This is a genomic window from Ruegeria sp. CDSC052 (genome assembly GCF_059610685.1).
Map to the genome: position 1 here is coordinate 56,750 of NZ_JBXWOB010000002.1, position 54,243 is coordinate 110,992.

Sequence of the window (54,243 nt, forward strand, 5' to 3'; positions counted from 1 at the left end):
AATGGGTTCAGGCCGGATCAGGCGAAATTCAATGCGACGGTTTTCTTCTCGGCCTGCCTCGGTATCGTTGTCTGCGATCGGTTGCGTTTCACCATATCCCACGGCCGAGTAGCTTGACGTTGGGATGCGGCGTCCGCGCAACTCATTCAGGATCGACTGAGCCCGCGCCTGGCTGAGTTGCTGGTTCATCTCTTCGCGGCCCTGACTATCTGTATGGCCCTGAATTTCAATCCGGATGGGGCCGCATTCGCGCAGAATCTCGGCGATCTGATTGACGGTATCGCGTGAATCCGCGGCAACCGTGGCCGATCCCGGTTCGAATGCGATTTTGCTGCTGGCCTGAACCTCAGCAAGCTGGTCTTCGCACAGCTCTGGGTCGGGCAGGCTGTCTGCGGGTTTCGGCGGCTCTTGATAGGTGATCGAAAGGGTGAAACCTTTTGCATCCCCAAGCTTTTCCGACAGCAATCCGGCGATACGGGCTTTGGCGTCCGGGTCGTAGCTGACCCCGCTGAGAGAAACGTCGTCAGGGGTAACAGTCAGAGCGCCGTTATGCAGCAGAGACAACGCTTCCAGCCCCGCCAGAACACGAACCGGCCAGTCTGCGGGTAAGTCGGAGGCGATGCGGGTGGCGGTATAAACCTGTTCCGATCCAAATGCCGCGCGGGCAAAACTGTCGGCCATGTCGCGCGATGTCTCATTGCTCAGACGACCGCGCATTTGGACCAGCCCTTCGGGGCTGCGCGTGGTCGAGAACTCGGGGGGGCCGGTGGATTCGGCGGTTTCGGGTTCGGGCAGGACGGCGTGCAGGGCGAAAACCTCGGGCAGCGCATTTTCCAGCTCGCCCACCACACGGTCAAAGACCCCAGCCTCTGTTCCTTGCGCCGCCACCAGCGTGATATCCGCATCCGAAATCGTGACCGAACCCTGACCAATCTTGGACAGGGCGCGAATGCTGAGCGTTGCCGCTTCGGGCCAACGGGGTGAGGGCACGCCCAAACCGATTGTACAGTTAAACGGACCAGCAAGGCCTGCTTCTTTGGCAGCAGCGACGATGGCATCCCGCGCTTTTTCATTCTGGGCCGAGCAGGCATCGAACTGGCCGCCGTTGGCATCAATCAGGTAGCGCAGTGTAAAGGGGGTGATTACGGGGCGCGGAGCCGAGATCGACAACCCGATTCGCAAACTGGGAGGTGCTGCGCGGGTCAGGCTCTGTTCCAGTCGTTCTTTTTCCCGCAGGCTGTCTGCAATGGCGGTGATTTTCACCAAACCGGGGCTGGCCGATATTTTGGCACGCGGCAGGCGGGTCAACGCTTCGAGCGCATAGTTCAACGCGTCGTCCCAGCCTTCGGGTATAGGGTAATCCGCCGTTTCCATCAGGTCCGAAACGGTGTCGCCGTCCATCCGGCGCAACCTTTCGATCAGCTCGCTGCGGTCTTGGCTTGCGGGTATCAGACCAATAATCGAAATACCGCTGTCGTTTCGCAAAATTTCAGCGGAAAAGCGCGGTGCTGCCAGTTGCCGGGTGGGGGCGACCTGCATGTCGTCAATAACGCGTGAGGTATCAACCTCGGTCCCGGCTGCGGTCAGCGCATTGAACCGCGTTGCTTCGTCAATGGCTATGCCGGTCAGGACAACGCGCAGGCCATCGGATTCGACTTCGGCCCAGTCATGCCCTTTTAGGTCAAGCGCACGCCGCACGGCGAGTTCCGACGCTTCTTCAACTTTGGTTACCGCATATCCTGCGGCCACAAGCGATAGGCTGGCCGAAACGAGGAATATCAGGGAGGCAGCTAGGAAATAGGGCAGGCGCATGTGCGGGCAGACGACTCCTGAAGTTATTGAGCAGGACTCTTACAGAGGCCCGCGCCGAGGTGCAATCAGAGCAACCCAGCAATGCAAAGGAAGATCAGCGGAATAAGGCCGGTATCCCGGTTGGCCCGGAAAAGCTGCAGCAATTTGGCGTTGTCTTCGGTGTCCAGCCCGCGCAGTTGCCACGTCATATGCCACCCCATTGCCCAAGGTCCCGCCAGTGCAACGAACATGGCTGTAATCGGCTCCTGCCCTGTCATGGCGTCGATAATGGCCAGCGCCATCAGGGATACGGTTGCGGCCAGAAAATACTTCAACCACCGCGCGGTATCTGCGCCGAACAGGCGGGCGGTGGATTTGATACCGATCAGCTCGTCATCTTCGGCGTCCTGATGCGCATAGATCGTATCATAGAACAGCGTCCAGGCGATGCCACCCAGGTACAGAGTGATCGCCGGCCCGCCGACCGTTCCGGTATGCGCGGCCCAGGTCAGCAGGATGCCCCAGTTGAAGGCCAGTCCCAGAAATACCTGTGGCCACCAGGTGAACCTTTTGGCGAAGGGGTAGACAGCGACGGGCAACAGGGACAGCACGCCCATGGCGATGGCGGCCTGGTTGAAGCTCAGCAGAACCAACAGTGCCAGCAGGCATTGCAGCACCATCCAGATCGCGGCCTGCCGAACACTGACCTGCCCAGAAGGGATCGGGCGCGACCGGGTCCGTTCCACTTTTGCATCAAAGTCGCGGTCCGAAATGTCATTCCATGTGCAGCCCGCGCCGCGCATCAAAAAGGCACCGATGGCACAACCGATGGCGATCCAGAGGTCCTCCCACCGCGGGGTGCCGTCGCTGAGGATGGCCAGCGTCAGTCCCCACCAGCAGGGGATCAGCAGCAGCCATGTGCCGATAGGCCGATCAGCCCGGCTCAACCGCAGGTAAGGGCGCGAGAATTCCGGCGCATAGGTGTCGACCCAGTTGCCGCTGACCGCATCAGCGACCTGACCGTCTGGTGTTGGCGCATTGCCTTGCATATGTAAGGTCTCATGAGTGCAAAGATCAGACTGTATGTAGAGCACCCTTTGGGTCCGGGGCAATCGGTAGAATTGACGCGCGAGCAGGCACATTACCTGTTCGGTGTCATGCGCCTGGCTGTAGGGGGGCAGGTTGCCTTGTTTAACGGACAGGACGGAGAATGGCAGGCCGAAGTAGCCGAAGCAGGAAAGCGTGGCGGTGTACTGACTTGTGTCGAACAGACCAAACCGCTGCAACGGCCACCCGACCTGTGGTTCCTGTTCGCCCCGATCAAAAAGGCACGCACCGATTTCATCGTTGAAAAGGCGGCGGAAATGGGTGCGGCGCGGATCATGCCGGTGCAGACAGAATTCACCAATTCCGAACGTATCCGCCAGGACCGCTTGCAAGCCCACGCGGTCGAGGCCGCCGAGCAATGCGGCGGTACCTTCGTGCCCGAGGTCGCCGATCTGCAGCGGCTGGACCGAGTTCTGGATGGCTGGCCCGAGGGGCGTCAACTGATGTTTTGTAACGAGGCCGAGGTCGGCTCGGCCCTGCGCCTGGCGGCGCATGAAAAGGGGTTGCCATGGGCGATCCTTATCGGACCCGAGGGCGGCTTTTCCCAACGTGAACGTGCCCGGCTGACCGCCTTACCCTATGCCCATGTCGTCAGTCTTGGCCCGCGTATCCTGCGCGCGGATACTGCAGCCGTTGCGGCTCTGACCATGTGGCAGCAGGCGCTGGGGGACTGGTCATGATTTGGCGTCTCGCGCAGGAGGCGGATGTACCGAAGATCGACCAGTTTCTAATGCGCCACATTCAGACGTCGATGTTCCCCTTGGCCAATCTGCGTGATTTTGGATTGCGGGGCACGGACCGACGTGCCGTTAATATCTGGGTGTTGGGCGACGATCCCCGTGCGGCGTTCTCCATCACGAATGAGGGCATGGTTTTACCGCAATGTCCCGATTGCACAGATGAAGAACTGGCCGCTGCGATTGATCTGATCCGGGGGCGTGCCTTGTTTGGATTGGCGGCTGAGGCAACACAGGCCCGCCGGATCATGCGTCTTGCGGGGTGGGAGGATCGGCCGGCAACGCTGAACAGCGATGAACCGGGTTTCACGCTGGATTTGGAACAGCTTACTATTCCGGATGCTACAAGCGCAGAATTGGTGCCTTTGGGTGCGTTTGATCGTGAAGTCGTCGAAAGGTGGCGGTCTGACTACCTGATCGAAGCAATGGAATTCAATTCGTCACGAGCGCAAAAACAGGCTGGCTTGGATTGCGACGCCTATACCGCACGTGATTCTCATCGTGTGTTGCTGGTCGACGATCAGCCTGTCGCCATGACTGGTTTTAACGCGCGCTTGCAAGAAGTCGTGCAGATTGGTGGGGTCTTTACACCTCGTGAAATGCGCGGCCGTGGATATGCGCGTCTGGCCGTCGCGCTGCATCTGGAGGAGGCGCGCCGTACGGGTGCGAAACGCGCGGTTTTGTTTGCGGCTTCCGATTCCGCTGCGCGTGCTTATATCGGTATCGGTTTTCAATCCGCGGGGCAGTACTCGCTCATCCTGTTCATAAACCCAGAGGATACCGCATGAGTTTCATCCGACCCGAAGCGAAACTGGCCCTGTGGCGCTGGCGCGAAGTGCTGGTTGCCGGTGTCATCCTGTTGGTTGGCCTCAGCTGGATCAGCGGCCCGGGTGGGTTGCTGGGCTGGTTGGGCTGGGTTTTGGTGGCGGTGTCGGTTGCACTGGCCGTGATCGGGGTTCAGCGCGCCAGGTTTCGCACCGGCGTCGGTGGCCCCGGAGTTGTGACCATCGACGAAGGCCAGATATCCTATTTTGGCCCGCTGGACGGTGGCATGGTCGCGACACGGGAAATCGAGCGGTTGGCGTTGGACCCATCCTCGAACCCGGCGCATTGGGTGTTGGAACAGCCTGGCCAGCCGACACTTCACATTCCTGTGAATGCCGAAGGGGCCGAAGCGCTGTTTGACGTGTTCTCGGCGCTACCGGGGTTGAAAACAGAACATATGTTGTCGGAATTGAACGGTGGGGCCGTCCATCCCGTAGTAATTTGGGAGCGTCAGCCGATGCGCCCTGCGCATATGCGGTTGCATTGACACCGCCTTCGTTTGCGACCACGACTGACCAACAAGACAGACACATCAGGATCGGAGCACGGGTCATATGTCCATCCCCCAGTCCGGCGGCGGACCGATCGAACGCCACGAGCAACTTGCCGAATATCTGGAAGCGGGCTGCAAGCCCAAAGCCGATTGGCGCATCGGAACCGAACATGAAAAGTTCGGCTATTGTAAAGACTCACTGAAACCGCTGCCATTCGAGGGCACGCGGTCGATTGTGGCGGTGCTTGAAGGGCTGCGCGACCGACACGGCTGGGCCGAGGTGCGCGAAGCGGGCCACCTGATCGGTCTGGAAAAAGACGGCGCCAATGTCAGCCTTGAACCGGGCGGTGCACTAGAGCTGTCTGGTGCGCCGTTGGAGACGATCCACGAGACCTGCGACGAGGTGAACACCCACCTGCGCGAGGTTAAGGATATCGCTGATGAAATCGGCGTGGGCTTTATCGGTCTGGGCGCGGCCCCGATCTGGACCCATGAGCAGATGCCTCTGATGCCCAAAGGCCGTTATCGGCTGATGAACGATTACATGGAAAAAGTAGGCTCTATGGGCCGCGCCATGATGCGGCGCACTTGCACGGTTCAGGTCAATATCGACTTTGGGTCCGAGGCCGACATGGTGCAGAAACTGCGCGTCGCGCTGGCTTTGCAGCCGGTGGCCACCGCGCTGTTCGCCAATTCGCCCTTCTTCGAAGGACAGGTCAACGGCCAGAAAAGCTGGCGCAGCCATATCTGGCGGCATCTGGACGATGCACGCACCGGTATGTTGCCCTTTGTGTTCGAAGAAGGCTTTGGGTTCGAGCGCTACGTGCAATACGCGTTGGATGTGCCGATGTACTTTGTCTATCGCGATGGCCAGTATATCAACGCGCTGGGCATGTCCTTCCGCGATTTCCTGCAGGGCAAACTGCCCGCGCTGCCGGGTGAAACACCTACCCTGTCCGATTGGGCCGATCACCTGACCACCGCCTTCCCCGAGGCGCGGATCAAGAAATTCATGGAGATGCGCGGCGCAGATGGTGGCCCGTGGCGGCGTCTGTGTGCGCTGCCTGCCTTCTGGGTTGGCCTGACCTATGATCAGGGCGCGCTGGATGCGGCCTGGGATCTGGTCAAGGGCTGGGATGCTGAAACGCGCGAGGAACTGCGCGTTCAGGCAGCCGTCAATGGCCTGCAGGCGCGGGTTGGCGACATCAACATGCATGATCTTGCCCGCGAAGTGGTTGCGATCTCGGAAAGTGGTCTCAAGGCCCGGGCCTATCCCGGCGCAGGTGGCCTGGTTCCCGATGAGACGCATTTCCTGAACGCGCTGAAGGAAAGTCTCGATACCGGCAAGGTTCCGGCGGATGAGTTGCTGGAACACTACAATGGCGACTGGAACGGCGATCTGACCCGAATTTATCCCGAATACAGCTATTGACCCACCGCGTCCCGCTTGCATTCGCGGGGCGGGGCCGATAGCAGGTTGGCGACCAAATTCAGAGGGCGTCATGGACGATCTTAAGGCAAAATATCTGGGGCAGATCGCCGAGGCGGGCGATGAGAACACGCTTGAGGCGATCCGCGTCGCCGCCGTGGGCAAAAAGGGCGAGGTCGCGCTGAAGATGCGCGAGCTGGGCAAGATGACCCCCGAGGAACGTCAGGTCGCAGGCCCCGCGCTGAACGCCCTGAAGGATGAGATCAACTCGGCCCTGGCCGCCAAGAAAGCCGGTCTTGCCGATGCCGCGCTGGACGAACGTCTGCGCACCGAATGGCTGGACGTTACCCTGCCGACGCGCGCGCGCCGCCAAGGCTCGATCCACCCGGTCAGCCAGGCGACCGAGGAGCTGACCGCGATCTTTGCCGAACTGGGTTTCTCGGTGGCCGAAGGGCCGCGGATTGAGACCGATTGGCACAATTTCGACGCGCTAAACATCCCCGGCCACCACCCCGCGCGGGCCGAGATGGACACGTTCTATATGCACCGTGCCGAGGGCGACGAGCGCCCGCCGCACGTGCTGCGCACCCATACTTCGCCGGTCCAGATCCGCTCAATGGAGCTGCAGGGTGCGCCGATCCGCATCATTTGTCCGGGCGGCGTTTATCGCGCTGATTATGATCAGACCCACACGCCGATGTTCCATCAGGTCGAAGGTCTTGCCATCGACAAGGACATCTCGATGGCGAACCTGAAATGGGTTCTGGAAGAGTTCGTGAAGGCCTTCTTCGAGGTTGATGACGTCGAACTGCGCTTCCGCGCCTCGCACTTCCCGTTCACCGAGCCGTCGGCCGAAGTCGATATCCGTTGTTCCTGGGATAACGGCCAGCTGAAGATCGGCGAGGGCGACGACTGGATGGAGATTCTGGGCTCGGGCATGGTCCACCCCAAGGTGATCGCCGCCGGTGGCATTGATCCCGAGGTCTATCAGGGCTTTGCCTTTGGTATCGGCATCGACCGTCTGGCGATGTTGAAATACGGCATTCCGGATCTGAGGGCGTTCTTTGACAGCGATCTGCGGTGGTTGCGGCACTACGGGTTTGCAGCGCTGGATATGCCGAACCTGCATGGTGGTTTGAGCCGGTAGTTGTATCCGCTGGGCGTATATCTGGCTCGGTACATCGATTGGTGGCACCGCCGCGTAGCCAAAGCTCCTTTGGTGTGGTTGGTTGGAATTACGGTCTCAGTAATTGTTTTTCAGATTGCAACGGTGCACATGTTTGAAAACGCTGTTCGCTGGATTTTACCCTTTGTTGGGATCGCTTTGCTTCCCGGTGCATGGGCGGCAATGACTGTTCATTCCAATCGAATGAACCAAAGGAAAGAAGCGACAGATCAGCAGGAAATCGCTAAGAAGTTCATTGATAAATATGCGAAAGAGAAGTCGAAGTAGCTTATTTTTAGGCACGAGAGATTATAGCCACGTATACTGAAGTGAGGCATCTTTATGCCGCGCTATCGCCAGACCGCCCGCACGGGCTGGCGATTTGTCTCCGTCAGTGCAGCGCTCGAACAGCGCACGGATTTGGCCAGCATAAACTGCCCTCCACAGCCCAAGGATCGCCACCCCACGGTCTGGCGATAGCGCGGCTTGTTTCAGCCTCCCACGGGGTTGTGACGTGACTTCGTGCGCGGGCGGGGTAGGCTCCGAGTTATGTTTCGGATTCTGACCTGCCTGTTTTTCCTTCTCCCGCTCCAAGCTGTAGCAAATGGCTGCCACGGCGACACAGCCTGCCCGCTGGGCGACCGTTCCTATCATGTGCTTGAACCCGACGGCTGGGATGGCGAAAGCCCTCTGCCGGTATTGCTGCATTTCCACGGCTGGGCGCGGCAGGGGGATGTGGTGGTCAACCACGAAAGGATCGCAGGGGCCACCAAACTGCGCGGCGTGCTGCTGGTGGCCCCGAACGGGCGCGGCAAAAGCTGGGATTTCTGGACGTCCGACACTGATGACGTCCCCTTTGCCGATCGGGTGCTAGAGGATGTGGCGACGCGCTATCCGATCGACCCGGATCGCATCTATGTCTCGGGCTATTCCTATGGCGGTGCGATGGCGTGGCGCTTTGTCTGTCAATCCGGCGATGATATTGCGGCCCTGCTGGCGGTGGCTGGTAGCATTCGCCAGACCGAGGATTGCTCGCAAGCCCCGCGCCAGGTGCGCCATGTGCATGGGTTGGACGACACGGTGATGGATTTTCCCTTGGGTCCGGGCGGGGACACGACCTATCCGGTGGCGTTGTGGAAGGCGAAGTTCGATTGCAACGGTGCAACCCCGCGTGGCGATTGGAGCGTGAAGCCTTTCCTGACCCTCAGCCGTCTGGAATGGACCGATTGCGCGCAGGGGCAGGTTACGTTGGACACGCATCCGGGCGGGCATTTCATCCCTCATGGCTGGATCGGCTGGCAGTTGGATGAGCTGGCCGGACGAGCGCCGGTCTATCCCTGACCCGTTTGACAGCCCCCTACATCCGGGGTCATCTGCGCAGGCCATCTGACCAAGGAGCCTTGCCCGATGAAACCCCTGCTGGTGACCGCCGCGATCCTGACCGCAACCTCTGCCCTGGCGCGTGATGCCTATCCGCCTGTTGATGTGTTGCTGCAAACGGACAAATCCGTGATCGGAGAGGCGCTGGAATACCCGGACGGCACGCCGCAGATCACCATGGCCATCATTACCATGCAGCCGGGTCAGGTGACCGGTAGTCACCGACATAATGCTCCGCTGGTGGCCTATGTGCTGGAAGGGGAAATCACTGTCGATTACGGCGCGGCGGGGACAAAGACCTACAAAACCGGTGATGCCTTTGTCGAAGCGTTCCGATCCCCGCATGTGGGGGAGAATACGGGCGAAAGCATCGCGCGGATTTTGGCAGTGTTTGCCGGATCGGATAGCGTCGCCAACACAGTTGCCGAACAGTAGGTGATCATGTGGCACACGGCCTCTTTCCCCTTGTCTGAATATCCGTTACACGCGGGCTGACCCAAGATTATGCGGAATACGACCGATGAAATTCACCCTTTCCTGGCTCAAGGATCACCTGGACACTGACGCGTCGGTCGATGAGATCGCCGAAACGCTGACCGATCTGGGGCTCGAAGTCGAAGAGATCGTCAATCCGGCGGACCGACTGGCGGGCTTTACGCTGGGAAAAGTGACCCATGCCGAACAGCACCCTGATGCCGACAAGCTGCGGGTCTGTACGGTTGCGACGGATGAGGGTGATCTGCAGATCATCTGCGGCGCGCCCAATGCGCGCGAAGGTATCACTGTCGTGGTCTGCAAACCGGGCATGTATATTCCGGGCCTGGACATCACCATCAGCGTCGGCAAGATCCGCGGTGTCGAAAGCTTTGGCATGATGGCCTCGGAGCGCGAGCTGGAGCTGTCGGAAGAGCATGACGGCATCATCGAGCTGCCCTCGGGTGAGGTCGGCGATCAGTTCGTTGACTGGCTGGCCGAGAATGATCCCGCAAAGGTCGATCCGATGATCGAGATTGCGATCACCCCGAACCGTCCCGATGCGCTGGGCGTCGCCGGGATCGCGCGCGATCTGGCGGCACGCGGGGTCGGCACGCTGAAAGAGCGCGACTATGTGCCGGTGCCGGGCGATTTCGTCAGCCCGATCAAGGTGACGATTGATGATGACACGCTGGACGGAGCACCGCATTTCACCGGACGTCTGATCAAAGATGTCAAGAACGGCCCCAGCCCGCAGTGGCTGCAGGATCAGTTGAAGGCGATCGGCCTGCGTCCGATCTCGGCCTTGGTGGATATCACCAACTATATGACCTTCGACCAAAACCGTCCGCTGCATGTCTTTGATGCGGACAAGGTTCAGGGCAACCTGCGCGTACATAGGGCCAAGGGCGGCGAAAAGCTGGTGGCGTTGGACGAAAAGGAATACACGCTGCAACCGGGCATGATGGTGATTTCGGACGACAACGGCCCGGAATCCATTGCAGGGATCATGGGCGGCGAAGAAACCGGCTGTACCGAGGATACCGTGAACGTCTTCCTCGAAAGCGCGTTCTGGGATCATGTGCAAATTGCACTGACAGGCCGGGCGTTGAAAATCAACTCGGATGCGCGGTACCGATTCGAGCGCGGCGTCGACCCGGAATACACGCTGGAAGGATTGGAACATGCAACGCAGATGATCCTGGATATCTGCGGTGGCGAGGTCTCTAAAGTAGTTGAGGCAGGCAAAGCACCAAACCATGCGCGATCCTACAAGTTGGACTCGGCCCGGGTGCAATCGCTGGTCGGGATGGTCATTCCCGAAAGCGAGCAGCGCCAGACCCTGACCCGTCTGGGTTTCCGCCTTGAAGGCGAGATGGCCCATGTCCCCAGCTGGCGCCCCGATGTCATGGGCGAGGCTGATCTGGTGGAAGAGGTCGCACGAATTGCCTCCCTGACCAAGCTTCAGGGCAAGCCGCTGCCGAGGGTCACTGATGGCATTCCGAAACCGGTTATGACAGCCACTCAGCGCCGCCAGTCGATGGCGCGCCGCACCTGTGCCGCATTGGGTTATAACGAATGCGTCAGCTATACATTCATTGATCAGGCATCTGCAGCACTGTTTGGCGGTGGCGATGAAGCGACGCAGTTGGAAAACCCGATTTCGTCCGAGATGAGCCATATGCGCCCCGATCTGCTGCCGGGGCTGTTGCAAGCGGCGGCCCGCAATCAGGCGCGCGGCTATGCGGATGTGGCGCTGTTTGAAGTTGGCCCAGTTTTTCACGACGGCGAGCCAGGCGATCAGAAAATCCAGATTACCGGCCTGCTAGTCGGTCGCGACGGCCCCAAGGATGTGCATAGCGCCACACGCCCGGCGGATGTGTTCGACGCCAAGGCAGATGCCGAGGCCGTTTTGGCCGCCATCGGCGCACCCGCCAAGGTTCAGATCCTACGCGAGGGCGACGCCTGGTGGCATCCGGGCCGACACGGCAAAATTTGTCTGGGTCCGAAAAAGGTACTGGGCGTTTTCGGCGAGTTGCATCCGCGTGTGTTGCAGGCGATGGACATCAAGGGCCCGGCGGTGGCTTTCACTATCTGGCCGGATGAGGTGCCTCTGCCGCGTAAATCCGGGGCGACCCGCGCGGCGCTGGAGCTGCGCGATCTGCAGGCGGTCGAGCGTGACTTTGCTTTTGTCGTCGATGAAGGCGTCGAGGCACTGGCGCTGGTGAATGCCGCTGCCGGGGCCGACAAGGCGCTGATCGAGGATGTGCGCGTCTTTGATGAATTCATTGGCGGCAGCCTGGGTGAGGGCAAGAAATCTCTGGCCATCACTGTTCGGCTGCAGCCAACAGATGTGACCCTGAAAGAAAAAGACATCGAAGCGGTGGCCGAGAAGATCATCGCCAAGGTTTCCAAGGCAACAGGCGGCGTTCTGCGCGGCTAACGCGACCGTAATCCAAATGCAAAGCGCGCCAATTGGCGCGCTTTTCTCGTTTCTCAGACGCCAGTGTTGCCGTGCTGCAACGTCCCTGCGTCCTGAAAATCCAGGGGTTGAGTGGAATCACCCCCTGGCCGTAAGTCCAGCCCCCTGATGCAATCACAATCCGGAGTCTGCCAAATGCCAGATCCCAGCCTCGCAAAAGCAATGCCCAAACCCTGATTGCCCGCCAACTGACCGGCGGGCCTGTTTCCCGTTGGAGAGTTGTCATGAAACGCCAAGACATCTCGATGATCCGGCAGATTCTGCCGGAAGAGATGCCATTCTACTATTATACCGACCGGCAAAGCCCCTGGTTGCTGTGCCAGTCGATGGAGGCCGAAATGTCGGTTTCGGATCTAAAGCAATCGGGGCTGCCCCCTTTGCTGGCGCGTCCTTTGCTGAAACCCATGATCGCGCGGTGCGGTGGGGTTTTGCGGAGGCACGATGTGCTGGCCGTGGCCCATGCGGATCGCGCCGTGCGTCTGAAGGGACTAAGCCCTGCGGCGTTCCATGGTTTAGAAGCGGTCTATCAGTCCGAATGGCTGGATTTCTGCCTGAGCTTTGAGCGCTGGTCTGGTGAACAAACCACGCGCAAGGCGCATAACATTGTGGTGCAGTTGGGCTTCCCGACCGAGCACGCCGAGCTGTTGTGGAAATTCGAACAGCGCGCGGCGGTGGGTGCGTTCCAAAGCTGTTGGCACCCGGTACGCACGCATGGCCGTCCGACTCTGGCCTGGTGTCGCTTGGATATAGATTTAACAAGTGGCTATTGTCTGATTGAAGAAATTCAGTCCGACTGGTTGCGCTTTGTCGGCCATGCCCGGCGTCGACTGCAATGCCGGGCGCCCCGGTCGCGTGAGTTACGTTTGACGCGTGAATACGAGCAGGCGCTGCAGCAGAAATACGCGAAAATATGGGCCGAGGTCATGATGTTGGCAGTGTTGGTGCTGCTGCGCGACGAATTCGCCGTTCGCGAAGTCTGGATGCACCAGCCAGAACCGGGCGCGCAGCTGAAAGGGATCACCTGAGGACGGTTGCCGCCTCGGTCGATCTATACCCGTTTGCCCCGCAGTTTCGGGTTCGAGCCAACATCCGAGATGCCGGGGTTTCTGGGAAGCAAGCAGCGCAGCGCGGCCCGTAAGGCAGTTCCCAACGGGCAGCCGGTGTTTTGGCGGCTGGCTTTCTGAGCCCCCCCTTGGGTCAGGTCCATTTTGTCTTTAGGGTCGCCAATAAAATCAAAGGAGAAATCAATGGGCCTGAACGTCTACCTGTCCGGAGAGATACACACCGATTGGCGCGAGCAGATCATTGACGGGGCGAAAGGGTTGGACATTTCGTTCAACAGCCCTGTCACGGTTCACGAAGCCAGCGACGATTGCGGCGTTGCAATTTTGGGGTCCGAGCCAAACAAGTATTGGCATGACCACAAGGGTGCGATGGTCAATGCGATCCGAACCCGCAAGGGCATTTCAGACGCGGATGTCGTGGTCGTCCGCTTTGGCGATCAATACAAGCAATGGAACGCAGCCTTTGACGCGGGATATGCGGCGGCTTTGGGCAAGTCGATCATCGTAGTGCACGGGCCAGATCATCAGCACGCGTTGAAAGAGGTTGATGCAGCTGCCCTGGCTGTTGCTGAACATCCCTCGCAGGTGGTGGATGTGCTGCGGTATGTTTTGACGGGTAAGCTTCCAAGCTAAATGGATGGGGTGAGGTATTGCCTCACCCCACACGTGTTAACCTGGGGAAGGAATCTGCAGCCCGCGCTGAACGGCGGGACGCGCAAGAAACCGATCAAGATAAGATTGGAGATTTGCGTACTCATCCCAGCCAACAATGTCTCGGGCACCATAAAAATCCAACCCGCGCAGCCAGGGGACGATTGCAATGTCGGCGATCGAGTAATCCCCGGCGATCCATTCCTGGCCATCAAGTTGATTGTTCACGACATTCAACAGCCGCTTTGCCTCGTTGAGATAGCGCTCACGGGGGCGCGGATCTTCGATCTCTTTCCCGGCGAATTTGTGGAAAAAGCCAAGTTGCCCAAGCATGGGACCAATTCCACCCATCTGGAACATGAGCCATTGGGTAATGCGATGTCCGTCGCTTTGTGTCTGGCCCATGAATTTCCCTGACTTCTCGGCCAGATACAACAGGATCGCACCGCTTTCAAACAGGCCCAGGGGATGTCCATCAGGACCGTTCGGGTCAATGATTGCAGGGATTTTGTTGTTTGGGTTCAGCGACAGGAACTCGGAGCTTTTGACATCCGCATCCGCAAGCGTGACCAGATGTGCCTCGTAGGGCAGGCCGGTTTCCTCAAGCATGATCGAGGCTTTGACGCCATTAGGCGTCGGATAAGAATAGAGCTGAATGACCGAAGGGTCTTTGGCGGGCCATTTGTCTGTAATGGAATAAGACGCAAAATGTGTCATGGGGTCTCCTGAATAAGCCGATTGGGGAAAAATAGTTACGATTTCCCATAAAAACATACATTTTATAGTGCAATTAGCGCACAGTTGCCGTGCGTTTAGGCGCATAAAAATGACAACAGGGAAAGAGGGAAGGTATGTTCCAGGAGTTCAAGACATTCATTGCCAAAGGCAATGTCATGGATATGGCGGTGGGTATCATCATTGGAGCCGCATTTACCGCAATTGTTACGTCGCTTGTTGGTGATCTGATCAATCCATTGATTGGCCTGTTTACGGGTGGGGTTGATTTCACCAACAACTACTCCGTTCTGGCCGGTGATGTCGCCGAAGGGGCGAGCCTGGAAGCGGCGCGGGAAACCGGTGCTTCTGTTTTTGCATATGGTGCGTTCATCATGGCGATCATCAACTTTCTGATCATCGCCTGGGTGGTTTTCATGCTGGTCAAAATGGTGAACCGGGTCAAAGAGGCGGCAGAAGAGGAAGCACCGGCGGAAGAAGAAGCGCCAGCCGGGCCAAGCGAGCTGGACATCCTGATGGAAATCCGCGACGCACTGAAAAAGTGACTCCTGCAGTTACGGCAGAAGAGGAGCCCACCAGATAGGTGGGATTCAATTAACGATCTGAAAGCAGAAGGAAACCCGAATTGGAGCAGACGATGGAAATGGCAAATCAAGCCATGGATATGGCAAACGGCTATGTGCCAATCTTGATGAGTGCGGGCAAGGCTCTGATTGTTCTGATATTGGGCTGGATTGCGGCAGGAATGATCGCTGGGGTTGTTCGCCGCCGTATCAACAAAACGCCCCATATTGATCCGACGCTGGGCAATTTTGCCGCCAGCATGATCAAATGGGCCATTCTGGCCATGGTAATTGTGGCTGTTCTGGGCATCTTCGGGATCGAAGCAACCAGTATCGTTGCCATTTTGGGCGCTGCTTCGCTGGCCATAGGCCTGGCGCTGCAGGGTACACTTAGTGATCTGGCGGCAGGCGTGATGTTGGTTGTCTTCCGGCCGTATAAGCTTGGCCAATATGTCGACATCGGCGGAACAGCCGGAACTGTCAAAGATCTGAATCTGTTCACGACCGAACTCGTGACCCCCGACAATGTGCAGATCATTGTACCCAATGGCCAGGCTTGGGGGTCAGTTATCACCAACTACTCGGCACACGAGACGCGTCGTGTAGATTTGGTGTTTGGTATCGACTATGGCGATAGCGCGGATGAGGCGATGAAAATCATTCTGGACCTCGCAATGGCTGATGGGCGCATCCACGGCGATCCCGAGCCCTGGGTGCGGGTCACAAATCTGGGGGACAGCTCGGTCGATCTGACGGCGCGCTTGTGGTGTGCCGCTGTCGATTATTGGGATGTCAAATTTGAAATGACCAAAGCAGTCAAAGAAGCGTTTGATGCAAAAGGCGTTTCGATTCCATACCCGCATTCGGTCGAGATCCAGAAACAGGGATGATGCTCCCGCCCGTCGCTCGGGCATTGAAATACCCTCCTCCGGTTGGGCCCGGCGCCGCGCTAATCGCGCGGCGTCGTTGTTTTTGGTGCCCCGTTCAACGCTGTGAACAGGTCACGCCGCTTCGAAAAGGCGGCGCTATGCCCAACGCTGCAAACGCCCTCGGGAGAGGGCGCTTCAGGGGATGGAGGCTTTCGTCAGGATTTGATGACGACGTTGGGGGATACCACGTCAATCCCAAGCGCTTTGCCAACCGCATAATAGGTGAGTTGGCCGGCGTGAACGTTCAAGCCAGCCAGCAGGTGCGGATCATCCTGACAGGCCTGTTTCCATCCTTTATCTGCCAGTGCTAGCATGAACGGCATTGTGGCGTTGCCCAGTGCTATTGTTGATGTTCTTGCAACCGCGCCGGGCATGTTGGCCACGCAGTAATGCATGACGCCGTCAACTTCATAGATCGGGTCCGCATGGGTTGTGGCCTTTGAGGTTTCAAAACAGCCGCCCTGATCGATGGCAACATCTACCAGAACCGCGCCGGGTTTCATCGTGGACAGCTGCGCGCGCGTCACCAGTTTCGGCGCTGCCGCACCCGGGATCAGCACAGCGCCAATCACCATGTCGGCTGTCTGGATCAGCTCCGCGGTCGCACCTGCAGTTGAATACTGGTTCTTGAACTGACCGCCGAACACGTCGTCCAGATAACGCAGCCGGGGCAGAGACCGGTCCAGTACCGTCACATCCGCGCCCATACCTGCAGCGATCTTGGCGGCATGGGTACCGACGACGCCCCCACCGATAACCACAACTTTTGCTGGACCAACGCCGGGGACGCCACCCATCAGCACTCCGCGGCCGCCATTCGCCTTTTGCAGCGTCCAGGATCCGACCTGTGGTGCCAGACGGCCCGCAACCTCGGACATGGGTGCAAGCAGGGGCAGACCTCCATTTGCATCGGTCACTGTCTCATAGGCGATAGCCGTACAGCCCGATTCCAGCAGGTCATGGGTCTGATCCGGATCCGGGGCCAGATGCAGGTAGGTGAACAAAAGCTGCCCTTCACGCAGCATCTTGCGTTCGCCCGCCTGGGGTTCTTTGACTTTGACAATCATCTCTGCGGTGGCAAAAACTTCTTCTGCACTGTCCACGATGCGGGCACCTGCGGCGACGTAATCATCGTTGTCAAACCCGGCGCCAATGCCAGCTCCGTTTTCGATTATCACGTCATGGCCACGAGACACCGCCTCTTGTGCGGCGTTGGGCGTCATGCCGACACGGAATTCTTGCGGCTTGATTTCTTTGGGGCAACCGATTTTCATTAGGTCTCTCCGTTCCTAAACTGCCTAAATAATGGGCGGTTTCGGGTGCAATTTCTGTGAAACTCTGCCCGCATTCCGGCTTTTCTTCGGGAAAATCTTCGCTACAATGGGTAAAACCCGCAAAGGAATTGCGTGTATGAGCCTTGATACGACAGATAGAAAGATTCTAGCCGCCTTGCAGCGGAATGGTCGTATGTCGAATGCCGAATTGTCCGAGCAGGTGAATTTGTCGCCTTCGGCCTGCCACAGGCGGGTACAGAGGCTTGAGGCCGATGGCTATATCCGCAACTACGTTGCCTTGTTGGACGCGCGCAAGATGAATGTGCCAACAACGGTGTTTGTCGAGATCACCTTGCAGGGCCAGGCCGAGGAAGTACTGGAGGCCTTCGAAAAAGCTGTTGCGCGGATCCCGGATGTTTTGGAATGCCACCTGATGGCAGGAACTGCGGACTACATCCTGAAGGTCGTTGCCGAAAACACCGAGGATTTTGCCCGCATCCATCGCCAATATCTGTCTCGACTTCCAGGCGTGGCACAGATGCAAAGTTCATTCGCGCTTCGGACTGTGTTCAAGACGACGGCGTTGCCGGTTTAACCTAGGCTGGGCCGGGATAGGTGAAAATCACCAGATGCGCCGCGTTAAAGGCGAAATGCATCAGAACCGGAACCCAAAGACGTCCTGTCGCGTAATATCCCAGGCCACATGCCGCGCCAAGAAGGGCTGCAAAGAAAACCAATGCAGGTCCACCTGCAAAATGTGCAAGCCCGAAAAGCAGGCTGGCCGCAGCAATCCCCGCAGCAGCCCCCAGGCGTTTGGAAAGTGCTGATTGCAGATAGCCACGGAAAAAGGCCTCTTCCGTGAGGCAGGTCAGAAACAGGTTGGAAAGTGCAAAGATCATCCACCAATGGGGAAGGGTGAACTCTGGCCGGATGGCACCAACTGAGAGGCCAAGTAGAAACAGGGCCGGCAATGCGACCAGCCCGACCGCCAGCGGCGATTTGCGTATATACGCTACCCCATCATTCATGCGTGGCCAGGCCAGAAGGACGGCGAACAGGATCAGAGGCTTGTCCAGGTTCAGGTACATCGTGAAATCGGTGCTGCCCGGACCGGAATGAGCCTGGTCCAGTACCAGAAGGTTATGAAAGCCCGGAACCAGATGTGCGCCCATGGCCAGGCACCACAGGATCAAGGCGATATGTCCAACAAAGGAAAACGCACCGTTCAAACCGCGTAGCATCAACGCTCCGGTAAGACCTGCTGACGCAATAGCTGCGGCAAAGGGCGTGACCAGACCCAAGGTCAGAGCAATCAGGCCAAAACAGGTCAGCAGAACGAACCCCAAAGACCATTTCCCTGAAACAGCGCATATCTGCGCGGCGATCAGGATAAACCAGGGCCAAACAACCGGCAGAACAGATATGAAATGCGCCACGGCCCCTCTCTGAAATGACCTGTGCTTTGATGCCCTCAGAACACTCGGGCTGGCAAGTCATGTTAACAGGCTTCATACAAGCTGAAGTAGGGGTGGCTCTGGCGATTGAATGATCCAGCCGAGCGGAAATGCCAAGTTTCCGAATTCCTGGGGCAGTGATCTTGCTGACCCCGGCAGATAAGCTTAGAAAAAGGCTTTCATCTACCTCTGTGATGACATCAGGCGGTTACACGCGCCTGATAGGGTCCTGACCCGTTAATTGATAAGGAGCAGACCTTGACCGACGAATTTAACCATGCACCAAAAGACTGGCTCGAAGCCGAGTTGGAAGACGCGCTGGACGAAGATTTTGAGATCGAATTCAGCGAGCCCATGCTGTCGGTGGAAGTGCGGAAGATCTACAAGGATCAGCATCCCGACATGCTGGATCGCAAAGTCTATTTCCGTAACTTGCTGCGACTTCAGGCTGAACTGATCAAGGTGCAGGACTGGGTGCAACATACCGGTGCCAAGGTCTGTATCCTGTTTGAAGGCCGGGACAGTGCTGGCAAGGGTGGGGTGATTAAGCGGATTACGCAGCGCCTGAATCCGCGTGTTGCCCGGGTGGTTGCTCTGCCGGCGCCCAGTCGTCGTGAGCAGAGCCAGTGGTATTTCCAGCGTTACGTCCCGCATCTGCCCGCCGCCGGTGAGATCGTTCTGTTCGATCGGTCCTGGTATAACCGTGCCGGGGTCGAAAGGGTGATGGGGTTTGCCAGCAATGATCAGGTTGATCAGTTCTTTCAGGACGTTCCCGAATTCGAACGGATGTTGGTTCGATCCGGGATCATCTTGCTGAAATACTGGTTCTCGATCACGGATGAGGAACAGCAGCTGCGATTCCTTATGCGGATTCACGATCCTATGAAACAGTGGAAACTGTCCCCCATGGATCTGGAATCCCGTATCCGCTGGGAGGCCTATACCAAAGCCAAAGAGGACATGCTGTTCCGTACCAACATCCGAGAGGCGCCCTGGTACATCGTCGAAGGCAACGACAAAAAGCGTGAGCGCCTGAACTGTATTGAGCATCTTCTGACCAAGATCCCCTATACGGATGTACCGCAGGAAAAAGTTGATCTCCCGGATCGCAAATATAATCCGGAATACGAACGGCGTGTTTTGCCGGACGAGCTGTACGTGCCCAAGATTTACTGATCACGAAAAACGCCCCCGGTTTCCGGGGGCGTGGCTTTAGTTTTCGCTTGTCCGGCCTTCAGAACACAAAGTCGTCTCTGGCCAGGTCCGATAACAAGGTATCTTCTAGTGTCAGGGTGTGGCCGTTACCGGCATCGATGATGACGTCATTTCCGGATTGCGAAATGTGGTTCTTCATCAGATCGTTATACCCAACGATAGACTTGGCCTGCCGGAGGTTGACGATATCCTCGTCGGTGAAATCCGTCACAGTATCCGCGCCCTTGGTGAAGTAGAATTGATCCACTCCGGTGCCACCGGTCATGACATCTGCTCCATTGCCACCAAGCAATTTATCGTTGCCAGCGCCACCGATAAGAATGTCGTTGTCCTGCCCGCCTTTAAGCACATCGTTTCCGGCGCCGCCGTCCAGCTGGTCAATGCCATAGCCGCCTTTCAGAAGGTCTTTGCCATCACCCCCATTCAGGTCGTCATTATCAGCACCGCCAACCAGAGTGTCATTTCCGCCTTCGCCGTTCAGGGTGTCGTCGCCGGAGCGGCCAAGCAGCTTATCTCGGCCGCCGCCGCCAACCAGGATATCATCACCGCCGCGCCCATCCAAAAGGCCAGCCTGTCCGGATTTCAAAACGAACCAGTCATCCGCAGCAGTGCCGATCTTGCCAGCCCTGACGTCCAACTGCCCCGAGGGCGGTGGAGGTGTGGAGCCACCGGAACCACCCGAACTGCTGGTATCAAGCTGCAAAGGCGCAGAGGTCCGTGCAAAGTTCTGGGTCACCATGATGGCGTTCCAGCCGTCATAGTTTCCGACCTCAATCCCAATTCCGATAACGGTCACGTTGGCGTCCAGAATATTCGCGCGATGGCCGGAACTGTTCATCAGGCTGTTGTGCAGATCCTGAACATCATCCGACAGCCCCGGCGCTCCGCGGACACTCTGCCATGCGATGTTTTCAGTCGCACGCCAGCTTCCGGAGAATTCGAAGCCCGCATCTTCCATTCTGTCCGATGGTCGCGAACCCCCGGCGCCGGTATGGCTGAACTTATCGACGTTCAGCATCCACTCGCTGTGATCTTCCGCCGCTGCGTTCAGCCGAAGCTCAAGCTTGACCGGTTGTAAGCCCGCCTTTGCCCGCTCTGCATTGATCAATGCGAGCATCTGCCGCTCTAGATCGCTGGCCGTTGACATGATTCTGCCTCCAATAGATTGCGTTATTTTGGCGGGACATTAGTGGCGAGAACTTGGCGACGAGAAGACACAATCGTGCCGCTCGCGGTTGGTGGGCAGATCGCCACCGGAAGTTGAATCTGAGTTCGCGATTTATCGCGCATTGACGCTGGGTTGCGTCAGCCAGTCGCGAAAAAGCGCGCAACGTCACCCTGAAAACGACAAACCCCCGGGCGATGCCTCGGGGGTCGTCAAATAGTGTCATCCAAAACTGGACGAGGAAGGTGCTTAGAGCAAACCTTCGCGCTGTGCTTTCTTACGTGCCAGTTTACGGGCACGGCGGATCGCTTCAGCTTTCTCGCGCGCTTTTTTCTCGGACGGTTTCTCGAAATGTTGCTTAAGCTTCATCTCGCGGAACACGCCTTCGCGCTGCAGCTTTTTCTTCAGGGCACGAAGCGCCTGATCGACGTTATTGTCGCGAACACTAACCTGCATGTGGTTGTCACCACCTTTCTAGATAGAGTTGCAAGGAAATTGCAGGAATTGGCCGTATAGCAAAGCGCCTCTATCTTGTCTAGTACTGGTCCTGATAACCGGAGAACCGCCATGACCACCACCTATGAAGACGCCAAGCAGCAGCTTTTGGATGCGATGCTGACACATGTTCCCTTCGATGGCTGGTCGGAAACCAGCTTTCGCGCGGCGATTGAAGAATGTGGAATGGATGACGTTCTGGTGCGGGCGATTTGTCCGCGTGGTGCCGTTGACCTGGCGTTGGCATTTCATGCGCGCGGGGACGCGGTGATGGCAGATCGCCTTAAAACTGAGGATTTGGGCGATATCAAATTCCGTGACCGGATCGCTGCTGCCGTCCGGTTCCGGCTGCAGGCCGTGCCGGATAAGGAACTCGTGCGCCGGGGTATGACCATGTTTTCGCTGCCAAGCCACGCGGCTGATGGCGCAAGGGCAGTATGGCAAACCTGTGATCTGATCTGGGACACGCTGGGGGATACCTCGGAAGATGTGAACTGGTACACCAAGCGGGCGACATTGTCGGGGGTCTATTCCTCGACCCTGTTGTTCTGGTTGGGGGACGATTCGCCCGGGAATCAGAAAACGTGGGAGTTTCTGGACCGTCGTATCGACAATGTCATGCAGTTCGAAAAGCTTAAGGGGCAGGTGAGGGACAATCCTCTGTTCAGACCGTTTCTTGCTGTTCCGAATTGGCTGGCCGGGCAGGTGAAGGCTCCGACTAAAACCCACGGCACGCTTCCCGGATTCCTGACACCGCGCAAGTAGTCCTCTTGCTACTGGGCCTTGACGTTTCAGCCTGCTAGGCATTGGCCAAAGGAGATCTACCCATGACTCAGATGATGCGCGCCATTGAAATCACCGAACCCGGCGGTCCGGATGTTCTGCAACTGACAGAACGCCCGATGCCCCAAGCTTTGGCCGGTCAAGTGATCCTCAAAGTCGCCTATGCGGGGGTGAACCGCCCGGACGCTCTGCAGCGCGCCGGTGCCTATAATCCACCTCCGGGTGCCAGTGATCTGCCGGGTCTTGAGGCCGCGGGTGAGGTCGTGGCCGTCGGGGCGGGGGTCGAAGACCTATCCGTTGGCGATCAGGTCTGTGCCTTGCTGCCGGGCGGCGGCTATGCCGAATATGTGGCCACACCTGCGGCGCATTGTTTGCCGGTGCCAGCGGGGATGGGCCTGAAAGAAGCCGCCTGCCTGCCCGAGACCTTCTTTACCGTCTGGTCCAATGTCTTTATGCGCGGCAGCCTGAAGGCCGGTGAGCGGTTTCTGGTGCATGGTGGTTCCAGTGGTATCGGCACAACGGCGATTCAGCTGGCGAACGCCTTTGGAGCGCGGGTTTTTGCCACTGCAGGCTCGGCTGAAAAATGTGAGGCCTGTGAAAAGCTGGGTGCCGAACAGGCGATCAACTACCGTGACGCGGATTTCGTAGCCGCGATGCGGGCCGAGGGCGGGGCGAACCTGATACTGGACATGGTGGGCGGCGACTATATCCCACGCAACGTCAAGGCGCTGGCCGAGGATGGACGGCTGGTGCAGATAGCCTTCCTTCAGGGGCCCGTGGTCGAGCTGAATTTTGCGCTTATGATGGTCAAACGGCTGACCTTGACTGGCAGTACCCTGCGCCCGCAAAGCGATCTGGCCAAGGCAAAAATCGCTTCGGATCTGCACGAAGCGGTCTGGCCATTGCTCGAGGCGGGAAAAGTTGCCCCTGTCATGGATAGTGAGTTTGATCTGGCTGATGCGGCGGCGGCCCATGCCCGGATGGAAAGCTCTGGCCATATTGGCAAGATTGTTCTGAAAGTTGCGGGATAAAGCTATGTTTCAGGCCACAGCACGCCGATAGAGATGCCAGGTGGCGTGGCCCAGTACCGGCATCACGACGATCAGGCCCAGCAACATCGGGATCGCTCCGATGACCAGCAGCGCGGCAACGATGAATCCCCAGCTCAGGATGACGCCCGGATTGCGACGCAACACCCGTACGGATGTCACCACGGCGACCGGAACGCCCACTTTGCGGTCCAGCAGCAGCGGAAAGCTGACGACGCTGATTGCCAGAGCGACGAGGGCAAACAGAAACCCAACAGCGTTCCCGAACAAGATCATGGTCCATCCAGCGGCGGTGGTGAACACTTGGGTTGGAAAGGCACCCAGCGACGCGGGCAGGTCAGGGCCGAGTGTCTGAACATAGATGCTCTGCGCGACCATCAGCCAGACCAGAAACAGCATGACCATGTAAAACGCCAAAGCCAGAATTGCACCCAGGGAAGGGGACCGGAATACGCCAAACGCATCCAGCCATCCAGCCTCGCCACCTTGTTCTCGTTTGCGGCTGATTTCGTACAGGCCAAGGGCGGCTACCGGACCCACAAGCGCAAAACCACCAACCAGCGGTGCCAGCAGTGGAACCATGTTTGTGTTCAGCCCAATTCCGAACATCAGAAAACCTGCGATCGGATAGATGAGCACCACGAATATCGCATCGGCCCTTGTATCCAGAAAATCGCTGTATCCTGCCCTCAGGCAGGCCCAAAGATCATCCATCGTCAGCGTACGAACCACTGGCAGGTGCCGTGTATCCGCGCTGCCGATATGGCTGATGTTTTCAGCTAGGTGATCCCCGGTTGCACCTATGTTCCGTGCCGCCCAGGTGATCGGATTGCCAATCGTTTTGTCCATTGCCGTCCCCTCCTGCATTGCGATGTTGCGCAGCGGGGTCAATCCGGCGACTTGTTGCTTTTGGCCGGACCAGCCAGCAACGCCTTGGGCATAGTATAGCACAAATTTTCGCGTTTGGGTTGCGCCTCGCGTAATCGTGTCGATTGCCCTGCGTCACAGGCATGTTAGCTTGGCCTGAGGCTAGAGGAGGACAACATGCAGAAAACGGCACGAACCGTCGTCATCCATGAACACGGCGGCCCCGAGGTTCTGAAGATCGAAGATCGCCCACTTGGTGAACCCGGCCCCGGTGAGGTTCGTATTCGTCATCATGCCTGCGGGCTGAATTTCATTGATGTATATCAGCGCACTGGGCTGTATCCGCTGGATCTGCCTCAGGCTTTGGGCATGGAGGCCGCTGGCGTGATCGAAGCCGTCGGGGAAGGTGTAACGCATCTGGAACCCGGGCAGCGCGCGGCCTATGCTGCCTCTCCACCCGGAGCCTATTGCGAGGCACGGGTCATGCCCGCCGCACAGGTGTGCCCGCTTCCGGATGGAATTTCTTTTGATGCGGCGGCCGCGATGATGCTCAAGGGGATGACAGTCGAATATCTGTTTCATCGCACCACACCGCTAAAACGCGGGGATACCGTGTTGTTTCATGCAGCTGCCGGGGGTGTTGGCTTGATTGCCTGCCAATGGGCCAAATCCGAGGGGATCACGTTGATCGGTACTGCCGGAACCGATGAAAAATGCAGTTTGGCGCAGTTCAACGGTGCCGCGCATTGCATCAATTACCGGACCGAGAACTTTGCCGAGCGTGTCGCGCAGATCACCAAGGGCAAAGGCGTAGACGCGGTGATGGATTCTATCGGGTCGGACACGTTTGACGGGTCGCTCGACAGCCTGAAACCGCTGGGCATGATGATCTCGTTCGGCAATGCTTCTGGCCCGGTGCCTTTGATCGACATTGGCATTCTGGCCAAGAAAGGATCGCTCAAGATAACGCGGCCAACGCTCTTCACACATATTTCGGACCACGCGGTCTGTCAGGCCATGGCGCGGCGCCTGTTCAACAAGGTCGAAGGCGGCGAGGTCAAAATCCACATTGATCAGAGGTTCCCGCTGGATCAGGTGGCCGAGGCCCATCGCGCACTTGAGGCGCGCCAAACCACAGGCAGCACTGTTCTTGAGCTGTAAATGAAAGGAACCCGGCGTTTGTGCCGGGTTCCGTCACTGTTTTCTTAGAACCGGTAGGTGGCGCGGGCCTGGATTGTGGTCGCGTCCACATCAATTCCGGTCGAATCGAAATCGTTGAATTCGTGATACAGGATTTCGCCTCCAACGCTGACATTGGGGGCGACAATTTGTTCATACCCAGCGCCGATGAACCAACCATCGTCACTGCCAAGATTGTCCGTACTCGCCTCGGCATAGCCCCCGATACCATATAGCAGCCCCACCGGAGTCACTTTGTATCCGGCGCGTGCTTTCAGGCGCCAAACGTCTTCGACCTCGACGCCGGGGGTCAGTTCAATGCTGGTCCAGTCATAGTCAAAACCGCCACCGACAACCCAATCCCCCAGATCATAATCATATCCCAACACGATACCGCCAATCGCGCCATCACCGTCGACGCCCGAAACATTGGTGTCGATATCGGCATAGCCGACCTGAAGGCCGCCGTAAAAGCCCGTCCAGTTGCCCGAGGATTGCGCCGAGGCGCCTCCGGCCGCAATAGAGGCGATAAAGGCCGCAATAAAAAATCTACCTGTCATTCTGTTAACCTTTCTTTCGAATTGGTCTTCAGCAAACCTGTGCTGCTCATTTGTACGTGGTATTGCCAGGGCCCGGTCTGACGACCGGATCGCTGTTTTTTGGCTGTTTCCGTACCTGATCTCTGTGCCGCCGCTTCGGGGCACTGGCCCACGTTTTTTGGGCTCGTTCCTGCTTGAACAACTAGGGTGAAAAATGGCGGTTTCAAATGGTAATCGGCGGCAGGGTGAACTGCCGCCGATCCGGTGTTTTTCTTGGGCGGATTATTGCGCCTGCAATTCCGAAGGGCTCTTGTCGGCGATATCTTTCCAGTTGGTGTCGGCGCGCTCGTTAAAGCCGGGGATGTCGCCTTCCCAACGTTCCTGAATATCTGCGGACAGATTCAGGTACAGCTTGTTGTCGACGATTCTCCAGTAGTTCGGGTCGCCGTCAAACTTGAAGCCCATCGCGGTGCCGAATGCGCAATAGCCACCATATGCAGGCAGGTAGGCATCGGGGTTTTCTTCAAACGCGACTTTGTTTTCTTCCGAGGCAAAGCGGTACAAGGCTTCGTTGTGCAGCGCAGTGATGCGGTAATCGCCCTTGGTGGCTTCGCCAGCGGTGAAGTAAGCGACCGGGTCATAGCCCTGCAGCGCCAGACCGGTCGAACTTGCGTTCAGTTCGACGCCTGCAGCCAGGGTTGAGCTTGCGATGGCAACAGACAGCGCGACGCCGCCGATAAGGGATTTGATCTTGTTCATTGTTTTCACCTTTCGTGAATCGGACTGCCGGGGGATTCCGTAATTGAGTCTGGGCAACCCTGATTGTTTTGTTCCGTGCGGTCGGTAATTGGCCGCCACGACCCCGAAGTGGGCAGCGTATTGATCACGTTCAAAACAACTAATGGTGATTGTGTGCTGGCAAACGGATCCTGTGCATTTCCGCTCAGGATCCTTGGGTGCGCGTATCAGTAAGGATTAGGGTTCTACCCGGAACCGGCGGGGTTCCAGCCAGCCGATGACCGGCTTGCGACTTGCGGCATATCCTGCAACCGAACGTTCCAGCCGATCCGCGAGAACGGGCAACCGGCTGACAGGAACCTTCGGGAACAGATGGTGTTCGCGGTGGTAGAACATCAGATAGGCCAGCCGCGCCAGCACCCCGCGCTGACTGCGCGCGGCAACGCCACTGTCATGCGTGCCCTGATGGGTTATCCAGACCGCAAACAGGGCGGCAAGGCATTGGGCTGTGCTCATCGCAGCCACGTGCAGCAGCAGGGTTTGCGATCCGCTCAGCACAGCAGCGGCGATCACGGCAAGCACCAGCCCCCAGTCGATCAGGATGCGACGACGGGCCTTGGTGTTGGCGACCCGCCAGGCCGCACGGTTGATGTCGAAGGGAAACCGGGGTCCGTATACCAAGACCTGCGCCAGGGTCATGTGCCCGCAATTCCCCTCGCAATCGCCCGGACCCATGGCGTGTTTGTGATGCAGCAGGTGGCATTGGCAGAAAGCGTGATTAGAACCCAACATAAGCGCGCTGAGCACATGCATCACCAAGGAATCCTGCCGCCGCGACAGCCCGAGATTGCCATGGATCGCTTCGTGGTTCAGGCGCAGGGCGCACAGAAAGAACAGAAAGCTGGCCATAGCACCAAGTGGCCAGAGGGCAGTACTGTAGAGCGTCAGAGACAGCAACAACCAAGGCAGCGGTAGCATCAGTTCCTTGATCTTGTCCCAGCGGTTCAGGGGAACCAGGTCGGCCCATTGGATGCCTTTCGGGGCGCGTTCGGGCGGGCGTTTGGGCTGGATCATGTCATGCTCCTTCTTACATCATATTCTGTAATTTCTGTATTGAGAGAAATTTGGAGGCAAAATTTTTAGGGCGACTTGTCTCCTTGTCCCTTTGGCAGCAGCCGGGCGATGCGTCCGCCAAGTTTGACGATTGCCAGTTGAACGCGGCGAGGTAGACGGTTCACATCGACATACCAGTCGTCGAACATTTGCATGGTTTCTAGCGTCTCATCAATCCGCTGGCGCACTTTGGGCGAGGTGCCGTCATTCTGAGCCTCTTGGGCAACGATACGCAGCGCGGCCAATGTGGGCGCATATTCACGTTCGCGGCGGCCTTCGACCACAGCTTTGGTCAGGTCAAACATGTCCCGGATCGAATGAAAGTGATCGCGCCGGTCACCCAGGTTTCGGCTGGCTTTGATCAGCTTCCAGCCTTGCAGTTCCTTCAGCCCGGTCGAGACGTTCGAGCGGGCCAGCCCGAGCGTTTCACAGATCTCATCTGCAGTCATCGGTTCGGGCGAGATGTGCAATAGCGCGTGGATTTGCGCGACCGAGCGGTTCACACCCCACTTGGTACCCATTTCCCCCCAATGGAGGATAAAGTCGCGCATGGATTCAGTAAGGTGCATGATTGTATCCAGTAATTTCTGTAATAACAGAAATTACAGATAGAAATGATTCGATCAAGAACCAATTAACTCAGGCGGATATCAGGTCTTGGACCCGATCCTGGGTTCGGTGCCAGCTTTGATGCGCGAGATATTGGCGGCATGGCGCCAGTACACAAGCAATGTCAGGACGATTCCCAGAATAAACGTCGACCCGTCACTCAAAACCATGACCCAGGTTGTAGACAGGGACGCTGCTGCAAGGGCCCCAAGCGACGAAATCCGCCAGATGGCAGCGGCCACCAGCCAAGTTATGCAGCAGGCAATGCCCACGCCCCAGTCAAGCGCTAGCCAGAGGCCCAGAAAGGTCGCGACACCCTTGCCACCTTTGAAGCCCAACCAGACTGGAAAACAGTGGCCCAGAAACGCGGCCAATGCGGCGACCTGTACGGCGTCTTCCCCGGCCATGGCACGGGCGAGCAAGACGGCAGCGGCTCCTTTACCGGCGTCAAAGATCAGAGTCAGCGCGGCGGCGGCCTTATTGCCGGTGCGAAGTACATTGGTCGCCCCAATATTGCCCGACCCGATATCGCGCAGATTTCCCAGTCCCATCACCTTGGCGATGATCATGCCAAAGGGGATCGACCCCATCAGGTATCCAATCGCGGCCCAGAGGATCAGCTGGGTCATCGTACTGTCGATCAGGGGCATCAGGGTCTCCGGTAAACTTCTTGGCCTGCCACATAGGTTGCGGTGACCTTACCTTGCATCCTCTGGCCGTCAAATGGCGTATTCTGCGATTTGGATCTAAGCGTGAACCGGTCCAGCACAAAGGGCACATCCGGATCGAACAGAACCAGATCGGCCGGCGCGCCCTCAGACAGGCGACCGCTGTCCAGACCCAGTCGTTTAGCCGGGTTCAGAGCCATCGCGCGGAACAGAGTCGGCAAGTCCAGTTGATCAGAATGGTACAGGCGCAAAGCCGCAGGCAGCAAAGTCTCCAGCGCCACCGCGCCCGAGGCCGCCTCTTCAAACGGGAGGCGTTTGCTTTCTTCGTCCTGTGGCGTGTGCATGGAACTGATCGTGTCGATCAGACCTGCCCGCACCGCTTCGATGACAGCCTGCCGGTCATCTTCCGACCGCAGCGGAGGTTTGACCTTGAAGAAGGTGCGATAGTCGGCCACGTCCAGCTCATTCAGCGTCAGATGGTGGATCGAGGTGCCAGCAGTGATGTCAAGCCCGTTCCGCTTGGCCCGTTCCAGCGCGGGCAGGGCGCGGGCGGTGGTAATCTGATCGGCGTGATAGGCCGCACCGGTCATTTCCAGCAACGCAATGTCGCGGTCCAGCCCCATACGCTCGGCCATTGGGGAAACGGCGGGCAATCCGCGCAAGGCGGCGAATTTGCCGCTGGTGGCGGCGGCGCCAGCGCTCAGCCCCGGTTCCTGAGGGTGGGCGATCACCAGCGCACCGCAGGATTTCGCATAGGTCAGCGCGCGGGTGAACACTTTGGTATCTGCAATGACATGATCACAGTCGGTAAAGGCGACGGCACCGGCATCCAGCAGAAATCCGATCTCGGTCATCTCGCGCCCTTCGCGCCCTTTGGTCAGGGCCGCCATGGGCAGCACGTTGACCGGGGCATCCGCCTGTGCGCGCCGGGTCGCAAATTCCAGCGTTTCCGGCGTGTCCACGGCGGGAAAGGTATCGGGGCGCGTCACGATCGTGGTCACACCCCCTGCCGCCGCCGCCAGGCCTGCGGATTTATAGCTTTCCTTGTGCCGCTCGCCCGGCTCGCAAACCTTGACGCCGAGATCGACTATGCCCGGTGCCAGGCAATGCCCGCCGCAGTCGATGACCTGCGCGTCAATCGACGGGGCCGCACCTTCGCCCTTGGCCACGATACGGCCATCAGCCACATGCACCCATCCCGGTGCGTCCGCGCCAATTTCGGGGTCGATCAGGCGGGCGTTGGTGAAGATCAGATTGCTCATGCCATGGCCCTTTCAATAGCGGTTTTAGTAGCGGCGGAATCTGCCTGATACTTGATCAGGTGCTTGTCCCCGCCTTTTGTGACGATTTGAACAAAGCTACCCATGGTTTTGACAGCCTCGATCTGGTTCAGCGCCACTTTGCGCGGGCCAGGGCCGGTCAGAGTAGTGTCTGTCATTTCCCATGCGGCCGTCAGCTCTTCTGAGGCCAGATACCACGCACGAATGCCGATTGCAGCAAGGCCCGCTGGCGCGCCGGTCCACACATAGGGGTTACCGATCAGCCAAAGGATGATCATGGCCCCTGCCATAGCCGCGGCTGCCATCCACGTGTTGGTACGGATATAGGCCCCTTTGTCGGGTGGGAAAGTCACAGGATCAGCCATAGGGCACCTCCGATAACCAGAAGGATCAGCAGCACCAGAACCGCAGAGCCCATGCGACGCGGTCTGTCATTTTGCGGTGCGGATTGCGGCGCCGAATACGGTTTCGCGCTTTCCGTCTCAATCCGGCCACCTGCCCAGCTTGTTGCTTCTTCGGTGTAGAGGCCGATCAGGCGCAGCCTGCGGTCGGGGCGTAAAGCGGCTGCACGACCGCGAAATGCGGCGCTGCGGACCACCAGAACCCAGCCGTCAATCGCATCCAGAGCTGTGTGGTCCAGCTGATCTGCGGACACGTCGCAGCCCTCGGTCAGATAGCCATAGAGGCCTAGGTCTTCGAGGTCCGAGACCGGAAAGACGTCAACCTGTTCGGGATCCAGCCCCGCTACCCCTAGAATCTGATCGACGGCTCCGGGTTCGCGCAGAAACTTGGCCTCCTCCGGGCGCATGTCGAGTGCGAACAGGCGGATAACGCCGTGTTCATGGGATGCGACGGCCAGATCGCTCATGCGGCCTCGCGCAGATTGCGGGCCAGCAGTTCCATCGCAGCCATGCGGACGGCGACACCCATCTCAACCTGCTCCTGAATGACCGAGCGGTTGATATCATCGGCTAGCGTTCCGTCAATCTCGACCCCGCGGTTCATTGGGCCGGGATGCATTACAATGGCATCGGGTTTGGCCTGCGCCAGTTTGGCGGCATCCAGCCCGTAGCGATGATAGTATTCACGTTCCGAGGGGATGAACCCGCCATCCATCCGCTCTCTCTGAAGGCGCAGCATCATCACGACATCGACGTCTTGAAGGCCTTCGTTCATATCGTCATAGATCTCGGCTCCAAACTCGGCAAATTGGCTGGGGACCAGCGTTGGCGGGCCGATCAGGCGAATGCGGTTTTCCATCTTGCCGAGAAGGATCAAGTTCGACCGCGCCACGCGGGAATGGGCAACGTCGCCGCAGATCGCGATGTTCAACCGGTGCAGGCGACCCTTGGCGCGGCGAATGGTCAACGCATCCAGCAGCGCCTGTGTCGGGTGCTCATGCCGCCCGTCGCCTGCGTTCAGTACGGCGCAATTCACCTTCTGCGCCAACAGATCAACCGCGCCGGAATGCGGGTGCCGCACCACCAGAAGGTCGGGATGCATTGCGTTCAGCGTCATCGCCGTGTCGATCAGCGTCTCACCCTTTTTGATCGAGCTGGCCTGCATTGCCATATTCATCACATCCGCACCCAGCCGCTTGCCTGCCAGTTCGAAACTGGCCTGAGTACGGGTCGAGTTCTCAAAGAACATGTTGATTTGCGTCAGCCCCGCCAGCACATCCGAGTGCTTGTTCGGTTGCCGGTTCATCTCGACATAGGTCTCGGCCAGATCAAGAATGGCAGTAATATCGGATTGGGACAGGTGCTCGATGCCAAGAAGGTGACGATGGGCGAAACGCATGGGCGGACTCCTGTCTGACAATCGGCCCGCTTATAGAAAGCCGCGCCGCGCAAGGCAACCTTGGGATCAAGGCGTTAGGGCAGTTTCTCACACCCACCCTCGGGCAAGCACTGTTCGCCGGGTTTGCACCATTTGCCATAGCCGCAGTCGATCGCCTTAACCGGCACACATCCTTGGTGGTTCGAACATTTGAATCCAGGGCGGCATTGTGATCCGGTTTTCTCGCACAAGAACCAACCGGGCTGTGCGCATCCTCCGCCTGGCAGGCAGGATGATCCGGCCGCACAGGTCAAGCCGTCGTCACAGGTGATGGGGCTGCCGCTGGTGGCTGAATCCGGGTCGAATTCGGGGGTGTTTCGCTGGCATTCCCCGCGCGCGTTGCAAAAGCTGTCGCCGGGGCAGTCCAGACGCGTGGTGCATGCGTTGGCTCCTTTGGGTGCGCAGCGTAGACCGCCTGCCACGCAGCGCTCGAACGGGCCGCAGCTGCGGCCGCCGCCGCAATAGGTGCCGCCCAGCGGGATGCAATGATTGTCGAAACTGCATCTTTGCCCACCGGAACAGCACCGACTGCCACAGGCGAACTGCCCCGCGCGGCACTGATCGTTTCGATCAAACAGCTGCGCCGAAATAGGCCCGCTGACCAAGGCCAGAAGCGCCCAAATTGAGAGGAATCGAAACAGGATCAGCATGATTGCCCCAATGGTCGGTGCGACCGAGCGCGCAATCAAGGCCAATTCGCTTTCCCTCGGTCAAAAGGAGGTTAGATTGAGTGTTATGGAATCGGCTTTGGACTTTCACACAGCGCGGGCTCTGCTGGACTGGCAGATTGAACTGGGCGCGACGGATGCGATCGGGGATATCCCGGTGAACCGCTATACGTTGCCCGACACAGCGCCCAAATCCAAAAAGCCCACAGCGGTACAAACGGCGCCGGAAAAGCCCAAGCCGGTCGATGCGTTGGCGATTGCCGATTCAGTCGCCAAGACAGCTGGTTCGCTGGACCAGTTGCGCGCTGCGATGGATGCGTTTGATCATTGCGAGTTGAAACGTGGCGCGCGCCAGTTGGTGTTTGCCGACGGGACGCCGGGTGCGCGGGTGATGATTATAGGCGAAGCTCCGGGCCGGGATGAAGATCGCGAGGGCAAGCCCTTTGTTGGCCGGGCCGGGCAGTTGCTGGACAGGATGTTGTCCGCGATTGAGCTGAACCGTGCCGAAAACGTCTATATCACCAATGTCCTGCCCTGGCGGCCCCCGCAGAACCGGGATCCCAAGCCCGAAGAGATCGGCATGATGAAGCCGTTTCTGGAGCGCCACGTCGCATTGGCCAAGCCCGAGGTTCTGGTCGTGATGGGCAATATCAGCTGTCAGGCGGTGCTGTGCAAACGCGGTATAACTCGGTTGCGCGGCCAGTGGGATCAGGCTTGGGGGCTGCCGGTCATCCCGATGTTTCACCCTGCTTACTTGCTGCGGCAACAGCCAATGAAACGGCAGGCCTGGGCAGATCTGTTGGAGTTGAAGGCCTGGCTGGAGGGCAAGTGATGCGCATCCTGGCCTTTTCCGACCTGCATATGGCGCGCAGCCGGGCGGTCGAATTGGTTGCCGCCAGCGCCGAGGCAGATCTGGTGATCGGTGCTGGTGATTTCTGCAATATGCGGCAAGGGCTGGATCAGGCGATGGAGATGCTTGCAGGCATTTCGGCCCCTCTGGTCCTAACCCCCGGCAATGCCGAAAGCGTCCAAGAGCTGACAGCGGCTGTGCCCGAAGGTGTCCACGTGCTGCACGGCACCGGGATGACTGTGGACGGGGTGCGCCTGTTTGGTCTGGGATATGGTGTGCCCGTGACGCCTTTTGGCGGTTGGTCCTGCGATCTGACCGAGGCCGAGGCCGCCGAGTTGCTGGATCGGTGCGACGCTGCCGATATTCTGATTACGCATTCTCCGCCCAAAGGGCATGGCGATGTCACGTCAATGGGCGGCGCCGTCGGTTCGGTCGCGGTGCGCGACGCGATCGAGCGGGTGCAGCCGCAGCTTTCTCTGCATGGCCATATCCATGACAGCTGGGGGTATCGCGGGGCAATCGGGCGCACCCAGGTGGCCAATCTGGGGCCCAGACCAAATTGGTTTGAGCTGCATTGATGATCGAAACTGTAACCCTTCTGGCGTTTATCCCGGCTGCGCTCGCTCTGAACCTCACACCCGGAGCTGATATGATGTTCTGCTTTGGGCAGGGCCTGCGCAAAGGCGCACGGCCCGCGCTTGCGGCCAGCGCCGGTATTTCTGCAGGGTCGATGGTGCATGTCCTGCTGGCTGGGCTTGGGTTTGGCGCGGCGGTATCGACGCTGCCCTGGCTGTTTGATGTGATCCGTTGGTTGGGGGTGGCCTATCTGCTTTATCTGGCCTGGCGTTCGATCCAAAACGGTGCTGTGCCGGCCGAGGCACCGGCACATAGCGGGAAACTTGCGTTTCGTGATGGGCTGCTGGTCAATCTCACCAATCCAAAGGTCATCCTGTTCGTGCTGGCCTTCATCCCGCAATTTGTGGACCCGACCTTGGGGCCAATCTTGCCGCAGTTCCTGACCCTTGGCCTTATCATCGCGGTGGGCGGCTTTGTGGTGAACGGGATGGTCGGCATGTTTGCCGGTGGCGCGGGCCGAGTCTTGGTCTCGAACCCGCGTGCCTCGCGTTTCATGGGCTGGGTGACCGGAGGGATTTTTACGGCGCTCGCCATTCGGCTTGCGATTATGGAAAGGGCCTGACGTCATATGTCACGCATCGACGAAAGCAAAAAAATCATTCCAGTTCGGATCGCCGTCCTCACTGTCTCGGATACGCGGACGCTGCCCGAGGACCGATCGGGACAGACTTTGGTGGATCGGATTCAGGCGGCGGGCCATTTGGTCGCGGACCGCAAGATCCTTCCGGATGAGCGCGCCCAGATTGTAGAACAGCTGCGCGTGTGGATCGCAGATCCTGAAATAGATGCCGTCATCTCGACCGGGGGTACCGGCCTGACAGGGCGCGACGTTACAGTCGAGGCGCATCGGGATGTCTACGAGAAGGAAATCGACGCATTCGGCACGGTTTTTACAATCCTGTCGATGCAAAAGATCGGCACCTCTGCCGTCCAGTCGCGCGCCACAGGTGGCGTCGCCGGGGGCACCTATCTGTTTGCATTGCCCGGCAGCCCCGGTGCCTGCAAGGATGCCTGGGATGGAATATTGCTAAAACAGTTCGATTATCGTCACCGGCCCTGCAATTTCGTGGAAATTATGCCCAGATTGGACGAACATCTGCGACGGAAGTAAGCTGGTTACACGTTCAAATGTGTATTACCGCTTTGTGGCTTGGCATTTTTCGGGGCAAAGCTACCTTCTGAAATGCCAGCCTGATGCGAACGGGGTGATAGTAAATGCGCTTTCTGAGGCAGAGCCTTGCCGGAGTTTTCCTGACGTCCTTGACGTTGGCACTCTTGTTTGTGGCGGTTCAGATGATCGCGGGTGCAGTGCAGGATGTTCTGACGCGCGAGGATGCCGCTCCGCAGGCGCGGGAGCGCATTTTTGCGGTTACTGTCCGGCATGCCGAAGTGGAAACCGTAACGCCTTATCTTGAAGCATTTGGTGAGGTGCAAAGCCGACGCCGCCTGGAACTGCGTGCAGCGCTTGGTGGCCGTGTGATTACCTTGTCCGAAGATTTCGAAGATGGCGGTGCCGTCACTGCAGGAGAGGTTCTGGTCGAGCTTGATCCGGCGGATGCACAATCGGCGCTGGATCGCGCCAAGTCGGACCTGCTGGATGCTCAGTTTGAGGAACGCGATGCCGAACGGTCGCTGCTACTGGCGCAGGATGAGCTGAACTCGGCCGAGGCGCAGGCCGAATTGCGGGGCCGTGCCCTGCAGCGTCAAAAAGACTTGAAAAGCCGGGGGGTGGGCGCGGCGGCATCCGTGGAAGAGGCGGAACTGGCCGAGGCATCGGCACAGCAATCTGTTTTGGCCCGGAGGATCGCGCTGGCACAGGCGGAATCGCGCGTCGATCAGGCAACGACTTTGCTGGCACGTGCCCGTATCGCGCTTGCGGCTGCCGAACGTGATTTAGAAGACATGACCATCCGCGCTCGGTTTGGGGGAACATTGACCGACGTGACTTTGGTTGAGGGTCGCCTGGTGTCAGCCAACGAAAAACTGGCCGAATTGGTTGATCCCAAATCACTTGAGGTGGCCTTTCGCGTCTCGACCGCGCAATTCGTGCGCCTGCTGGATGCTGAAGGGGATCTGATCAATTCCCCGGTCACTGTATCGCTAGAGGTTACAGGAGCCGATCTTGCGGCACAGGGCCGCATAAGCCGCGATAGCGGCTCGGCGGGAGAAGGGCAAACCGGTCGCCTGCTTTATGCCTTGCTCGAGGATACTTCGGGATTCAAACCCGGTGATTTCGTGACAGTCTCGGTTCAGGAACAGCCGCTTGAGAACGTGGTGCGCCTGCCGTCTTCGGTTCTGGATTCAGCAGGGACGGTTCTGATTCTGGGCAAGGATGACCGGCTTGAGGTTCTACCAGTGCAGTTGATCCGCCGTCAGGGGGATGAGGTGCTGCTGCGCGGGCGGGGGTTGGAAAGTCGCGAGGTTGTCGTTGGTCGAACGCCTCTGCTTGGGGCCGGTGTCCGGGTCAGGCCGCTGCGGGATGAGGCCAACGCAGGGGGCCAGACGGATATGGTCGAGCTGTCCGAGGAACAGCGTGCCCAGCTGGTGGCGCAGGTCGAAGCCAGTGATGCATTGCCTCAAGATGTCAAAGCCCGCGTGCTGGGCCAACTGGGCGAAGCCAAGGTTCCCGCGTCGTTGGTGCGCAGCATCGAAAACCGAGCCGGAGGTTAGGCGCGATGATGCGCGAAATTCCCGGCGCGGCTGGGGGGATACTCAGCTATTTCACGCGCCACAGGACGGTCGCCAACCTGCTGCTGCTAGTTATGCTGGTGCTGGGCGCGGCGGCCATCCCGAATATGCGGGCGCAGTTCTTTCCCGATGTTATCCTTGAACGGGTGGATGTCAGCGTTAGCTGGGATGGAGCTGGCCCTGAAGATGTTGATAATGGCATCGTTCAGTTGTTGGAGCCGGCCCTTCTGGCCGTTGAAGGCGTGTCCAGCACCTCTTCGACTTCGCGCGAGGGCACAGCCCAGATCCGGATGGAGTTCGAGCCGAACTGGGATATGTCTCGCGCGGTCGAAGAGGTCAGAACAGCGGTCGACAGTGTCACCAACCTGCCAAACGACGCTGATGAGCCGACCATCCGACGCGGTGCCTGGCGCGATCGCGTCACGGATGTTGTCGTCACTGGCCCTGTCGATCCTGAACAGCTGGCCAAGTTCACCGATGAGCTGATCAACCGTTTGTTCGCTGTTGGCGTGACCCGCACCACGATCCGGGGCCTCGCCGCGCCGCGCGTTGTAGTCGAGGTGCCCACAGCACAGCTGATCGCCAACGACATCACCCTATCCGAGATCGCCTTAGCCATCGCTGCCGAGGTCAACGCCAATCCGGCGGGCGATGTGACAGGGGCCAATGCGCGCATTCGCACCGGCACCGAAAAGCGCAGCCCGGAAGAGATCGAAGGGATTACGCTGCGCAATTTCACCGATGGCTCAAAGCTGTTGATCGGTGACGTGGCGCAGATCCAGATTGAAGGTGTCACCAGAAATCGTAGCTATTTTGTTGGCAAGAATCCGGCAATGTCCGTTCGTGTGGATCGGTCAAATCTGGGGGACGCGATTGAAATTCAACACACGGTCGAAGATGTCGTCTCGCAGATGCAAGCCAGCCTGCCCGAGGGCGTAAAGGCCGAGCTGATCCGGACACGGGCGCAAGCGATCACCGACCGGCTGGATATTCTGGTCGATAACGGGTTGGTTGGGCTGGGTCTTGTGGTCTGCCTGCTGTTTCTGTTTCTGAATGCGCGGATTGCCTTTTGGGTTGCCGCGGGTATCCCGGTGGCAATGTCGGCGGCGATTGCGTTCATGTATATTGGCGGCCTGTCGATCAACATGGTGTCGTTGTTCGGCCTGATTATCACTCTGGGTATCGTCGTGGATGACGCCATCGTTGTGGGTGAACATGCCGATTTTCGCGCGCGACGGCTGGGTGAGCCGCCAATGGTGGCCGCCGAACGCGCCGCACGTCGCATGGCGATGCCGGTCTTTGCTGCGACGCTGACCACGGTTATTGCCTTTTTTGGTCTGACTGCGATTGGTGGACGTTTCGGAGAGTTAATCCGCGATATCCCCTTCACGGTGATAGCGGTATTGATCGCCTCGCTGATCGAATGCTTTCTGATCCTGCCCAACCATATGGCCCACGCGATTGCGCACTCTGCCAAGGAACATTGGTATGATCTGCCGAACCGTGTGGTGAACAAGGGGTTTCGCTGGGTGCGCGATACGCTGTTCCGACCGCTGATCGCCTGGGTAATCTGGGCACGCTATGTGGTGGTGTCGGCGATGATCGTCATTCTGGCCAGCCAGATTTCCCTGTTCATCCGCGGGGACGTGAACTGGCGGTTTTTCAATGCGCCCGAGCGTGGATCGGTTACAGGCAATTTTATCATGGCCGAGGGCGCAGGCCGCGCGGATACGTTGGCCATGATGCACCAACTACAGGCCTCGGTAGAGGCGCTTGGCCAACGCTATGAAGAGCGGCACGGGCGCAACCCCATTGATTACGTGCTGGCCGAGATCGGGGGATCCGCGGGCCGTGCACTTTCGGCAGCGGATGGCAAGGACACGGATTTGCTGGGCGGGATTTCGATCGAGTTGATAGATGCCGACCTGCGCCCCTATTCGAGCTTCGAGTTTGTCGGAGAGTTGCAGGAAATGGCGCCAAGCCATCCCAAACTTGAGCTGCTCAGCTTCAGGGGCTGGCGGTCTGGTCCGGGAGGAGATGCGATTGACGTGCAGCTCTACGGCGCCGATGTGAACACGCTTAAAACGGCTTCCGAGGACTTGCAGGTCGCGCTTTCGAAATACCCTGAGGTTTCAGCGCTGGAAGACAATCTGGCCTATGACAAGGAAGAGTACATTTTGGATCTGACCGCGCAGGGACAGGCGCTGGGCTTTCGGATCGAAACATTGGGCCGGGTGCTGCGGGACCGTCTGAACGGGATCGAGGCCGCGACCTTCCCGGATGGCCCGCGCAGTGCCGAGATCCGGGTTGAATTGCCTGAAGGAGAACTGACCGCCGATTTCCTGGAACGCACACTGATGCGCACGCCCGATGGAGTCTATGTCCCGTTGGCCGATATCGTTTCGGTTCAGCGTAAATCCGGATTCTCGACCGTGCGGCGGGAAAACGGGCTGCGGGTGATTTCGGTCTATGGCGATATCTCCGAGGATGATCCAACACGCGCGGCCGAGATCGCCCGTGCGATGAGCGAGGAAATTCTGCCCAATATCGCAGCCACACGTCAGGTCGAGTGGACCATGGCAGGTCTGAGCGAGCAGGAAGAAGAGTTTCTGTCCGAAGCCCGTACCGGTCTGATCCTGTGCCTGACGGGCATCTATCTGGTGCTGGCCTGGGTCTTTGCCAGTTGGACCCGACCATTGGTGGTGATGGCGATCATTCCGTTTGGTTTGGTCGGAGCCATTTGGGGTCATTATATCTGGGAGGTTCCGCTCAGCATGTTCACGGTTGTTGGTCTGCTGGGGATGACCGGAATCATCATCAACGACTCGATTGTTCTGGTGACGACGATTGACGAGTATCAGCAGACTCGTGGGCTGGTGCCGTCCATCATCGAGGGGACATCGGACAGATTGCGGCCAGTGATGCTGACGACGCTGACCACGGTTCTGGGCCTGACCCCACTGTTGTACGAAGGATCGCAGCAGGCACAGTTCCTCAAACCGACCGTGATCACGCTGGTCTATGGGTTGGCGTTTGGGATGGTGCTGGTATTGCTGCTCGTTCCTGCCCTGCTGGGGATCCTGAACGATCTGTCGCGGCCAATGACGGCCATGCGTCGCGCAATTCGGGCGCCGGATCGTGTGGTGCAGGGGGCGCTTGTTGTTACCGGGTTTGCCTTGATGCTCTGGTTTGCGTTGACGATGATCTGGCCTGCGGTGACCGGGTCTCCACCGGGCCTTGTTTCGGGGCTTTATGCCGGGCCAGAGGGCCCCTCAATCCTGCGGATGGGGTTTGGAGCTTTTACTGCCGGCGCCACGGTGATTCTGGTGGTGAGCATTGTTTTGTCGGGCCTGTTGTACGCCCGTCTCAAAGGACGCACCGCCTAGCCCTGACGTAGTGCGGTTTCCAACAGGTTTGTGACCCGGTCACTCATGGGCAGTGCGCCTTGTCGGATCAAGTCCAGTGGGAACCAGCGTGCATCCATTGCGTCATCCCCCGCAACCGGTTGCCCGGTCTGATACTGGCAGGCCACGCCAACCAACAGGTAATGAGACAGAACAGCGCCCTGGGCGTCGCGGCGCAACAGGTCCAGACTGTCCAGATACCGCAACGGCTCGGCAATCACCGAGGTTTCTTCGCGCAGTTCCCGCTGTGCTGCCTGCAGGACGGTTTCGCCCCATTCCACATGGCCGCCGGGAAAGCCCCATAGCCCCTTATCCGGTTGCTTGCTGCGCTGAACCAGAAGGACGTGCCCGTCATGAATGACGACCGCAAGCGCACCGATTTTCGGAGTTTGCATCATGGGGTCAGCCAGCGCTGCACCCCAGAATGTCCACCGCGTGATTGGCACCCAGAACAGTGATCCGGATCTTTGAGCGATCCAGCGCAAACGGACCGCCCGAGGCGTTGATCACCTCGGATGTGGCGACCAGAGTACCGCCCTGCCGCTTGGTGTCGGTCTGCGAGGCCCACAGCTCGGGGTTGCCGGGCTCGATCACGGCAACCTCGCGGCCACCGGCGGAAGGCATGGTGACGCGCGCCTCGATCTGCATTCCGTCAAATGTCGGGGTCAGGTGACAACGTGAGTTCGCTACTTGGGCCTCTTTGGCGGAATATGGGCGCTTGGCCAGTGCCGCCGCGATCGCCGGGTTGCGCTCTGCTTCGGCGTTCAGGGTATGATCGAAGCCCAAACGTTCCGGGATGCAGACGTCTTTGCAGACCCCTAGATCCACCGTGCCTTTCAGCCGCACGGGTTTGGCCGGGTTCTTCGGCGAAATCTCGACCGGCAGGACCATTTGATTTTCATATCCAATCGACTGCAGGCCATTCTGGTCAAAGACATCCGGCGCGGGCCATGTGATCGACACGCTGCCGACATTGGTTGATCTTTTCCAGTCGAACTGTGGCGGAATACCCGCATCGCCCGGCGCCCGCCAATAGGTCTTCCAGCCGTCCTGCAGGGTCACCCGCAGCGCCCCAAGATAGGCTCCATTTGCTGTGCGCCCGCCGTCCAGGATATCCAATTCGGCCACCGAGCCGACCACTTGTGCAGATGCCGGTCCAATCGCGCCAACGGTCACGGCAAGGGCGGCTGCCAGAAATGTCTTGTGAATGTTCATACCCTATAAATGCGTGGTCTCGAGGCGAATTCCAAGTCACGTTCGGGTCACTCGAATGAAATCTAGCGAAATCGCCGCTCGTCCCTTGCCAATACCGGGACTGCGGGGGCATTGTTGATGGGAGCTCAGCAAGAGATGTCGTCTTATGGATCTGACCGGTAAACTGTTGATTGCGATGCCTGGGATGGGCGATCCGCGTTTCGATCATTCGGTTGTCTATATTTGCAGCCATGGCGACGATGGCGCGATGGGTCTGATCATCAACAAACCTTCGGATTTACGCATAAAGACGCTGCTGGGTCAGTTGAACATCGCTTGCCGTATCCCGATCGTGGGTGAGCGCCTGGTGCATTTCGGCGGCCCGGTCGAGATGTCGCGCGGATTCGTCCTGCACAGCGCCGATTATGACGCGAACCTCCATTCCCTGCAGATTTCGGACGATTTCAGCATGACTGCAACGTTGGACGTGCTTGAAGACCTGGCCTCGGGGCAAGGGCCGCTGAATTCTATGCTGACGCTAGGGTATTCAGGCTGGGGACCCGGGCAGCTTGAGGATGAGATCGCGATGAACGGATGGCTCACAACCGAGGCGGATTCGAAGCTGGTGTTCGATGTCCCCGATGATCAGAAATGGGAGGCGGCGCTGGCAACGCTGGGCGTCGATCCTCTGACTTTGTCGGCCAGCGCAGGGCGCGCCTGATCAACTGTCACGTGGCGCTGCGGCCCGGCGCAACCGGTCGTTGATAGCGGCACCCAATCCGTGGTCCGGAATAGGGGACACGGCAATCGGGCGTCCGGTGCTGTTGAGCTTGTGCAAAGCCGCAAACAGATTGGCCGCCGCCTCGGTCAGGTTGCCATCAGCGGACAGGTTCAGGTCGCATTTGACCGGTCCAAATCCCAAGAGAATCTCGTCACCATGTGTAGTCTGCGCGTGCAACCGGACCGCCACGTCCGGGGCGTAATGCGACAGCATCTGTCCGGGTGCTGTTAGCGTGTCGCCCGATTGATGCAGATGCAATGCCGAGCCAAGAGCTGCCTCGATCTGGCCCAAAGCCACCCCTCCGGGGCGTAGCAGAGCAGGTTCTCCAGCGAGGCCGACAATGGTGGATTCCAGTCCGACACCGCAGGGACCGTCATCCAGAATGGCAGCGATGCGCCCGTCCAGACCGGCGCGGACATGCGCGGCTGTTGTCGGGCTGATCTGTCCCGAAGGGTTGGCCGAGGGCGCAGCGACCGGCCCGTCGAACATCTCGAGAATAGCCCGGGCAGAAGGATGCGCAGGCACCCGAACCGCCAATGTATCCAGCCCGGCAGTGACAAGCGATGATACACCGTGCCCTTCCCGCAGCGGCAGAACCAGAGTCAGCGGGCCGGGCCAGAACGCCTGTGCCAACGCCTCGGCCTGATCTGACCATTCAACAAACCTGCGCGCGGACTCTACCGATGCGACATGCGCAATCAGAGGGTTGAAACTGGGTCGGCCCTTGGCGGCATAGATGCTGGCGACAGCCTCTCCGTTGCGGGCATCCCCACCCAGCCCATAGACCGTTTCAGTCGGGAAAGCGACCAGCTGTCCCTGCCTCAGAAGATCCGCAGCCTGAGCAATTCCCGCCGGGTCGGCTGACAGTTCGAGTGTACCGTTAGAGATCATTGTGAGTGACGCCGCGTTTTGATTGCTTGTAGCATAAGGATGGGTACGTAATCGTTCAAACCCAGATGAATAACGGCGAGTCAGCGGATTTCCAACCCCGGCGTCGCGGACCGTTCAAGACAGCCCCGAGGTAATATTATGCCCTATCGCGCACCAGTTGCAGATTACGAATTTCTGTTCCGCCATGCGGTTGATTTTGATCGTATTGCAGCGACCGACAAGTTCGCGGAAGCAAGCGAAGACGTCGTCAGCGCCATCCTGACCGAGGCTGGAAAACTCTGCGAAGAGGTCATGGCGCCGCTTCAGCGGAACGGAGACCTAGAGCCCGCGCGTCTGGAAAACGGCGTGTTGCGTACCTCGCCAGGATTTAGCGACGGTTGGAACGCTATAGCTGAGGGGGGCTGGATCGGCATGAGCGCTGATCCCGAATATGGCGGTATGGGGCTGCCGATGACCTTGACCACTGCCGTCAACGAGATGATGTCTGCGGCCTGCCTGTCACTGCAACTGGCGCCGCTGATGACGCAGGGCCAGATCGAAGCACTGGAGCACCACGCAAGTGATGAGCTGAAGAACCTGTACCTGCCCAAAATGATCGCTGGTGAATGGTCGGGCACGATGAACCTGACCGAGCCTCAGGCCGGATCGGATGTGGGTGCGCTGACGTCGAAGGCAGAATCGAATGGAGATGGCACTTATTCGGTGTCTGGTCAGAAGATCTTCATTTCCTGGGGTGACAACGATTTTGCTGAAAACGTGTGCCATCTGGTGTTGGCACGCCTGCCCGATGCAGTTCCCGGAACCAAGGGAATATCGCTGTTTCTGGTCCCCAAGCACCTGCCGGACGAGAATGGCAATCCAGGTGTGGCAAATGACCTGAAAGTGGTTTCGCTCGAGCACAAGATGGGCCTGCATGGTTCGCCAACTTGCGTGATGCAGTATGATGGCGCCAAAGGTTGGCTTGTGGGTAAGGAACATGGCGGAATGGCTGCGATGTTCACCATGATGAACAACGCGCGACTGGGCGTCGGCGGACAGGGTATCGGTGCCGCCGAAGGCGCCTATCAGCAGGCCCTGGAATATGCGCTTGAGCGGAAACAAGGCAAGACACCTTCGGGCACAATCCTCGATCACGCCGATGTACGCCGGATGCTGATGAGCATGCGTGCGGATACTTTTGCTGCGCGCGCGATCATGCTTGCAAACGCAGCCGCGATTGATATGGCCACGGCAACAGGTGACGCGGACTGGGTCGCGCGCGCGGCCTTGTTGACGCCGATCAACAAAGCCTTCGGCACGGAAACCGGGATGCGGGTGTCGGAAGAAGGCGTGCAGGTCCATGGCGGTATGGGCTTTATCGAGGAGACCGGCGCGGCACAGTTCTATCGCGACGTCCGTGTGACCGCGATTTACGAGGGCACCAACGGCATTCAGGCCATGGACCTTGTCGCACGCAAGATGATGGATGGCGGCGAAGCGGCGTCCCGTTTGCTGGACGAAATCGAGGATCACGCCGAACGCGCGCGTGGGTCGATGCCGGAACTGGCGGGTCCTGTCTGGGAGGCCACGGAAAGCCTGCGTGAAACGACCGAGTGGTTGATATCGCAGTCCGACATGAACACGCGATTTGCCGGCGCCGTGCCCTATCTGAAGGCATTCGCCCGCGTTTTGGGCGGTCACTATCACCTCAAGGCGGCCCTGGCCGAGCCAAACGGCACCCGTTTCAAGCTGGCACGCTTTTATATCAATGCGCTGTTGCCTGAGTTTTCGGGGCTTTTGGTTCAGGCGCAGAACGGTGCGGATGACGTCTTTGCTCTCAGCGCCGAGGAAATGGTAGCTGCCTGATGGACGGTGATACACATTTGACGATCCGCTATCCTTGGCCCGAGGCTCCGGCCCTGGGCGAGGCCGTTGAAATTGCCGAAGGCGTGCTTTGGATGCGGTTGCCGCTGCCTATGGCGCTGGATCACGTCAATATCTATGCGCTGGATGATGGCGACGGATGGACGGTGATCGACACTGGCATGTCCTCGAACAAGACGCGCCGTATTTGGGCGGACCTAATGGCGGGACCGCTGGGGGGAAAACCCGTGACGCGCGTGGTGGTGACCCATCACCATCCCGATCACGTTGGCAATGCTGGTTGGTTTCAATCTGAACACGGGGCCGAGCTGGTCACGTCGCGTACTGCATGGCTGTTTGCACGGATGCTGACTCTGGATGTGCAGGAAAACTGGCCGCAGGAAACGCTGGATTACTACCGAAGCGCCGGGATGGATGCCGATTTCCTTGCCAAAAGGATGACAGAACGGCCCTTCAATTTCTGCGACACGGTCTATCCGATGCCGCTGGGCTTTACCCGGATCAAACAGGGCAGCGTCATTCGTATGGGTGGGCGCGACTGGGATGTTCATATGGGCAATGGCCACGCTCCCGAACATGCAACTTTTTGGAGCCGTGACGATAATCTTGTGATCACGGGTGACCAGGTTCTCAGCTCGATCAGCCCCAATCTGGGCGTCTATGTTACCGAGCCCATGGCGGATCCAGTGGCGGAGTGGATGGAAGCCTGCGAGCGCCTGCAGGACCTGGCGCGCCCGGATCATATGGCGCTGGGCGGGCACAAACTGCCCTTTACCGGCCTGCCGGTCAGGATGAGGCAGTTGATCGACAACCACCACAGCGCGCTGGACCGTCTGCAGAATTATCTGGACCAGCCCAAAACCGCTGCTGAGTGCTTTGTGCCCTTGTTCAAACGCCAGATCGGTGAAGGAGAGTATGGGCTTGCTCTGGTCGAAGCAGTTGCACATCTGAACCATCTCTACCACATTGGTGCTGTTACCCGAACGCGGCACGCGGACGGGGCGTGGGAGTTTCAGCGCAAAGGGTAGAAGGCATGGACAAGATCGAAACCTCAGCCGAGGCAGCGGAATCAGCAGCATTGCCCCGATGTTACGAGGTGCATGCCAACCCGGATGCGAAATCCGGCGCCAAGGACCTGCCCGGCCAGTTGCAAAAGCCCGTAGCCACCAAAAGCTCGGCGCAATGGGCCTATGAACGGTTGATCCTGTATATCCAGAATTTCGAGAATACGCTGGATGCGGATCATGAGGTCGCCATGGGATTTACTGGCGGTGATGCCGGGGTAATGCGGATCGAAGGAATGGGCTATTTCGACCCTGATATCATCACTTTTTACGGCGCAGATGGGTCCGGGGCGCGAACCCAACTCGTGCAGCATGTCAGCCAGTTGAATGTAATGCTGCGAGCGCTGCCCAAATCGGTCGAGGATAAGCCCGCCAATCGCATCGGATTCCGACTGGCGGCTGATCTGGAAGAAAACTGATAGCCTGACTTGCAATTCTCGTCTGCGCAGCCTTGAATGAATCAATCATTTGGGGGGCGCAACGTGGCCACTTTCTCTGCCGTTACAAAAGCATACAAGGGCGCGTGGGCACGCCGCCGGGTCTTTGTGCCGATCTATGTCGTCGTGCGCCTGTTGCTGATTGCGCTGATTGCGCCGGGCGTGGCGATTGCGGTGAACCTAGCGGTTTCGCTCTCCAGCCAGACCGCCCTGACGGATCAGGATATTGCCGCGTTCATCCTGTCTCCGCTGGGGTTTGCGGTCGCAATCGCAATGCTCAGCCTGTTCCTGCTGGCCGAGATCTTTGTCTTCTCGGTCATGGCCGGGTCGCTGAGGATGGGTGAAAGCGATCCGTGGCGCGCGGGGAGCGCGGCGATCAAGTTGATCCTGTCGCGGCTGCCTGCGCTGTTTGGATTTGCTGCACGCCTGGTTCTGCGGATCATCCTGTTGATCCTGCCTTTCGCCGCTATCGCTGCTCTGATCGCCTGGTGGACGCTGACCGAGTATGACATCAACTATTACCTGACCTTCCATCCGCCGTCTTTCTGGATCGCCGTTGCGCTGATCGGAGTTGTGGTGCTGGTCATGGCATGGGTGCTGATCCGCAAGCTGTCCGCATGGGCGCTGGGACTGCATCTGGTTCTGTTCGAAAACCTGCCACCGGCTGATGCTTTCCAGGTCAGCGCGGATCGGATGGAGGGCAAGCGCGGGCGGCTCAAGATCGCACTGGTGTTCTGGCTGGGGCTGAGGGCAGTTCTTGCCGCGCTGATCGCTTGGGGCGCGGGATCATTATTCGCGTTGGTGCCCCTGCAGGGGGCAGAGCATCTGCGGCTGGCGCTAGTTTACAGCCTTCTGGTCGCCGGGCTCTGGTCGTTGGCCGGGCTGGTTTTGGCAGCCACCGCGCTGGGAGCACTGGCGGTTTTGCTGGACGGTTTTTTCGAGATCCGGACTTCTGAACCACCACATCCCGCACCAGGCAATCTGCGCATTGGTCTGCTGAGTGCTGTTGGCATTGCGGCGGTGGCGGTATTGGTCGGGCTCTGGTTCGGTCAATCCCTGCTGGAACGCGTTCAGGCCCCTGACAGGGCCGAGGTGATCGGCCACCGTGGTGCCGCTGCGTTACGGCCGGAAAACACCATGGCCTCGGTTCTGAAGGCGATTGAGGACGGGGCGGACTGGGTTGAAATCGACGTGCAGGAAACGGCGGATGATGAGATAATCGTCGCCCATGATAGCGATTTCATGAAGCTGGCCGGGGTGAACCTGAAGGTCTGGGATGCCACGATGGAAGACGTGGCCGAGATCGATATCGGCAGTTGGTATGACCCGGAATATGCCGATGAACGCACGCCAACGCTGCGCGACGTGCTGGCTGCGGCCAAAGACAGGGCCAAGGTGATCATCGAGTTGAAATATTACGGTCATGACGTCGATCTGGAAAACCGCGTTGCGGCCTTGGTCGAGGAATTCGGCATGCAGGATGACATCGCTACCATGTCGCTGAAATACCCTGCCGTGCAAAAGATGAAGGCTCTGCGTCCCGATTGGCGCGCGGGGGTTTTGGCGGCAACCGCTGTTGGCGATCTGTCGGGTCTCGAAGGGGATTTTGTGGCTGTCAACGCCGCCATGGCCACGCCGGGGCTGGTACGTTCGGTGCAGGCCGCGGGCAAGGATATCTATGTCTGGACGGTGAATGACCCGTTGCAAATGTCGGCCATGGCCTCGATGGGGGTGGATGGGCTGATCACGGACCGACCGGCAATGGCCAAAGAAGTCTTGCGTATCCGCGCTGAAATGGGGCCGGCAGAACGTCTGATGCTGTGGCTGGCAACGGTGCTCGGCATGGCCGTTGATACCGATGCGATGCGCGATGAAAGCCCGTAATCTGGCCGTTTCTCTGGCGCTGATCGCGGCGCCAGTCGGGGCGCAGGACTTTATGCGCAGTCTTGAGATGCCCGCCCATCGCGCGCTGATCGCACAGCGGGGCGCTGCGGAATTGACGCCATTTGAAACGGATGGCTGCTCGGGCGGGTTGTCAGCCAGTTGGCGCTTTGTGGCCGACACGTTTCCCAGCTTTCAGGCCCTGTTCGAGGCGCATCCCCCATGGGAGAGTTGCTGTGTCAGCCATGACCGGGCCTATCACCACGCGGGCGGAGGCCTGCGCCCCGAAGACAGTTATGACGCGCGCCTGTCAGCCGATGACAGCCTGAGAGCCTGCGTGCGGCAACACGGGGATGAGAACGCCGAAATTTACGCCGAACGCTATGACATGACTTCGGATCAGATACGATCCGCCCATGCCATAACCGCCGAGGCCATGTATGGCGCGGTGCGATTGGGCGGGGCGCCTTGTTCGGGCCTGCCCTGGCGGTGGGGGTTCGGATATCGCGGGTGTTCGGTCTTTAACTCCGTGTCACCTGCGCCCGAATGACGTGGTGACAGGCCCGGGATTTTCGATTATCCAACGTATCAAACACGCGAATTAGGATTCTGAAAATCATGGCTGAACATAAGCACGGCGAAATGGACATCACCGTTCAAACCAAAACCTTCAACGGTTTCGTAAAAGCGACCACATGGTGCGTGGTGGCGATTGCTTTCCTTTGCCTGTTTCTGGCGGTTTTCGCCGCTTAATCCCGGGCGAGGCTGACCGCCGTGATCAGATTTGTGATTGCCTGCCTGCTGGCAGCAACAGTGGCTGGCTGCGCCGGTTCGCAGCGTCCGCAGGCCGATCAGACCGAAGTTGTGGCCCGTTCCTATCGTGATCCGGGACCATCAACACTGACGCTCTATACCATGATCAGCACCCGGACCGGTTCGGGGGCGCATACCTCGCTGATGATAAGCGGCAGCGAGAGGGTGATCTTCGACCCCGCAGGCTCGTTTCGCGCCGATGTAGTGCCGATCCGAAACGATGTTCTGTATGGCATCACGCCGAATGTCGAACGCGCTTATCGCAGCAGCCACGCGCGCGAAACGCATTATGCGCGTATCCAGACGATTCAGGTGACACCACAGCAGGCCGAAATTGCCCTGCAACTGGCCAAGCAGATGGGCCCTGTATCCGAAGCGTTTTGCGCCAACTCAACCTCGCAGCTATTGCAGCAGGTGCCGGGTTTCGAGCAGATCAATACGACCTTCTACCCGGTCAAGCTGTCCGATCAGTTCGGTGAACTCCCCGGCGTCGTGACCACCGAATACCGCGAGAATGACGATGCTGACCTGCAGGCCGGTTTGGCCTCGAACAATGCGCGCCTGAACCAGTTGGAAGCGGCCTCAACCCAATAGGTATAGAAAGCCATAGAGCGTGCCCGCCCCGGCAAAGATGGCAATGACCACGTTTTTTGTGATGACACCAACCGCCAAAGCAACCGCTGCGGCGGCCATGCGCGGCACGTCGGGCTGACCATCCGTTGCGGTTGGCCAGACCACCAGCGGCGCAATCAGGGCCGGGACGATGGCAACGGCGGTATAGCGCAGGTGGCGTAACAACCAGGGTGGCATCGGGCGGTCTCCGACGATGCCGATAAAGGTAAAGCGTAGGGCAAAGCTGCCAATCGCCAAGCCAACGATAATGCTCCACATGGTCACCGGATCAATCTGTGTCATGGCCTATTCCGCTCTAACATCAATTCGGCCTGCGCCCCTGCGATCATCCCGGCGGTCCCGGCGATCAGCAGGCCCAGGTTGAACGGCACGCCTACGGTCAACAGAGCAACGGTTATGGCGACTAAGGCGGCGATGACATGGGCAAGCGTCCTCATCATCGGCCCGATCATTGCCAGGAATGTGATCGGAAGTGCAAAATCCAGCGCCCAGCTTTCTGGAATCTGTGCGCCCAAAACTGCGCCCAGATAAGTTGCCAAAATCCAAAGCGGCGTGATCGGTGTGACCGAGCCAAAGAAATAGGCCATGCGCTGCGGCACGGTCATATCGGGCTCTTTTTCGAACTGTACAATGGAGCAGGCATAGGACTGATCGACCGTCAGATAGGCGGCGCAGGCCCGTTGCCACAGGGGGGCCGCCCCAAGATAAGGTGTCAGTGAGGCCGAATACATTGCCACGCGTAGGTTAACCGCCAGGGCCGATGCCAGAACGATCAGGCTGGGTGTGTTGTCCTGCAACAGCTGCAGGGCGGTGAACTGGGCCGCCCCGGCAAAGACAGCCGCCGAAAAGGCGATTGTCTGGATAATATCCAGCCCAGCCTCGGTCGCAAATACGCCGAAAAGGGTGCCGAACGGAATTGCCACAAAGATAAACGGCGCTCCATCGCGAAAACCCTTCCAGAAGTATGACTTGGATGTGGTGTAAGCCATGGCAAATTCCTATGGTATCGCCAACAGCAGTAGCGATCTTGGGAAAGGGTTGCAATTGGCCACGAAACCGGATGCCACCGACTACATCATCGCCCCTGATCCCGGCGCGGTTCGCCTGACCCGTGCGGTTGAAGGCATCGACCAGAATGGCGCGGTCAGCCGGATCTCGGTTGTCGAGGAACGCCCCCTGACAATTTTCCTCAACGCGCAGGAAATCGTGACTGCAATGACAATCGGCGATTACCCTGAATATCTGGCGCTGGGGTTCCTGCGCAATCAGGGGATGCTGTTGGCCGATGATGACATTACCGGCGTGGATTACGATGACGATCTGGAAACCGTGGTGGTGCGCACCGCGCGCGAAACCTCATATGAGGATAAGCTGAAGAAAAAGACTCGAACCAGCGGCTGCGCGGTCGGCACTGTGTTTGGTGACATGATGGAAGGGCTGGAGGACGTGCGCCTGCCGCAGGTTCAGGTCCGCACCTCATGGCTGTATGATCTGGCAGCCAAGATCAACCGAACCCCTTCATTGTATCTTGAGGCTGGTGCAATTCACGGCACGGTCCTGTGTCGGGAAAACCGACCGTTGGTCTACATGGAGGACGTGGGACGTCACAACGCGGTCGACAAGATCGCCGGCTGGATGCTGTCCGAAAATGTGGGGGCCGAGGACAAGATCCTCTACACTACAGGCCGTCTGACCTCGGAAATGGTCATCAAGACTGCAATGATGGGCATCCCGGTTCTGGCGTCACGATCAGGGTTCACCGCTTGGGGTGTCGAAATCGCGCGTGAGGTTGGCCTGACCCTGATCGGCCGCATGCGGGGGCAGCGGTTCGTGTGTCTTGCGGGCGAGGACCGGTTGGTGCGCGACGTCGACCCGTCGACAGTGGCGGTCGAAGATAAAAAGCATAGACGGAAGAGTGCGGAATGATTTTGGAAGTCTTTGGTTTATTTATTTTATTCGTCGCGACATTGGGCTTGCTGCCATTGATGGTCTATGTGTTCTGGCTCCTTGAGCGGTCGAAACGCGCGATCATTGAGGGTATGGCGCAATTGGACGTCAACCTGCGTAACCGTCTGGGGTGGGCGCCAGAGGAATACATCAGCATTTGGAACATCGCTGCCCCCTTTCGGCTTGGTTGGCAGGCATGGGGGGAGTTGTCTCAAAAACAAGCACTCGTGCTTCAGCGGGTTTTGATGCACGGTCTGCCAGAGTTTGCCGGGATACCAGATGAGGTCAGAAAGGCGGTGCGCACGTATCGGTGCTGTTTTGGTCTTATCTTTGCTGTTGGGGCCGTCTTAGTGTTTTTGCCAGCCCACTATAGCCTGAGTTACAAGGCGGCCGAATTGACGGGGTGGCCTGCAATTATTTGGTTTACAGCATTCGGATTGGCCGTCTGTCCATTGCTTTTCCTGCCCACCCAGAAATTCAGGAAATGGCCCGCGCTTGAGGAGATCAAATGACCCGCCCTCTCGGCATCATCCTCGCAGGAGGCCTTGCCACTCGGATGGGTGGTGGCGACAAAGGCTTGCTGACAGTCGGTGGGCAGAGCCTGCTGTCTCATGTCATTGACCGGTTTGGCCCGCAGGTGGTCGGTCTGGCGCTGAATGCCAATGGTGATCCCGAACGGTTCGCCGACCTCAACCTGCCGGTTCTTCCCGACACGATTGAAGGTTTCGCCGGGCCTCTGGCGGGTGTGCTGGCGGGGCTCGATTGGGCAGCAGAACAGGGGGCCGACAGTATCGTCACCGCCGCTGCCGACACGCCGTTTTTTCCGCGCGATCTTGTGGCGCGCCTAATGGATGCTGCTCAAGGGCAAACCCATCCGCTGGTGCTGGCGACTACGCCTCGAAACGGGGATGAAGCACTGAAATCCGGCGGCGGCAAACGGGTCAACCGGCATCCGACATTTGGCCTCTGGCCTGTCGCGTTGCGAGATGATTTGCGGGGCGCCTTGAATGACGGGCTGCGCAAGGTTGTGCTGTGGACCGATAAACATGATGGGCGTGAGGCGTTGTTTCCGGCTGAGCCGTTTGACCCCTTCTTCAATGTCAACACGCCCGACGATCTGGCGCGTGCGCAAAAGCTGCTGGAGCAGGCATGAAGGTCTATGGCGTCACCGGCTGGAAAAACGCGGGCAAGACCGGCCTGATGGAGCGTTTGGTGGCCGAGATCACCGCGCGTGGCTTTTCGGTTTCGACCGTCAAACATGCCCATCACGCCGCCGATGTCGACCAGCCCGGCACGGACAGTTTCCGCCATCGAGAAGCCGGTGCGTCCGAGGTGCTGTTGGCGTCCGGCAAGCGCATTGCGATGATGCAGGAACTGCGCGGCGCACCCGAGCCGCCTCTCTCTGATCTGCTGGCACGCTTGGCTCCCGTTGATCTTGTGCTGATCGAGGGGTTCAAACGCGAAGCCCACCCCAAGGTCGAGGCGTATCGGGTGGCCGCTGGAAATCCGTTGATCGCGGCCGAGAACGAAACTGTGCGCGCGGTTGCCAGTGACACAGAGCTGAACTTCGACCGTCCGGTTTTTGATCTGGACGACACCGCAGCCATCGCAGGGTTCATTCTGCAAGAGGTAGGATTATGAGCAAACCGGACATTGCCCCACCGCCCCTGCGCAACGATTGTTTTGCCTTGCCTGCGGGCGTGAGCTGGACGCCGGTTGACGAGGCGTTGACCCTGCTGCGCGACCGCCTTTCGGTCGTGATGGGGGCTGAAACCGTTCCGTTGGCACAAGCCGCAGGTCGGATTTTGGCCGCCGATGTATATGCCCAACGTTCGAACCCGCCGCAGGCAAATACGGCGGTAGATGGCTATGGCTTTGCCGGTCCGGTTCCGGATGGGCCGCAGGTGATGCCGCTGCAAGACGGGTGTGCGGCGGCTGGTGTTCCCTTTGATGGTCAGCTTGCGCCCGGCCACGCCATACGGATTCTGACTGGTGCGGCCCTGCCCGATGGGGTGGACACCGTTATTCTGGAAGAGGACGTGAAAGTTCAGGATGGGTATATCGCCTTTCGCGGCCCCCTGAAACAGGGTGCCAATACCCGCAATGCGGGCGAAGATGTGGTTGGAGGTGATCTGGCTTTGCCCGCTGGACGCCGGTTGACACCTGCCGATCTGGCCCTTCTCTCCGCGACGGGTGCTGGTGATCTGCTGGTTCGCAAAGCTCTGCGGGTGGCCGTCCTGTCAACGGGGGATGAGCTAGTCGAGGCCGGTGAGGTTGCTGAGCCAGGGCAAATCTACGATGCCAATCGCCCAATGTTGCTGGCTCTGATCCAGCGGATGGGATTCCAGCCACTGGATATGGGCCGCGTTGCCGATGATCGTGAAACCCTGCGCGAGCGGCT

60 protein-coding genes (2 of these 60 only partly in view) are annotated in these 54,243 nt (G+C 58.9%); 37 read left to right on the top strand and 23 right to left on the bottom strand.

The window, feature by feature from the left end; all coding sequences use genetic code 11:
• Positions 1-1,812: the 5' portion of an OmpA family protein gene (locus tag AC2FIM_RS05590; protein ID WP_142635292.1), read on the bottom strand. 87 nt of this gene lie to the left of the window's left edge; only the first 1,812 of its 1,899 coding nucleotides appear in the window; its start codon is at positions 1,810-1,812; the stop codon falls past the left edge of the window.
• Between the two features lie 65 nt (positions 1,813-1,877).
• Positions 1,878-2,840, bottom strand: coding sequence for a 4-hydroxybenzoate octaprenyltransferase (gene ubiA / locus AC2FIM_RS05595; RefSeq protein WP_496676706.1), 963 nt, complete (start codon positions 2,838-2,840; stop codon positions 1,878-1,880).
• Between the two features lie 12 nt (positions 2,841-2,852).
• Here ubiA and AC2FIM_RS05600 point away from each other — a divergent pair, with 12 nt between their 5' ends.
• The 11 genes from AC2FIM_RS05600 to AC2FIM_RS05650 all read left to right on the top strand — a co-directional run bounded on the left by AC2FIM_RS05600 (position 2,853) and on the right by AC2FIM_RS05650 (position 13,580).
• A complete protein-coding gene (locus tag AC2FIM_RS05600; RefSeq protein WP_271948572.1) occupies positions 2,853-3,578 on the top strand; it encodes a 16S rRNA (uracil(1498)-N(3))-methyltransferase in 726 nt (241 codons plus the stop codon).
• Entirely contained in the window at positions 3,575-4,423 is an 849-nt protein-coding gene (locus tag AC2FIM_RS05605) for a GNAT family N-acetyltransferase (protein ID WP_271948570.1), read from the top strand. Before AC2FIM_RS05600 ends, AC2FIM_RS05605 begins: the two co-directional genes overlap by 4 nt.
• On the top strand, positions 4,420-4,947 hold the full coding sequence (locus tag AC2FIM_RS05610) for a hypothetical protein (protein ID WP_271948569.1): 528 nt from the start codon (positions 4,420-4,422) through the stop codon (positions 4,945-4,947). Before AC2FIM_RS05605 ends, AC2FIM_RS05610 begins: the two co-directional genes overlap by 4 nt.
• A 67-nt stretch (positions 4,948-5,014) precedes the next feature.
• Positions 5,015-6,385, top strand: a complete 1,371-nt coding sequence (locus AC2FIM_RS05615; RefSeq protein ID WP_496676701.1) for a glutamate--cysteine ligase — start codon at positions 5,015-5,017, stop codon at positions 6,383-6,385.
• 70 nt (positions 6,386-6,455) lie between these two features.
• The gene (pheS, locus tag AC2FIM_RS05620; protein ID WP_142635302.1) at positions 6,456-7,529 is read left to right on the top strand and encodes a phenylalanine--tRNA ligase subunit alpha; all 1,074 of its coding nucleotides are present in this window, start codon (positions 6,456-6,458) and stop codon (positions 7,527-7,529) included.
• Positions 7,530-7,835, top strand: a complete 306-nt coding sequence (locus AC2FIM_RS05625; RefSeq protein ID WP_142635304.1) for a hypothetical protein — start codon at positions 7,530-7,532, stop codon at positions 7,833-7,835. It begins immediately after the preceding gene.
• A 261-nt stretch (positions 7,836-8,096) separates the two neighbouring features.
• Entirely contained in the window at positions 8,097-8,888 is a 792-nt protein-coding gene (locus AC2FIM_RS05630) for a CE1 family esterase (RefSeq protein ID WP_142635306.1), read from the top strand.
• 66 nt (positions 8,889-8,954) lie between these two features.
• A complete protein-coding gene (locus AC2FIM_RS05635) occupies positions 8,955-9,362 on the top strand; it encodes a cupin domain-containing protein (RefSeq protein ID WP_496707994.1) in 408 nt (135 codons plus the stop codon).
• Positions 9,363-9,447: 85 nt separating this feature from the next.
• Complete coding sequence (gene pheT, locus AC2FIM_RS05640; protein WP_496676694.1) at positions 9,448-11,844, top strand: phenylalanine--tRNA ligase subunit beta; 2,397 nt, start codon at positions 9,448-9,450, stop codon at positions 11,842-11,844.
• Between the two features lie 263 nt (positions 11,845-12,107).
• Positions 12,108-12,908 carry a hypothetical protein gene (locus AC2FIM_RS05645; protein ID WP_271948556.1) on the top strand — a complete coding sequence of 267 codons (801 nt, stop codon included), beginning with the start codon at positions 12,108-12,110 and terminating at the stop codon, positions 12,906-12,908.
• A 222-nt stretch (positions 12,909-13,130) separates the two neighbouring features.
• Positions 13,131-13,580, top strand: a complete 450-nt coding sequence (locus AC2FIM_RS05650) for a YtoQ family protein (protein ID WP_271948554.1) — start codon at positions 13,131-13,133, stop codon at positions 13,578-13,580.
• Positions 13,581-13,616: 36 nt separating this feature from the next.
• On the opposite strand, the gene AC2FIM_RS05655 is transcribed toward AC2FIM_RS05650, so the two are convergent.
• Entirely contained in the window at positions 13,617-14,315 is a 699-nt protein-coding gene (locus AC2FIM_RS05655; RefSeq protein WP_271948552.1) for a glutathione S-transferase family protein, read from the bottom strand.
• Positions 14,316-14,449: 134 nt separating this feature from the next.
• On the opposite strand from AC2FIM_RS05655, the gene mscL reads away from it, so the two are divergent.
• Together mscL and AC2FIM_RS05665 are read left to right on the top strand one after the other, a co-directional pair.
• Positions 14,450-14,878: a large conductance mechanosensitive channel protein MscL gene (gene mscL / locus AC2FIM_RS05660; protein ID WP_142635318.1), complete on the top strand. Its 429-nt coding sequence runs from the start codon at positions 14,450-14,452 to the stop codon at positions 14,876-14,878.
• 98 nt (positions 14,879-14,976) lie between these two features.
• Positions 14,977-15,786 (top strand): mechanosensitive ion channel family protein, encoded by an 810-nt coding sequence (locus AC2FIM_RS05665; RefSeq protein WP_281995264.1) that lies wholly within the window; start codon positions 14,977-14,979, stop codon positions 15,784-15,786.
• Positions 15,787-15,980: 194 nt separating this feature from the next.
• Here the strand turns inward: AC2FIM_RS05665 and ald are convergent, their stop codons facing one another.
• Positions 15,981-17,099, bottom strand: coding sequence for an alanine dehydrogenase (gene ald / locus AC2FIM_RS05670; RefSeq protein WP_271948547.1), 1,119 nt, complete (start codon positions 17,097-17,099; stop codon positions 15,981-15,983).
• Between the two features lie 136 nt (positions 17,100-17,235).
• On the opposite strand from ald, the gene AC2FIM_RS05675 reads away from it, so the two are divergent.
• Positions 17,236-17,694, top strand: a complete 459-nt coding sequence (locus tag AC2FIM_RS05675) for an Lrp/AsnC family transcriptional regulator (protein WP_142635322.1) — start codon at positions 17,236-17,238, stop codon at positions 17,692-17,694.
• Position 17,695: 1 nt separating this feature from the next.
• On the opposite strand, the gene AC2FIM_RS05680 is transcribed toward AC2FIM_RS05675, so the two are convergent.
• Entirely contained in the window at positions 17,696-18,535 is an 840-nt protein-coding gene (locus AC2FIM_RS05680; protein ID WP_281972593.1) for a CPBP family intramembrane glutamic endopeptidase, read from the bottom strand.
• Positions 18,536-18,811: 276 nt separating this feature from the next.
• Here AC2FIM_RS05680 and ppk2 point away from each other — a divergent pair, with 276 nt between their 5' ends.
• On the top strand, positions 18,812-19,729 hold the full coding sequence (gene ppk2 / locus AC2FIM_RS05685; protein ID WP_142635326.1) for a polyphosphate kinase 2: 918 nt from the start codon (positions 18,812-18,814) through the stop codon (positions 19,727-19,729).
• Between the two features lie 58 nt (positions 19,730-19,787).
• On the opposite strand, the gene AC2FIM_RS05690 is transcribed toward ppk2, so the two are convergent.
• Both AC2FIM_RS05690 and rpsU read right to left on the bottom strand, forming a co-directional pair.
• On the bottom strand, positions 19,788-20,915 hold the full coding sequence (locus tag AC2FIM_RS05690; protein WP_142635328.1) for a CAP domain-containing protein: 1,128 nt from the start codon (positions 20,913-20,915) through the stop codon (positions 19,788-19,790).
• Positions 20,916-21,182: 267 nt separating this feature from the next.
• On the bottom strand, positions 21,183-21,389 hold the full coding sequence (gene rpsU / locus AC2FIM_RS05695; RefSeq protein WP_005614280.1) for a 30S ribosomal protein S21: 207 nt from the start codon (positions 21,387-21,389) through the stop codon (positions 21,183-21,185).
• Positions 21,390-21,500: 111 nt separating this feature from the next.
• Between rpsU and AC2FIM_RS05700 the strand changes: the two genes are divergently transcribed.
• Together AC2FIM_RS05700 and AC2FIM_RS05705 are read left to right on the top strand one after the other, a co-directional pair.
• Entirely contained in the window at positions 21,501-22,193 is a 693-nt protein-coding gene (locus tag AC2FIM_RS05700) for a COQ9 family protein (RefSeq protein WP_496676681.1), read from the top strand.
• 62 nt (positions 22,194-22,255) lie between these two features.
• The gene (locus AC2FIM_RS05705) at positions 22,256-23,242 is read left to right on the top strand and encodes an NAD(P)H-quinone oxidoreductase (protein WP_496676680.1); all 987 of its coding nucleotides are present in this window, start codon (positions 22,256-22,258) and stop codon (positions 23,240-23,242) included.
• Positions 23,243-23,251: 9 nt separating this feature from the next.
• On the opposite strand, the gene AC2FIM_RS05710 is transcribed toward AC2FIM_RS05705, so the two are convergent.
• A complete protein-coding gene (locus AC2FIM_RS05710) occupies positions 23,252-24,109 on the bottom strand; it encodes a DUF2189 domain-containing protein (protein WP_496676677.1) in 858 nt (285 codons plus the stop codon).
• 195 nt (positions 24,110-24,304) lie between these two features.
• Between AC2FIM_RS05710 and AC2FIM_RS05715 the strand changes: the two genes are divergently transcribed.
• Complete coding sequence (locus tag AC2FIM_RS05715) at positions 24,305-25,288, top strand: quinone oxidoreductase family protein (RefSeq protein WP_496676674.1); 984 nt, start codon at positions 24,305-24,307, stop codon at positions 25,286-25,288.
• Positions 25,289-25,332: 44 nt separating this feature from the next.
• Here AC2FIM_RS05715 and AC2FIM_RS05720 read toward each other — a convergent pair whose 3' ends face one another.
• The 10 genes from AC2FIM_RS05720 to AC2FIM_RS05765 all read right to left on the bottom strand — a co-directional run bounded on the left by AC2FIM_RS05720 (position 25,333) and on the right by AC2FIM_RS05765 (position 32,787).
• On the bottom strand, positions 25,333-25,866 hold the full coding sequence (locus AC2FIM_RS05720; RefSeq protein WP_271948532.1) for an outer membrane protein: 534 nt from the start codon (positions 25,864-25,866) through the stop codon (positions 25,333-25,335).
• A 261-nt stretch (positions 25,867-26,127) separates the two neighbouring features.
• On the bottom strand, positions 26,128-26,604 hold the full coding sequence (locus AC2FIM_RS05725; RefSeq protein WP_142635340.1) for a YHS domain-containing (seleno)protein: 477 nt from the start codon (positions 26,602-26,604) through the stop codon (positions 26,128-26,130).
• A 216-nt stretch (positions 26,605-26,820) separates the two neighbouring features.
• Positions 26,821-27,657 (bottom strand): fatty acid desaturase, encoded by an 837-nt coding sequence (locus AC2FIM_RS05730; RefSeq protein WP_496676671.1) that lies wholly within the window; start codon positions 27,655-27,657, stop codon positions 26,821-26,823.
• A gap of 65 nt (positions 27,658-27,722) precedes the next feature.
• Positions 27,723-28,265, bottom strand: a complete 543-nt coding sequence (locus tag AC2FIM_RS05735; protein ID WP_496676669.1) for a GbsR/MarR family transcriptional regulator — start codon at positions 28,263-28,265, stop codon at positions 27,723-27,725.
• An 81-nt stretch (positions 28,266-28,346) separates the two neighbouring features.
• Positions 28,347-28,955 carry a glycerol-3-phosphate 1-O-acyltransferase PlsY gene (gene plsY, locus AC2FIM_RS05740; protein WP_142635346.1) on the bottom strand — a complete coding sequence of 203 codons (609 nt, stop codon included), beginning with the start codon at positions 28,953-28,955 and terminating at the stop codon, positions 28,347-28,349.
• A complete protein-coding gene (gene pyrC / locus AC2FIM_RS05745; RefSeq protein WP_271948526.1) occupies positions 28,955-30,235 on the bottom strand; it encodes a dihydroorotase in 1,281 nt (426 codons plus the stop codon). Before pyrC ends, plsY begins: the two co-directional genes overlap by 1 nt.
• Complete coding sequence (locus AC2FIM_RS05750; RefSeq protein ID WP_271948524.1) at positions 30,232-30,618, bottom strand: hypothetical protein; 387 nt, start codon at positions 30,616-30,618, stop codon at positions 30,232-30,234. The genes pyrC and AC2FIM_RS05750 overlap by 4 nt, the downstream gene beginning before the upstream one ends.
• The gene (locus AC2FIM_RS05755) at positions 30,603-31,121 is read right to left on the bottom strand and encodes a hypothetical protein (RefSeq protein ID WP_271948522.1); all 519 of its coding nucleotides are present in this window, start codon (positions 31,119-31,121) and stop codon (positions 30,603-30,605) included. Before AC2FIM_RS05755 ends, AC2FIM_RS05750 begins: the two co-directional genes overlap by 16 nt.
• The gene (locus tag AC2FIM_RS05760; RefSeq protein WP_142635354.1) at positions 31,118-32,053 is read right to left on the bottom strand and encodes an aspartate carbamoyltransferase catalytic subunit; all 936 of its coding nucleotides are present in this window, start codon (positions 32,051-32,053) and stop codon (positions 31,118-31,120) included. The genes AC2FIM_RS05755 and AC2FIM_RS05760 overlap by 4 nt, the downstream gene beginning before the upstream one ends.
• A 74-nt stretch (positions 32,054-32,127) precedes the next feature.
• A complete protein-coding gene (locus AC2FIM_RS05765; RefSeq protein WP_271948520.1) occupies positions 32,128-32,787 on the bottom strand; it encodes a scavenger receptor class F, member 2 in 660 nt (219 codons plus the stop codon).
• A 40-nt stretch (positions 32,788-32,827) separates the two neighbouring features.
• On the opposite strand from AC2FIM_RS05765, the gene AC2FIM_RS05770 reads away from it, so the two are divergent.
• The 6 genes from AC2FIM_RS05770 (at position 32,828) to AC2FIM_RS05795 (ending at position 40,320) form a co-directional block, all read left to right on the top strand.
• On the top strand, positions 32,828-33,592 hold the full coding sequence (locus tag AC2FIM_RS05770; protein WP_496676787.1) for a uracil-DNA glycosylase: 765 nt from the start codon (positions 32,828-32,830) through the stop codon (positions 33,590-33,592).
• Positions 33,592-34,188, top strand: a complete 597-nt coding sequence (locus AC2FIM_RS05775; RefSeq protein WP_271948518.1) for a metallophosphoesterase family protein — start codon at positions 33,592-33,594, stop codon at positions 34,186-34,188. Before AC2FIM_RS05770 ends, AC2FIM_RS05775 begins: the two co-directional genes overlap by 1 nt.
• A complete protein-coding gene (locus tag AC2FIM_RS05780; RefSeq protein WP_281995253.1) occupies positions 34,188-34,808 on the top strand; it encodes a LysE family translocator in 621 nt (206 codons plus the stop codon). The genes AC2FIM_RS05775 and AC2FIM_RS05780 overlap by 1 nt, the downstream gene beginning before the upstream one ends.
• A 6-nt stretch (positions 34,809-34,814) precedes the next feature.
• Positions 34,815-35,357, top strand: coding sequence for a molybdenum cofactor biosynthesis protein B (gene moaB / locus AC2FIM_RS05785; protein WP_496676662.1), 543 nt, complete (start codon positions 34,815-34,817; stop codon positions 35,355-35,357).
• A 104-nt stretch (positions 35,358-35,461) separates the two neighbouring features.
• Positions 35,462-36,916 (top strand): efflux RND transporter periplasmic adaptor subunit, encoded by a 1,455-nt coding sequence (locus AC2FIM_RS05790; protein WP_142635362.1) that lies wholly within the window; start codon positions 35,462-35,464, stop codon positions 36,914-36,916.
• A gap of 5 nt (positions 36,917-36,921) precedes the next feature.
• The gene (locus tag AC2FIM_RS05795; RefSeq protein ID WP_496676656.1) at positions 36,922-40,320 is read left to right on the top strand and encodes an efflux RND transporter permease subunit; all 3,399 of its coding nucleotides are present in this window, start codon (positions 36,922-36,924) and stop codon (positions 40,318-40,320) included.
• Here the strand turns inward: AC2FIM_RS05795 and AC2FIM_RS05800 are convergent.
• Positions 40,317-40,733: an NUDIX hydrolase gene (locus AC2FIM_RS05800; RefSeq protein WP_334223304.1), complete on the bottom strand. Its 417-nt coding sequence runs from the start codon at positions 40,731-40,733 to the stop codon at positions 40,317-40,319. The genes AC2FIM_RS05795 and AC2FIM_RS05800 overlap by 4 nt on opposite strands.
• A 7-nt stretch (positions 40,734-40,740) precedes the next feature.
• Complete coding sequence (locus tag AC2FIM_RS05805; protein ID WP_271948512.1) at positions 40,741-41,553, bottom strand: protein-disulfide reductase DsbD domain-containing protein; 813 nt, start codon at positions 41,551-41,553, stop codon at positions 40,741-40,743.
• A gap of 145 nt (positions 41,554-41,698) precedes the next feature.
• Here AC2FIM_RS05805 and AC2FIM_RS05810 point away from each other — a divergent pair, with 145 nt between their 5' ends.
• On the top strand, positions 41,699-42,253 hold the full coding sequence (locus tag AC2FIM_RS05810; protein ID WP_142635367.1) for a YqgE/AlgH family protein: 555 nt from the start codon (positions 41,699-41,701) through the stop codon (positions 42,251-42,253).
• On the opposite strand, the gene AC2FIM_RS05815 is transcribed toward AC2FIM_RS05810, so the two are convergent.
• Positions 42,254-43,204, bottom strand: a complete 951-nt coding sequence (locus tag AC2FIM_RS05815; RefSeq protein ID WP_496676651.1) for an L-threonylcarbamoyladenylate synthase — start codon at positions 43,202-43,204, stop codon at positions 42,254-42,256. It lies immediately after the preceding gene.
• A 138-nt stretch (positions 43,205-43,342) separates the two neighbouring features.
• Between AC2FIM_RS05815 and AC2FIM_RS05820 the strand changes: the two genes are divergently transcribed.
• The 7 genes from AC2FIM_RS05820 (at position 43,343) to AC2FIM_RS05850 (ending at position 49,856) form a co-directional block, all read left to right on the top strand.
• Complete coding sequence (locus AC2FIM_RS05820) at positions 43,343-45,049, top strand: acyl-CoA dehydrogenase (protein ID WP_496676649.1); 1,707 nt, start codon at positions 43,343-43,345, stop codon at positions 45,047-45,049.
• Complete coding sequence (locus AC2FIM_RS05825) at positions 45,049-46,095, top strand: MBL fold metallo-hydrolase (protein ID WP_281972578.1); 1,047 nt, start codon at positions 45,049-45,051, stop codon at positions 46,093-46,095. Before AC2FIM_RS05820 ends, AC2FIM_RS05825 begins: the two co-directional genes overlap by 1 nt.
• Positions 46,096-46,100: 5 nt before the next feature.
• On the top strand, positions 46,101-46,550 hold the full coding sequence (locus AC2FIM_RS05830; RefSeq protein WP_142635374.1) for a DUF6173 family protein: 450 nt from the start codon (positions 46,101-46,103) through the stop codon (positions 46,548-46,550).
• Between the two features lie 36 nt (positions 46,551-46,586).
• The gene (locus AC2FIM_RS05835) at positions 46,587-48,452 is read left to right on the top strand and encodes a glycerophosphodiester phosphodiesterase family protein (protein ID WP_246097180.1); all 1,866 of its coding nucleotides are present in this window, start codon (positions 46,587-46,589) and stop codon (positions 48,450-48,452) included.
• The gene (locus tag AC2FIM_RS05840) at positions 48,439-48,999 is read left to right on the top strand and encodes a hypothetical protein (RefSeq protein WP_281995245.1); all 561 of its coding nucleotides are present in this window, start codon (positions 48,439-48,441) and stop codon (positions 48,997-48,999) included. The genes AC2FIM_RS05835 and AC2FIM_RS05840 overlap by 14 nt, the downstream gene beginning before the upstream one ends.
• A 68-nt stretch (positions 49,000-49,067) precedes the next feature.
• Entirely contained in the window at positions 49,068-49,202 is a 135-nt protein-coding gene (locus AC2FIM_RS05845) for an aa3-type cytochrome c oxidase subunit IV (RefSeq protein WP_142635378.1), read from the top strand.
• A gap of 21 nt (positions 49,203-49,223) precedes the next feature.
• Positions 49,224-49,856: a hypothetical protein gene (locus AC2FIM_RS05850; protein ID WP_271948503.1), complete on the top strand. Its 633-nt coding sequence runs from the start codon at positions 49,224-49,226 to the stop codon at positions 49,854-49,856.
• On the opposite strand, the gene AC2FIM_RS05855 is transcribed toward AC2FIM_RS05850, so the two are convergent.
• Together AC2FIM_RS05855 and AC2FIM_RS05860 are read right to left on the bottom strand one after the other, a co-directional pair.
• Complete coding sequence (locus AC2FIM_RS05855; RefSeq protein ID WP_496676641.1) at positions 49,845-50,177, bottom strand: AzlD domain-containing protein; 333 nt, start codon at positions 50,175-50,177, stop codon at positions 49,845-49,847. The genes AC2FIM_RS05850 and AC2FIM_RS05855 overlap by 12 nt on opposite strands.
• Positions 50,174-50,884, bottom strand: a complete 711-nt coding sequence (locus tag AC2FIM_RS05860) for an AzlC family ABC transporter permease (RefSeq protein ID WP_142635384.1) — start codon at positions 50,882-50,884, stop codon at positions 50,174-50,176. Before AC2FIM_RS05860 ends, AC2FIM_RS05855 begins: the two co-directional genes overlap by 4 nt.
• Positions 50,885-50,933: 49 nt before the next feature.
• Here AC2FIM_RS05860 and AC2FIM_RS05865 point away from each other — a divergent pair, with 49 nt between their 5' ends.
• The 5 genes in view from AC2FIM_RS05865 to AC2FIM_RS05885 are tightly spaced (each overlapping or abutting the next) and all read left to right on the top strand, a layout consistent with a single transcriptional unit that may run on beyond the window.
• Positions 50,934-51,821: a formate dehydrogenase accessory sulfurtransferase FdhD gene (locus tag AC2FIM_RS05865; protein WP_496676784.1), complete on the top strand. Its 888-nt coding sequence runs from the start codon at positions 50,934-50,936 to the stop codon at positions 51,819-51,821.
• Positions 51,818-52,354: a hypothetical protein gene (locus tag AC2FIM_RS05870; protein ID WP_496676638.1), complete on the top strand. Its 537-nt coding sequence runs from the start codon at positions 51,818-51,820 to the stop codon at positions 52,352-52,354. The genes AC2FIM_RS05865 and AC2FIM_RS05870 overlap by 4 nt, the downstream gene beginning before the upstream one ends.
• Positions 52,351-52,995, top strand: coding sequence for a molybdenum cofactor guanylyltransferase MobA (mobA, locus tag AC2FIM_RS05875; protein WP_496676636.1), 645 nt, complete (start codon positions 52,351-52,353; stop codon positions 52,993-52,995). The genes AC2FIM_RS05870 and mobA overlap by 4 nt, the downstream gene beginning before the upstream one ends.
• Positions 52,992-53,483 (top strand): molybdopterin-guanine dinucleotide biosynthesis protein B, encoded by a 492-nt coding sequence (gene mobB / locus AC2FIM_RS05880; RefSeq protein ID WP_142635390.1) that lies wholly within the window; start codon positions 52,992-52,994, stop codon positions 53,481-53,483. The genes mobA and mobB overlap by 4 nt, the downstream gene beginning before the upstream one ends.
• Positions 53,480-54,243: the 5' portion of a molybdenum cofactor synthesis domain-containing protein gene (locus tag AC2FIM_RS05885; protein WP_496731828.1), read on the top strand. Its footprint extends 502 nt past the window's final position; 764 of the gene's 1,266 nt are visible here — the first part of the coding sequence; the start codon lies at positions 53,480-53,482; its stop codon lies off the right edge, out of view. Before mobB ends, AC2FIM_RS05885 begins: the two co-directional genes overlap by 4 nt.

Excerpts from the sequence above, each read along its gene's own strand:
- AC2FIM_RS05735 (WP_496676669.1), bottom strand. The coding sequence starts at position 28,265 with ATGCACCTTACTGAATCCATGCGCGACTTTATCCTCCATTGGGGGGAA.
- AC2FIM_RS05870 (WP_496676638.1), top strand. The coding sequence starts at position 51,818 with ATGATTTTGGAAGTCTTTGGTTTATTTATTTTATTCGTCGCGACATTG.
- pheS (WP_142635302.1), top strand. The coding sequence starts at position 6,456 with ATGGACGATCTTAAGGCAAAATATCTGGGGCAGATCGCCGAGGCGGGC.
- AC2FIM_RS05705 (WP_496676680.1), top strand. The coding sequence starts at position 22,256 with ATGACTCAGATGATGCGCGCCATTGAAATCACCGAACCCGGCGGTCCG.
- AC2FIM_RS05700 (WP_496676681.1), top strand. The coding sequence starts at position 21,501 with ATGACCACCACCTATGAAGACGCCAAGCAGCAGCTTTTGGATGCGATG.
- AC2FIM_RS05720 (WP_271948532.1), bottom strand. The coding sequence starts at position 25,866 with ATGACAGGTAGATTTTTTATTGCGGCCTTTATCGCCTCTATTGCGGCC.
- AC2FIM_RS05810 (WP_142635367.1), top strand. The coding sequence starts at position 41,699 with ATGGATCTGACCGGTAAACTGTTGATTGCGATGCCTGGGATGGGCGAT.
- AC2FIM_RS05635 (WP_496707994.1), top strand. The coding sequence starts at position 8,955 with ATGAAACCCCTGCTGGTGACCGCCGCGATCCTGACCGCAACCTCTGCC.
- AC2FIM_RS05855 (WP_496676641.1), bottom strand. The coding sequence starts at position 50,177 with ATGACACAGATTGATCCGGTGACCATGTGGAGCATTATCGTTGGCTTG.
- rpsU (WP_005614280.1), bottom strand. The coding sequence starts at position 21,389 with ATGCAGGTTAGTGTTCGCGACAATAACGTCGATCAGGCGCTTCGTGCC.
- AC2FIM_RS05770 (WP_496676787.1), top strand. The coding sequence starts at position 32,828 with ATGGAATCGGCTTTGGACTTTCACACAGCGCGGGCTCTGCTGGACTGG.
- AC2FIM_RS05630 (WP_142635306.1), top strand. The coding sequence starts at position 8,097 with ATGTTTCGGATTCTGACCTGCCTGTTTTTCCTTCTCCCGCTCCAAGCT.
- AC2FIM_RS05835 (WP_246097180.1), top strand. The coding sequence starts at position 46,587 with ATGAATCAATCATTTGGGGGGCGCAACGTGGCCACTTTCTCTGCCGTT.
- AC2FIM_RS05860 (WP_142635384.1), bottom strand. The coding sequence starts at position 50,884 with ATGGCTTACACCACATCCAAGTCATACTTCTGGAAGGGTTTTCGCGAT.
- moaB (WP_496676662.1), top strand. The coding sequence starts at position 34,815 with ATGTCACGCATCGACGAAAGCAAAAAAATCATTCCAGTTCGGATCGCC.
- pheT (WP_496676694.1), top strand. The coding sequence starts at position 9,448 with ATGAAATTCACCCTTTCCTGGCTCAAGGATCACCTGGACACTGACGCG.
- ubiA (WP_496676706.1), bottom strand. The coding sequence starts at position 2,840 with ATGCAAGGCAATGCGCCAACACCAGACGGTCAGGTCGCTGATGCGGTC.
- AC2FIM_RS05690 (WP_142635328.1), bottom strand. The coding sequence starts at position 20,915 with ATGTCAACGGCCAGCGATCTAGAGCGGCAGATGCTCGCATTGATCAAT.
- AC2FIM_RS05790 (WP_142635362.1), top strand. The coding sequence starts at position 35,462 with ATGCGCTTTCTGAGGCAGAGCCTTGCCGGAGTTTTCCTGACGTCCTTG.
- AC2FIM_RS05780 (WP_281995253.1), top strand. The coding sequence starts at position 34,188 with ATGATCGAAACTGTAACCCTTCTGGCGTTTATCCCGGCTGCGCTCGCT.
- AC2FIM_RS05750 (WP_271948524.1), bottom strand. The coding sequence starts at position 30,618 with ATGGCTGATCCTGTGACTTTCCCACCCGACAAAGGGGCCTATATCCGT.
- mobB (WP_142635390.1), top strand. The coding sequence starts at position 52,992 with ATGAAGGTCTATGGCGTCACCGGCTGGAAAAACGCGGGCAAGACCGGC.
- mobA (WP_496676636.1), top strand. The coding sequence starts at position 52,351 with ATGACCCGCCCTCTCGGCATCATCCTCGCAGGAGGCCTTGCCACTCGG.
- AC2FIM_RS05605 (WP_271948570.1), top strand. The coding sequence starts at position 3,575 with ATGATTTGGCGTCTCGCGCAGGAGGCGGATGTACCGAAGATCGACCAG.
- AC2FIM_RS05665 (WP_281995264.1), top strand. The coding sequence starts at position 14,977 with ATGGCAAATCAAGCCATGGATATGGCAAACGGCTATGTGCCAATCTTG.
- AC2FIM_RS05825 (WP_281972578.1), top strand. The coding sequence starts at position 45,049 with ATGGACGGTGATACACATTTGACGATCCGCTATCCTTGGCCCGAGGCT.
- plsY (WP_142635346.1), bottom strand. The coding sequence starts at position 28,955 with ATGCCCCTGATCGACAGTACGATGACCCAGCTGATCCTCTGGGCCGCG.
- AC2FIM_RS05715 (WP_496676674.1), top strand. The coding sequence starts at position 24,305 with ATGCAGAAAACGGCACGAACCGTCGTCATCCATGAACACGGCGGCCCC.
- AC2FIM_RS05815 (WP_496676651.1), bottom strand. The coding sequence starts at position 43,204 with ATGATCTCTAACGGTACACTCGAACTGTCAGCCGACCCGGCGGGAATT.
- AC2FIM_RS05805 (WP_271948512.1), bottom strand. The coding sequence starts at position 41,553 with ATGAACATTCACAAGACATTTCTGGCAGCCGCCCTTGCCGTGACCGTT.
- AC2FIM_RS05615 (WP_496676701.1), top strand. The coding sequence starts at position 5,015 with ATGTCCATCCCCCAGTCCGGCGGCGGACCGATCGAACGCCACGAGCAA.
- AC2FIM_RS05610 (WP_271948569.1), top strand. The coding sequence starts at position 4,420 with ATGAGTTTCATCCGACCCGAAGCGAAACTGGCCCTGTGGCGCTGGCGC.
- AC2FIM_RS05845 (WP_142635378.1), top strand. The coding sequence starts at position 49,068 with ATGGCTGAACATAAGCACGGCGAAATGGACATCACCGTTCAAACCAAA.
- AC2FIM_RS05645 (WP_271948556.1), top strand. The coding sequence starts at position 12,108 with ATGAAACGCCAAGACATCTCGATGATCCGGCAGATTCTGCCGGAAGAG.
- AC2FIM_RS05830 (WP_142635374.1), top strand. The coding sequence starts at position 46,101 with ATGGACAAGATCGAAACCTCAGCCGAGGCAGCGGAATCAGCAGCATTG.
- AC2FIM_RS05730 (WP_496676671.1), bottom strand. The coding sequence starts at position 27,657 with ATGATCCAGCCCAAACGCCCGCCCGAACGCGCCCCGAAAGGCATCCAA.
- AC2FIM_RS05795 (WP_496676656.1), top strand. The coding sequence starts at position 36,922 with ATGATGCGCGAAATTCCCGGCGCGGCTGGGGGGATACTCAGCTATTTC.
- AC2FIM_RS05820 (WP_496676649.1), top strand. The coding sequence starts at position 43,343 with ATGCCCTATCGCGCACCAGTTGCAGATTACGAATTTCTGTTCCGCCAT.
- AC2FIM_RS05800 (WP_334223304.1), bottom strand. The coding sequence starts at position 40,733 with ATGCAAACTCCGAAAATCGGTGCGCTTGCGGTCGTCATTCATGACGGG.
- AC2FIM_RS05725 (WP_142635340.1), bottom strand. The coding sequence starts at position 26,604 with ATGAACAAGATCAAATCCCTTATCGGCGGCGTCGCGCTGTCTGTTGCC.
- AC2FIM_RS05760 (WP_142635354.1), bottom strand. The coding sequence starts at position 32,053 with ATGCGTTTCGCCCATCGTCACCTTCTTGGCATCGAGCACCTGTCCCAA.
- AC2FIM_RS05755 (WP_271948522.1), bottom strand. The coding sequence starts at position 31,121 with ATGAGCGATCTGGCCGTCGCATCCCATGAACACGGCGTTATCCGCCTG.
- AC2FIM_RS05600 (WP_271948572.1), top strand. The coding sequence starts at position 2,853 with ATGAGTGCAAAGATCAGACTGTATGTAGAGCACCCTTTGGGTCCGGGG.
- AC2FIM_RS05655 (WP_271948552.1), bottom strand. The coding sequence starts at position 14,315 with ATGACACATTTTGCGTCTTATTCCATTACAGACAAATGGCCCGCCAAA.
- AC2FIM_RS05840 (WP_281995245.1), top strand. The coding sequence starts at position 48,439 with ATGAAAGCCCGTAATCTGGCCGTTTCTCTGGCGCTGATCGCGGCGCCA.
- ald (WP_271948547.1), bottom strand. The coding sequence starts at position 17,099 with ATGAAAATCGGTTGCCCCAAAGAAATCAAGCCGCAAGAATTCCGTGTC.
- mscL (WP_142635318.1), top strand. The coding sequence starts at position 14,450 with ATGTTCCAGGAGTTCAAGACATTCATTGCCAAAGGCAATGTCATGGAT.
- pyrC (WP_271948526.1), bottom strand. The coding sequence starts at position 30,235 with ATGAGCAATCTGATCTTCACCAACGCCCGCCTGATCGACCCCGAAATT.
- AC2FIM_RS05710 (WP_496676677.1), bottom strand. The coding sequence starts at position 24,109 with ATGGACAAAACGATTGGCAATCCGATCACCTGGGCGGCACGGAACATA.
- AC2FIM_RS05675 (WP_142635322.1), top strand. The coding sequence starts at position 17,236 with ATGAGCCTTGATACGACAGATAGAAAGATTCTAGCCGCCTTGCAGCGG.
- AC2FIM_RS05775 (WP_271948518.1), top strand. The coding sequence starts at position 33,592 with ATGCGCATCCTGGCCTTTTCCGACCTGCATATGGCGCGCAGCCGGGCG.
- AC2FIM_RS05650 (WP_271948554.1), top strand. The coding sequence starts at position 13,131 with ATGGGCCTGAACGTCTACCTGTCCGGAGAGATACACACCGATTGGCGC.